Raw genomic sequence first — 55980 nt, 5'->3', positions numbered from 1 at the left:
AGCAAACGCTATATTAAATTCCTGTCATGCATGAGCCTGGCGCAAGGATCGAAAGAACCTTGTCGGATTTCTCATGTGCCATTGCTGATCGATGCCGGCATCTTGCTGATTTGCATCGTTTTTGCAGTGTGTGGCACGTAAAAGTGAACAGGAAGCAGAGACATGCGTGCCACGATCAAGGTGAAGCTGATCACGACATTCGCCATCGTCCTCGCGATGCTGGCGATCATCGTGGGGTTCAGCGTCAATCGCTTGTCGACCCTGAACACCGCCCAGAGCGACATGGTGGACGACCCGGCCGCATCGCTGGACCGAATCCAGCAATTCAAGGATGCCATCACGTCGTCGATCGTGGCCCAGAAGAATCTGACCATGAGCGACGATCCCGACTTCATGGCCGGACAGCATGCGGAACTGCGCAAGCAGCGCGCCCGTGCGGACCGGCTGATCGCTGAGGCGTTACGCACGGGGGACGATGTCGATCGCGAGATGTACACGGACGCGCAGCGCGGCTGGGCCGAATACAAGTCCATCGCCGACCAGGCGGTCGAACTGGCGCTGGCCAATCGCAACGCGGAAGCCTCGGTCATTTCGCTGGGCGGCGCCAACAAGGCGGCGGTGCGGATCGGCGATACGGTGAACAAGATCGTGCAGCGCCAGCGACTGGAATTGAAGGCCGCCGATGAGGCGGGGAATGTCCTTTATGCGGAGTCGCGTACGACCCTGCTGATGGTGGCGGCTGCAGCCTTCCTCACCGCCGTGGCAGGAGCCCTGTGGATCAGCCGTATCGTGTCGCGCGGCCTGAACCGCATTGCCGTCGCCCTGGGCGCGGTGGCCACGGGCGATCTGGATCAGAAGGTCGAGGTGTCGAGCAACGATGAAATTCGCGATCTGGTCGATGTCGTCAACCGGATGACCGAAAACCTGCGGACCTCGGCCACGCTGGCGGACCATATCGCGCGAGGCGACCTGACGGTCGAGCATCAGCCGCTGTCCGACAAGGACAAGCTGGGCCATGCGCTGGTCGCGATGGTCGAGCGCCTGCGCGTGGTGGTCGGCGAGGCGACCGAGGCGGCTTCCAGCGTGGCCGCAGGCAGCCAGCAGCTATCGTCTTCGTCGGAACAGGTGAGCCAGGGCGCAACCGAACAGGCGGCCGCCGCCGAAGAGGCTTCGTCGTCGATGGAGCAGATTGCCGTTGCCCGCATCCGGCCCGACGAACAGCGGCAGCGGCGCGGCCTGATTGTCCGAAGTGCGGCGATTGTAGATCAGCCGGGTGCTGAGCCGGACATTGTCCGCCAGCTGGCCGGTGAAGTTGACGAAGGCGCCGAAGCGCTCCTGCGGGGTCAGCAGATAGTTGAACGGGCGGAAGTTGAACCGGTCGGCGACGGTGAAGGCCTTGAAGTCGCTGTCCGCGCCGGTCGGGTTCAGCGGATCGAAGCGAGGCTGGATCAGCGGATTGCTCTTCAGTGTCAGGTTCATCGACTCGCCCGTGACGGGGTTGTTGATGATGAATCGGCCATTGGGCGTGCCCGAGCTGCACGTCGTGGTGCATGTGGTCGCGCCGGGATCGGGGAAGGCGTAATAGGGCCGGTCGCCCGCGAAGACCGATCCCTGGTTGATATAGTTCGCGCCGACCACGACCGAGACACGGTCGTCCGCCGTCCGGTGGCCCCAGCTGAGCTGGTAATTCTGGGTAACGCCGTCGCCCTTGTCGTAACCGCCGAGCTGCGCGGTGGCGAGGAAGCCGTTCTGGCGCTTCTTGGTGATGATGTTGACCACGCCGGCTATCGCGTCCGAGCCGTAGATGGTCGAGGCCCCGTCGCGCAGCACGTCGACACGCTCGATCATGCTGTCGGGAATGGCGTTCAGGTCGACCGCGCCGGGAATGCCGCTCGCCGCGCTGCCGTTGATGAAGCGCAGGCCGTCGACCAGCACCAGGGTGCGGCGGCTGCCCAGATAGCGCAGGTCGATTTCCGCCGACCCGGCCCCGACGCCGCCGCCATCGGGCGGGTTGCCGTTATTGCCGGAGCGGTTGAAGCGGGAATTGAGGCCGCCCGCCGCGCCCGGCAGGCGTTGCAGCACGTCGCCGATCGAGGACAGGCCGGTGCGCGCGATATCCGCGCTGTCGATCGCGGTGAGGGGGGCGCTCTGGTCCAGCGGGTTGCGGCGGATACGCGAACCGGTGACGACGATCGTATTATCGCCCGCCGTCGCATCGTCGCCGGCGGCATTTTCCGCCACGCCCGTGCCGCCGCCCGTCACCTGGGTCTGCGCCTGGGCGTCGACCGCCAGGATCAGGGCACCGACAGCCGCACTTGCCAGCGCCCATTTGCGCAACCGGCTTGCTCCATGAACCATGATCTTTTCCCTCTTTTGGTTTTGCTGACTCCCGTTCCTGCTGCGGATGTGCGGCGCCTCTTTTCGGGCTGCCTTCGATATTCGGTACGTACGGCCCGGTGATCCGGGATCGATGAGGTGCTTCCTGGTGAATCGGTGACCGATCTTGTGCCGAAGGAGTTTGCCGATCCTGCCGTTCGCCTTACCCAGTCGAAAGTCGTATACAGAATATGATCCCGGCGTCGTGTCAAGCGTTGGTCATGGAGAGAGGGGCGGACGTATCGGCTCTTGCCTCGGTACGCCCAAGCCGGGCCGCCCGGCGTTGGCCGGTTAACGTATGTTGGCGGACAATCTCAAATTCAGGACGTGCGCGACGTTTTGCCTGTCGATCGGTTCAGCTTGGCGTAGGATAGCGTGATGTAAAGCGCCGCTCCCACGACGACATGCCGACGAACAGGGGCTATCATATCCGCATGACCAAAATGCCTTTCTCCGTTTCCCGCCCGTCCGTTGCCCGGCTGCTCGGTACGTTGGCGGCCGGGTCCATGATCGCGACGCCGCTGCTGGCGCAGGTCGCGCCGCCGCCGGTGATGGTCCCCACGACGCCGCCGCAGGTTCAGCCCCCCGCTGCGCAGACCCAGATGGCGCCGCCCGCCACCGTGCAGCCGCTACCGCAAGCCGCCCCTGCCGTGGCGATCCCCGCATTGTCGGAGGCGCAGGCCCGGCAGCTCGCAACGCTGATCGCCGGGGGAGAGGTGGCGCAGGGGCTGCGTCAGGGGCCGCCGCGCGACCTGACCACCCTGTCGCCCGCCGCGCTGACCCGCGTCGCGCTGGATTATGCCCATGCGGTGCATGTCGGGCGGCTGGATGCGGCCGACTTCACCAAGGACTGGGGTATCCGTCCGCAGCCCTACGACCCCGCGCCCGGCTTTGCGGAGGCGGTGCGGCGCGACCGGCTGTCGGCCTGGATCGCCTCGCTGCCGCCGCCCTATGCGGGCTATGACGCGCTGGTGAAGGGGCTGGCCCGCTATCGCGCCATGGCGGCGGCGGGGGGTTGGTCGTCGCTCCCGGCGGCCACCATCAACTTCGGCGCAAGCGGACCGCAGGTGCTGGCGCTTCGCAAGCGGCTGGCGATGGAAGACCCGGCGGTCAGCGCCACGGGCGACAGGTTCGACGAGGATCTGCTGGCGGCGGTACGGCGGGCGCAGCGCCGTTACGGCCTGAACCCGGTCGGCACCGTCGGCACCCAGACCATCGCCGTGCTGAACGTGCCGGTGGCGCAGCGCATCCGCCAGATCATGGCGAATATGGAACGCTGGCGCTGGTTGCCGCAGCAGTTGGAGGCCAAGCGCGTCCAGGTGAACATCGCCGCCGCCGTGCTGACCGTGTTCGATGGCGACAATCCGGTCATGTCGATGAAGGCGGTGACGGGCCGTCCGGGCAACGAGACGCCGATGCTGGTGTCGACGATCCGCAGCATCGTGCTGAACCCGCCCTGGAACGTGCCCAGCTCGATCGCCAACAAGGAGCTGTGGCCCAAGGAAAAGGCCAATCCCGGCTATCTGAAGCGTGCCGGTTTCCGCGTGATCGACAATGGCGACGGCAGCAAGCGGTTGCAGCAATCGTCGGAAAAGAGCGCGCTGGGTCGGTTCAAGTTCGACTTCCCCAACGATTTCGCGGTCTATCTGCACGACACGCCCGCCCAGTCGGGCTTTTCCAAGTTCGACCGGCTGGCGAGCCATGGCTGCGTCCGGCTGGAAAAGCCCGCCGACCTCGCCGCGCTGATGCTGAAGACCACGCCCGAATGGCAACCCGAGCAGGTCGATGCCGTCCTCGCCTCGGGCAAGACGGTGCGCGCCAGCATGGCCGAGCCGGTGGCGGTCTATCTGCTCTACTGGACCGCTTTCGCGAATGCCGACGGACAGGTGGGTTTCCGCGAAGATCCCTATAGCTGGGACGCGCAGCTCGCGACCAAGATCGAGGCCCGCTCGGCCGAGCGCGCCCAGGCGACCAAGGACTAAAGGGGACAGATGATGAAGATTGCCACCAAAGGCGCCATGGCGCTGTTCGCCGCCGGGCTGTTGCTGGCGGGCTGCTCGCGCTCGTCGGAGGACCCGCCCGTGCCGGTCGAGAACGACACGGCCGTGGTCGAGGAGAATATGAGCGTGCCTGAGGAGACGCCGGTCATGACCAATGACGCGGACGCCGTCGCCCCGGTCAACATGGCCGCCGACACCGTGCCGCCGCCACCCCCTGAGCGGACGGTCGACCAGCAGATGCTGGACGATGCCTCGGCCACCGGCATGACCTCGCGCGTGCAGCGCACGCCGAGCAACGATGCGCCCCCGGCGGAGGGTATCGAGCCGAAGGACGGGCAGTAAACGAAAGATCCTCCCCGGCACGGGGAGGGGGACCGCCGCGAAGCGGTGGTGGAGGGGGCTCTCCACTGAGTATGTCCTGTGAGGAAGCCCCCCTCTGTCAGTCCTTCGGACTGCCACCTCCCCTTCCAGGGGAGGAATTTACTGCTCGATCTCTCGGACCAGCACCTGCCGCTGTGCCTCGGTCGGCCGCCATTGGCCCGCCATCGAACCACCGTGCCCGAACAGCGCGTCGACCACCTGCGCCGCGTCGCCTTGCGCCCATAGCGCGGCCAATTCCGCCCGGCGCGGATCGGGCGAGGCGTCACTCCCTGTCCGGATGAAGCGCAGCCACGCCGCCAGTGCCGTCACCGTCGCTGGTGCTTCCCCGCCATGCGCCGCCAGAGAGGACAGCCAGCGCGGGCCGACCTTTTGCGATCCGTCGCTGGCGATCTGCGAGAGGCGATGTTCCAGCGTCCGGTTGGCAAAGCGGGCGAGCAGCGCATCGGCATAAGGCCCCAGCGCCTGCCCCTCGGCGGCGGTGAAGCTGGTCGCCGCCTCGTCCCGCATCAGCCGCTCGACCACGGGGCGGATGGCGGGATCGGCGACCGCCTGGTGGACGAATTCATGCCCGTGCTCCAGCCCCAGATAGGCGAGGGCCGAATGCGCGCCGTTGAGCATGCGCAGCTTGGCGGTTTCGTAGGGCGCGACATCGGCGACGAATTGCGCACCGCCGACTTCCCAACGCGGGCGGTCGCCCGCGAAATCATCCTCGATCACCCATTGGCGATAGGGCTCGGTAATGACGGCGGCTTCGTCACGCATCCCCAGCACCGCCTCGACCGCCGCGCGATCGGCTTCGGTAACGGCGGGGACGATCCGGTCGACCATGGTGTTGGGGCAGCGCCAGTCGCGCTCGAACCATTGCCGCGCCGCCGTCTCGCCCTGATGGTCCAGAAACGCCGCCACCCCGGCGCGCAGGACCCGGCCATTGTCGGGAAGGTTGTCGCAGCTGACCAGCGTGAGGGGGCCGTGCCCCGCCGCCTGCCGTGCGACCACTGCCTGTGCCAGATAATGATAGATGCTGTTCCCGTCCGCAACGATGCCCGCCAGGTCGGTCGCACCATCGGGCCGCCGCCAATAGCCCTTTTCGGTGACGGTCAGCGTCACGACCCGCGTGTCGGGCGCGGCGAGGCGTTCGGCCAGCCGCTCGGGCGTCTTGGCCGCGACGATCACGTCACGGATCGCGCCGATCAGGCGGACGGCTTCGCCCTCGCTCGACCGTTCGGTGACGGTATAGAGGCCGTCCTGCGGCGCCATCTGGTCATGCACGCCGCCCGATCGCAGCGAGGCGGCCGCAATGGCCCAGTCGCGGTCGCCCGCCGCGATCGCGTCGTCGGTATAGACCGCCTGATGCGCGCGGTGGAACGCGCCGAGCCCGATATGGACGATGCCGATCCGCTGGCCTGCCCGGTCATAGCCGGCGCGCGCCACGGCGTCGGGCAGCGCCGCAGCGGTCGCTTCGCTCAGCCGGGTCACAGCCGGTACGCCGTGCGGACCAGACCGTTGGTCAGCGCATGGGCCAACTCGACCGCCTCATCCTCCTCCAGCCGGTGCTCGGCGACGAGGCGCGCCAGGAAGCCGCAGTCGATCCGCCGCGCGACATCATGTCGCGCCGGGATCGACAGGAAGGCGCGGGTGTCGTCGTTGAACCCGACCGTGTTGTAGAAGCCCGCCGTCTCGGTGGTCATCTCGCGGAAGCGTCGCATCCCCTCCGGGCTGTCATGGAACCACCAGGCGGGGCCCAGCTTCAGGCAGGGATAATGCCCGGCCAGCGGCGCCAGTTCGCGCGCATAGACGCTTTCGTCCAGCGTGAAGAGGATGATGGTCAGGTCGCGCTCATTGCCGACCACGTCGAGCATGGGTTTCAGCGCATGGACGTAATCGGTGCGCATCGGCATGTCCGCGCCCTTGTCGCGCCCATGGCTGGCGAACAGGCCCGCATTGTGGTTGCGGAACGATCCGGGATGGATCTGCATCGTCATGCCGTCCGCGACGCTCATCTTCGCCATCTCGGTCAGCATCTGTGCGCGGAAGAGTTCGGCATCGGCGGGCGTCCAGTGGCCGCCGACGATCTTGGCGAACAGCGCTTCGCATTCGGCCGTGGACAGGTTGGCGGTCGCCGCGGTCGGATGGCCGTGATCGGTCGCGGTCGCGCCCAGCGCGCGGAAGGCGGCGCGGCGCTTGGCATGGGCGCCGAGATAGCCGGACCAGCTATAGACATCCTCGCCGGTCAGCTCGGCGAAGCGCTGCATCGCGCCTGTGAACTGCTCATGCTCGACATCGATCACGCTGTCGGGGCGATAGGTGGTGATGACGCGGCCCTGCCAGCCCGAGGTCTGGATCGCCTGGTGATGGACCAGCGGATCGTCGGCGCCCTCGGTCGTCGCCAGGCATTCGATGCGGAACCGCTCGAACAGCGCGCGGGGGCGGAAGGCGGGGGTGGCGAGCGCCTCGCCGATCGCGTCGAAATAACGGTCGGCGGTTGCCGCCTCCAGCGCCTCGTCAAAGCCGAACACCTCGGCAAAGACATGGTCGAGCCACATGCGCGACGGCGTGCCGCGGAACAGGTGATAGTTGGACGCGAACAGCTTCCACGCCGCGCGTGGATCGGTCGCGGGGCGGCCACCACGATGCGGGATGCCCAGATCGTTTAGCGCGATGCCCTGGCTGTAGAGCATGCGGAAGACATAATGATCGGGCGCGAGCAGCAGGTCGCTGGCATCGGCCCAGGGTTCGTCGGTGGCGAACCAGCGCGGATCGGTATGGCCGTGCGGGCTGATGATCGGCAGGTCCGCGACTTCGGCATAAAGAGTCCGCGCGATGCCCCGCGTCGTCGGGTCGGCGGGCAGCAGCCGGTCGGGGTGAAGCTCCAGCTTGCGGGTCATGCGGTCAGCTCCAATTCGGCCGGAGCGGCGTTTGCGTTCAAGCCCAGCATATGCACGATTCCCTGCTCCAGCCCGCGAAGCTCCGCCAGTCCGCGCATCCGGCCGAGCAGCGAATAGCCGGGATTGGAGCTGCGATGAAGGTCGTCCATCATCCGGTGGCCATGGTCGGGGCGCATCACGATCGCACGGTTTTGCGCATACGAAATCTCGACCACCGCCTGCATCACCTGCGTCATGCGGGCATGGCCGCCCAGATGCTCGGCCTCATGGAAATTGCGCTCGCCCGCTTCCCAGCCGACCGAGCGGAGATGGAGGAAGTCGATCCGGTCGGCAAAGCGGCGGACCATGGCGGGCAGGTCGTTGTCCGGCCGCGCGCCGAACGATCCGGTGCAGAAGCACAGGCCGTTCGCCAGCGAGGGCACGGCGGCGTAGAGATGGTCGAGGTCTTCGGCGGTGCTGACGACGCGCGGCAGGCCGAAAATGGGGAAGGGCGGGTCGTCGGGATGGACGACCAGTTTGATGCCGACCTCCTCGGCAATCGGGCAGACCGCGCGCAGGAAGGCGATATGGTTCGCCCGCAGCGCCTCGGCGTCGATCCCCGCATAGGTGTCGATCGCACGCTGGAAGGCGGGCGAGTCGAAGCTCTCCTCGCTGCCCGGAAGCCCGGCGATGATCGTGCGTTCTAGCTTGTGGCGTTCCTCAGGCGTCATCGCGGCGAAGCGCTCGGCGGCGGCGGCGCGAACGGCTTCCGAATAATCCGCCTCGGCGCCGGGGCGGCGCAGGATATGGATGTCATAGGCCGCCACCGCCGCCCATTCGAAGCGCAGCGCGGTCGCACCGTCGGGCAACTGCCAGTCCAGATCGGTCCGGGTCCAGTCGAGCAGCGGCATGAAATTATAGGTGACGGTCCGCACGCCCTCGGCCGCCAGGTTACGCAGGCTGTCGCCATAGGCCTGGACGAGTTCGTCGGTCAGTTCGCCGCGCTTGATCGCGTCATGCACCGGCAGGCTCTCGACCGTCGACCATCCCAGCCCGGCCGCCTCGATCATCGCCCGCCGCTCGGCAATCGCCTCGCGCGGCCATACCACGCCGTTGGGGATTTCATGCAGTGCGGTGACGACCTCTGTGGCGCCCGCCTGGCGGATATGGGACAAGGCGATGGGGTCGGCGGGTCCGAACCACCGCATGGACTGGATCATCAACACGGCCGCTATTCCCTCGTCCCAAATCGCATTTTCTCTGCAGTTAGCGGTAGCATTCGGCATTCGGATTGACCAGTTACAAATTTTGGCCTTGCCACTATGGTGGTGAAGCCGGAGAGCGATAGGAGAGAAGTGGATGCGGATCGTCGTCGTCGGAGAAGGGATGATCGAATTGTCGCGCGCAGACGGCGGGCTGTGGTGGCTGGGTCATGGCGGCGACACGCTGAACACCGCGATCCATCTGGCGCGGAAGGGTCGTGACGTCCGCTACGTGACCGCCTTGGGTGAGGATCCGTTCAGCGCGACGCTCCTTCAGGACTGGACGGCCGAGGGCATCGACACCAGCCTGACCCTGCGCGATCCGACCCGCATGCCCGGCCTGTATGCGATCACCACCGACGAGGCGGGCGAGCGCAGCTTTTCCTATTGGCGGGGACAGAGCGCCGCGCGGCGCACCCTGTCCCTGCCGGGCAGCGAGGCGGTGATAGCGGAGGCGGAACAGGCCGATCTGCTGCTATACTCGCTCATCACCCTGGCGATCCTCGACGAGCCGAGTCGCGAGCATCTGTTCGATCTCGCGCAACGGGTCCGCGCGCGGGGCGGCCGGGTCGCGTTCGACGGCAATTACCGTCCCCGCCTGTTCGCCAGCCAGGGCGAAGCACGCGAGCTGTGTCGCCGGGCGATCGGCGGCTGCGATATCGGCCTGCCGACGCTGGAGGATGAGGCGATGCTGGTCGACGCCACGTCCGCCGAAGAGGTGCGCGACCGCTGGCAGGGCCTGGGTGCGGGCGAGGTCGTGGTGAAGCTGGGGGCCGATGGGTGCCTGGTCACCGGTGTCGGTATCGTCCCACCGCCCGAGCGCCTGTCGCCGCGTGACACCAGCGGGGCAGGGGATGCATTCAACGCGGGCTATCTGGCGGCGCGGCTGGACGGCTTGGATCCGGCCGAGGCGGCGGTGCGGGGGCATAGGCTGGCCGGGTGGACGGTCATGCGCTCGGGTGCAATTCCGGCGCGGGATGACGACTTGCCGCATTAAGGCGTTTTGGACTTACCAAAATTGGTCGGTCGGTCATGGGGTAAGCCCCTTTAGCCCCTCCCCTTTAGGAGCATCAGGTAAACCGCGCCCAGCGCGGTTTGGATCAGGCTGGGAGCCTGACCGACCTGTCACTCCTGAAGGGGAGGGAGGTAATTTGCGCATAGTCCACCCCCAAACCCACCCTCCGTTCGCACTGAGCGAAGTCGAAGTGCAGGGGATTCGCTTGCGGCGAGGCCGGGGCGTGGCCTTCGACTTCGCTCAGGCTGAACGGAGTAAGTGCGCCGCCCGCCACCCCGCCACGAAAAAGGGGGCCGGAACCTCAGTTCCGACCCCCTGATCCTGTCAGCATGCGCTGGCGGCTTGGCTTACGCGCCCGGGATTTCCGAGACGTTCACCTTGATGCCGCGGCCCATCGTCGACGAGACGGCGACCTTGCGGACATACTTGCCCTTGGCGCCCGACGGCTTGGCCTTGATCAGCGCATCGACCAGCGCGTCGAAGTTGGCGCGCAGGTCTTCCGCCGGGAACGACGCCTTGCCGATGCCCGAATGGATGATGCCGGCCTTTTCGACGCGGTACTCGACCTGACCGCCCTTGGCCGCCTTGACGGCTTCGGCGACGTTCATGGTCACGGTGCCCAGCTTCGGGTTCGGCATCAGGCCCTTGGGGCCCAGCACCTTACCGAGGCGACCGACGACGCCCATCATGTCCGGGGTCGCGATGCAGCGATCGAAGTCGATGGTGCCGCCCTGGATGGTTTCCATCAGGTCCTCGGCACCCACGACGTCCGCACCGGCGGCGCGTGCTTCGTCGGCCTTCGCGCCCTTGGCGAACACGCCGACGCGAACGGTCTTGCCGGTGCCCTTGGGCAGGGTGACGACGCCACGGACCATCTGGTCGGCGTGACGCGGGTCAACGCCCAGGTTGACGGCGACTTCGATCGTCTCGTCGAACTTCGAGGTCGCGTTGGTACGAGCCAGCGTGATCGCTTCGTCGATGCCGTGCAGCTTCTCGGCGTCGATCTGGACGGCCTTCTGCTTCTTGGTCAGCTTCGCCATGATCTTAGCCCTCCACCACTTCGAGGCCCATCGCGCGGGCGGAGCCTTCGATGATCTTGGTCGCAGCCTCGATATCGTTGGCGTTCAGGTCCTTCATCTTGACCTGGGCGATTTCCGCGAGCTTCGAGCGCGCGATCTTGCCCGCCGACACCTTGCCCGGCTCCTTCGAGCCCGACTTCAGGTTGGCCGCCTTCTTGATGAGGTAGGTCGCAGGCGCGGTCTTCGTCTCGAACGAGAACGAACGGTCGGCATAGACGGTGATGACGGTCGGCAGGGGCGTGCCCTTCTCGACTTCACCGGTCTGCGCGTTGAACGCCTTGCAGAATTCCATGATGTTCACGCCGCGCTGACCCAGCGCCGGGCCGATCGGCGGCGAGGGGTTGGCGGCGCCTGCAGGGACCTGCAGCTTGATATAGCCGGTAATCTTCTTTGCCATGTCACTCTCTTCTCGAGTCTAGCGGTCGTGACGGGCACGCGAGGCATGAGCCAGCGCACCCTCCCGCAAGGGTTCCGTCGCAAGATGCTAGGGAAGCGCGGGCCGATAGCCGAAAAGGGGAGAAATGGCAAGGCCAGCATTGCGCTTGTCACGGCCGATCCGGCCATGTCACTCTGGGTTCATGATGGACGACTCGGTCGAGGGAGCGACCGGTTCCGCCATCGCTCGAACGGGGGTTCGACACATGCGACGGGGATGGGGTGCGCTGGCCTGTGCGGCGGCGCTGACGTTGGTGGCCGCACCGCTGGCGGCGCAGGAAAAGACCGGCAACAAGCCCGGTTTCACGCTGGCCCCGGGCACTGCGACCATCGTCCTGATGCGGCCCGAAATCGCGGTCGGCGCGCAGTCGACCGGCGGGTCGTACGAACCCAATGCCGACTGGACCGATCAGGCGCGCGAGAATCTGGGCAGGGCGCTGGCCGAGGCGCAGGGCAAGCTGGGCAACCGGGTCGTCACTCATGTCGAGCCGGTCGGGCAGGGCGCGGCCACGGCGCATGAATATCGCGCGCTGTTCACCGCGCTGGCCGATTCGGTCATCACCTATCAGTTCTTTCCCGGCAATCGCCTGCCGACCAAGAAGCGCGGCGACAGCTTCCTGTGGTCGATCGGGTCCGAGGTCGCCAAGCTGCCGGGCGTGCAGGGGGCGGACTATGCGCTCTTTGTGACGACCGAGGATCATTACGGCTCGACCGGGCGCAAGCTGTTGCAGGTCTTCGCCGCCGGGGTGGCCGGGATCGGGGTCAGCGCGGGCGTGCACAAGGGCTATGCCGGGCTGATCGACCTGAAGACCGGCGATCTGGTCTGGCTCAACGCCGATCTGGCGATGGGCGGCGATGTCCGCACGCCTGAGGGCGCGGCCAAGCGCGTGTCGCAACTGCTGGAGGGTTTTCCGGGCAAGCCGGTCGAGGCGCCGGTCGCTCCGGCGGCCCCGACCAAGACCGCCGCACGCTGACGGGAGGCGATCATGGCCGGATGGATCATCGCCGCTGCGCTCGCAGGGGCGGCTCTGGGCGCAGGCGCGTCCGACAGGCTCGCCCCGCTGCCGCCTTACGGCACGGCCTATACGCCGACGACCGTCGACGAGCGCGGGCTGTGGCAACAGGCGGATGAGGCCGAGCGCGATCTGCGCGACTCGCCCGCCGTGGTACGCGATCCGGCGCTGAACGCTTATCTGACCAAGGTTCTCTGCCGTTCGGTGGGCGAGGATCGCTGTCGCGGCGTGCGAATCTATGTGGTGCGCGCGCCGGTCTTCAATGCCTCCATGACGCCGAACGGTATGATGGTCGTCTATACCGGTGCGCTGCTCCGGTTGCGTGACGAGGCGGAACTGGCGGCGCTGCTCGGCCATGAGTTCGGGCATTTCGAGATGCGCCATACCCTGGCCAGTTTTCGCCGAGGGCGGACGATCGGGGACATCATTGCCTGGACCAGTGTGCTCTCGCCATACAGCACCTTGCCCGCCAGCCTGATCCAACTCCATTTCTCCTACAACCGTGCGCAGGAAGCCGAGGCCGACTTGATGGGCCTGCGCTATCTGGCGGCGGCGGGCTATCGGCCGCTTGCCGCATCGCGCATTTGGGAGCGGCTGATGGCCGAACAGGATGCAACTGCCTTGGGACGCAAGCGGCATGTCACGCATCGCTATTCGGCGGGCTTCTTCGCCGATCACCCGACCGAACTCGCCCGCGCGACCTATCTGCGCGAAGCGGCAGGGGCGGATGGCGAGCGCGGCGACGACTCGCGCGACGCGTTTCTGACGGCGATGCGGCCATGGCGGGCGAGCTTCCTGGCCGATCAGATCAAGCTCAACGATTTCGGCGGCTCGGAGTATCTGCTGGGCGAACTGGCGGGCGGGCAATGGACGCCCGACCTGCTGCTGACGCGCGGCGAACTCTATCGCGAGCGCGGTAACCCCCGCGATCTGGTGAGCGCGGCGCAATTCTATCAACAGGCGATCGACGCGGGCTGCACCGACCCGATCGCCTGGCGCGGGCTGGGCCTGTCGCTGCTGCGTGGGCAGCAGGAGGCGGCGGGGCGGGCCGCACTGAAAACCTATCTGGAGCGCGCACCGCAGGCGAGCGACCGCGCGGCCATGGCGATGTTGATCGGGGAAGGGGGCGTGCAATGAAGGGTTTGAGGATCGCGGCGATCGGGCTGGCGCTGGTTGCGGCCCCGGTGCTGGCGGGCAACAAGCTGATCCCGGCGGGGCAGCCCGTGGCGGTCGCCAAATCGGTGCTGACGGTCACGCCCTCGGTCGAATGGAACAAGCTGGGCGCGCGACCGGGGCGCAATTCGGAGACGTGGACCTTCGATGGCGATGCGCTGAACGACCTGACCTTCTATGGCGGGATCGAACCCGAACAGACGCTGTTCCGCGAGGTCAGCAAGCGCACCAAGCCGCTGCCGCGCGTCAAGGCGACGATGCTGGTGACCGACATACCGACGCTGGTCGAGAACAGCTATCGCATCGCGCTCGACACGCCGTTGTTCACGGTCGAGGGGATGGAGCCGATGGCCTTTGCGGGCAAGCCGGGCATCCGCTTCACCTATAGCTTTACCCGGCCGAACGAAGACCTGCCGCGCAAGGGCGAGGGGCGCGGCGCGATCACCGGCGGCAAGCTGTACCTGATCACCTTCGAGGCGCCCCGGCTGCATTATTTCGACGCCGGGGTCGCGGCGTTCCGGCAGGTGGCGAACAGCGCGAAATTGTAGGGGGGTGTTTCTTCCAGCCCTCCGTTCGCACTGAGCAAAGTCGAAGTGCACGAGACTCGCTGGGCGGCGAGGGGCGGGCGTGGGCTTCGACTTCAGCGCAAAGCGCCGAAGTTTATCCTGAGCGGCTGGCTTGCCAGCCAGCCGAAGGGCTCAGCCTGAACGGAGGTAGGGGAGCAGGCGGGAGTTGAAGATAAGGCCCAAATACGAAAAGGGCCGGTGGCGTCGCCGCCCCGGCCCCGTTTTCGTCGGATGGTCCGAACTTACTTCGAGCGTTCGACCTGCTCGAAGTCCAGTTCCACCGGGGTGGCGCGACCGAAGATCGACACCGACACCTTGACCTTGGACTTGTCGAAATCCAGTTCCTCGACCACGCCGTTGAAGCTGGCGAAGGGGCCTTCCAGCACCTTGACCGCGTCGCCGATCTCGTAGTCGACCTTGACCTTGTGCTTCGGGGCGGCGGCGGCTTCTTCCTTGGAATTCAGCATCCGCGTGGCTTCCGCCTCGCTGATCGCCTGCGGCTTGCCCATCGCGCCCAGAAAGCCGGTCACCTTCGGCGTGTTCTTGACGAGGTGATAGACCTGGTCGGTCATGTCGAGCTTGGCCAGCACATAGCCGGGCATGAACTTGCGCTCGACCGCGATCTTCTTGCCGCGGCGGGCCTCGGTCACGGTCTCGGTCGGCACCTCGATCTGGTCGACCAGATGGTCGAGGCCCAGACGGGTCGCCTCGGCCATAATCGAGTCGCGGACCTTGCCCTCGAAACCGGAATAAGCGTGGATGATGTACCAGCGCGCCATGAGAACCCTTTACTTCGCGAACGACAGCAGGGTGCGGACCAGCGTCTCGAAGAACGAGTCGACCGCCAGGAAGAAGATGGCCAGGATCGTGGTCATCACGACCACCATCACACCGGTCATCACCGTTTCGCGCCGTGTCGGCCAGACGACCTTCTTGGTCTCGGTCTTGACCTGGTTGAGGAATTCGATGGGGGTCGTCTTCGCCACTCGTGCCGTTCCCGCACCTGCGTTGAAATTACTGTCAGCGGGGCATGGGTCCGCCGTCGCCTGCCCCAGGGGGCCTGCGACGAAAGGTCCGTCCGCGCTGTTCGGATGGGAACGCGATGTAGCTGTGGCTCGGGTAAAAGGCAAGGGCGGGGGCGGGGCGGGGGTTTTCGGCTCACGCGAAGACGCGATGGCGCGAAGATTTTTTGTTCGCGCAGAGGCGCGGAGGACGCAGAGGGGCTTTGGCTGCGCTCAGAAGCGGCAGACTATGAGTCGGGCGTTGGGATGGTCTGGCCTGTCGGCCGGGCCTAACACCTCCGCGCCTCCGCGAGAACCAACCTTCTTTCTTCTTCCCGTCCTCGCGGCTTCGCAGGAACGATCAACAGCAGCGCCCGCCATTCTTCCCGCCGTATCGCGCCTGTTGCCGCTCGCGGAAGAAGGTCACCTCGTCCATCGGCTCCCGGTCGGGATGTTTCACCGCCATATGCGCCACATAGGCCTCATAGCTGGGCATCCCGACCATCGCATTGCCGATCTGGCGCAGGCGGGCGAGCCAGCTCATTCGGCGGCCACCGGTTCGGGCGGGACCTCGGTCACGCTCGGCCGGTCGATACGGCGCGCGATCAGGCAGGTCCGCACCACATAGACCAGGATCGCCAGCACCACGCCCAGGAAGATCGCGCACAGCCCGGCGTCGATCCGGTCGTTGAAGATGATCCGCCCCATCTCCGCCATGGTCTTGGCGGGCGGCAGCACCTTGCCCGACGCGGCGGCGCTGGCGAACTTGTCGGCATGGGCCAGGAAGCCGACGCGCGGGTCGGCCGAGAAGAGCTTCAGCCACCCGGCGGTCAGCGTGCAGGCGAGCAGCCAGACGGTCGGCACCACCGTGATCCAGGCATAGCGGTCCTTCTTCATGCGGAACAGGACGACCGTCGCCAGCATCAGCGCCACGGCGGCCAGCATCTGGTTGGAGATGCCGAACAGTGGCCATAGCGTGTTCACTCCGCCCAGCGGATCGGTGACGCCCTGATAGAGGAAGAAGCCCCAGGCCGCGACGCAAAGGCCGGTCGCGATCAGGCCCGGCGCGACCTTGCTCGATCCCCGGAAGCTGGGGACGACCAGCCCGATCAGGTCCTGCAGCATGAAGCGCCCGGCACGGGTCCCCGCATCGACGGCGGTCAGGATGAACAGCGCCTCGAACAGGATGGCGAAGTGATACCAGAAGGCCTTCATGGCCTGTCCGCCGAACAGGTGGCTGAAGATTTCCGCCATCGCCACCGCCAGGGTCGGCGCGCCGCCCGCACGGCTGATGATCGTATGCTCGCCCACGTCACGCGCGACCTGGGTCAGCGTGTCGGCGGAGATGGGGAAGCCCATCGCGGTGACGGCGGCGGCGGCGCTGGCCGGATCGGTGCCCAGCACGGCGGCGGGCGCGTTCATCGCAAAATAGACGCCCGGATCGAGGATCGAGGCGGCGACCAGCGCCATGATCGCGACCGCGCTTTCCATCAGCATCGCGCCGTAACCGATGAAGGGTGCGTCCTTCTCGCTGGCGATCAGCTTCGGCGTGGTGCCGCTGGCGATGAGCGCGTGGAAGCCCGACACCGCGCCGCAGGCGATGGTGATGAACAGGAAGGGGAAGAGCGGCCCGGCCCAGACCGGCCCGCTGCCGTCGATGAACTTGGTCAGCGCGGGCATCTTCAGCGGCGGCGCCATTACGACGATGCCGATGGCCAGCGCCACGATCGCGCCGATCTTGAGGAAGGTCGACAGATAGTCGCGCGGCGCGAGCAGCAACCACACCGGCAGCACCGAAGCAACCGCGCCATAGCCGATCAGCAGGAAGCAGAGCTGCACCGGCGTGAAGGTGAACAGCGGCGCCAGTGTCGCCGATTCAGCGATCGACTGGCCATAGACGATGGCGAGGATCAGGCCGATAAAGCCGATGATCGACACCTCGCCGATCTTCCCTGGCCGTACCCAGCGGGTATAACCGCCCATCAGCATCGCCAGCGGCACGGTGGCCGCCACGGTGAACAGGCCCCAGGGGCTTTCCGCCAGTGCCCGCACGACGATCAGCGCCAGCACCGCTAGGATGATGACCATGATCATGAAGGCACCGAACAGCGCGATGGTGCCCGCGACCGGGCCCATCTCCATGCGGATCAGCTCGCCCAGCGAGCGCCCGTCCCGCCGCATCGACAGGAACAGCACCAGGAAATCCTGCACCGCACCCGCCAGCACGACACCCGCAAGAATCCAAAGCGTGCCGGGCAGATAGCCCATCTGCGCCGCCAGCACCGGACCGACCAAAGGCCCGGCACCCGCGATGGCGGCGAAGTGATGGCCGAACAGCACCGTCCGGTCGGTCGCCACATAGTCGAGGCCGTCGGCCCGGCGGATGGCCGGGGTGGGGCGGCTGGGGTCGATGCCGATCACCCGCGCGATGAACAGCGCATAGTAACGATAGGCGATCAGATAGACCGAGACGGCGGCGGCCACGATCCACAGCGCGTTGATCGGTTCGCCGCGTACCGTGGCGACCACGCCCAGCGCGCCCGCTCCGACGATCGCCAGTGCGATCCAGGGAAGGTGTTTCGTCATGCCCCGCTCGGTCCTCCCGTTCTGCTTTGCCCTTCTTCTAACCCGCCCGACCGGCGACGCCAGTCCCGAAAGCCGGTCGGGGTGAAGTTCGGGCGTTCATGGGGGTGCTCGCAAGGCCATGTTGTCGGTCGATCGGGGTGAGCGGAAACAGTATTTTCGCACCGGCCCTTACATTTGCGCGCGGGGACCCGATATTGATCCGTGCTAAAGTCGCAAATCGACGGTTCTCTGCTTTGCGGCTCGTTCCTTCTTTCCCTGCACCGCGGCCCCGAACCCGGCCCAGCCTGGTTCATCATGATGAAGGAACGAATATGAGCATCACCGGAACCGTCAAATTCTTCAACGCCGACAAGGGTTATGGCTTCATCGCCCCCGAGAGCGGCGGCGCGGACGCCTTTGTCCATATCAGCGCGGTCGAGCGCGCCGGGATGATCACGCTGAACCAAAACCAGCGGGTCACCTATGAACTGGAAGAGGATCGTCGCGGAAAGATGGCGGCGGTCAACCTTCAGCCCGCCTGAATGTCGAAGCGGTAGCCGGTCCGGCTACCGCTTTTTTTGTGGCCCGAAAGGATAATCCATGTCTCGCGATGCCATCTTCTTCCGCAATCAGGCCGAGATCGAGCGCAACAACGCCGCCGATGCGACATTGCAGAATGTCCGCGACCGCTGCGAGCGTGCCGCCGCGTCCTGGGACGCGATGGCCGTCCGGGCCGAGCGGGCGGAACTGGGACGCGCGGCGGCGGCGGCACGAGCGGCGCTATAGGCCGAAGCGGAATCCGTAACCCAGGCCCAGCGTTGCCTGCAGCCGCGGTCCCGCTCGCGGATCAACGGTGAATCGGCGACCGGGCCGCCCAGGCCGTAGGACAGCACGCCCCCGTCCGCGCGATAGGGTGTCAGGTCGCCGACAAGTCCGCGACCATGCCGTCATGCCGTCATGCCGTGTGAATCCCCGCCGTACCTCCTGCGCCTCCGCCGGACAGGCTAGCGGCACAACAATTCCCAAAGCCCGGACAAATCCGGCGGGCCCCTGAGCAAACTTAGCGCTTGCCCCGCCGCGCGGTCCGGGGTGAAAGGCTCGGCATGGCCAGCGCATCCTCTTCCCCGCTCGTCGTCGGCATCGGCGGCACGATCGGCAGCGTCTCCTCGACCGAGCGCGCGCTGCGCACCGCGATGACGGCGGCGGCGGACGAAGGGTTCCGCACCCATGTCTTCGGCGGCGAGGATTTGGCGCGCCTGCCGCTCTACAACCCGCGCGCGGGCGAGCGGACCGAGGCGGAGCGCGTGTTCGTCGACACCGTGCGACAGGCGTCGGCGATCATCATCGCCAGCCCCGGCTATCATGGCAGTATCTCGGGGCTGGTGAAGAACGCGCTCGACCTGCTGGAGGAAACGGCAAAGGACGACCGGCCCTATTTCGCCGACCTGCCCGTGGGGCTGATCGCCACCGCCTATGGCTGGCAGGCGACGGGTTCGACCATCGCGGCGCTGCGCTCGATCGTCCACGCCCTGCGGGGCTGGCCGACGCCCTTCGCGGCGGCAGTGAACACGCAGCAGACCCATTTCGACGCGGAAGGGCGGCTCAGCGATCCGGCGGTCGAGGGGCAGTTGCGCCTCGTCGGCCAACAGGTCGCCCGCTTCGCACCGCTGGCCGGGACGATCCGCGCCTCGAACTGAGGGGCGTTTTCTGCGTCAATCTTGTTCACGCCAAGCCGTAAAGAGTTTGATTTCGCGCGGAGGCACGGAGGACGCAGAGAAGTATCGCGCGCGGCGGCGCGCAATTCTCTTTCTTCGATTGCTTGAGGGGGACGGGCTGCAAGAGCCGCGAGCACGACACCTCCGCGTCCTCCGCGCCTCTGCGCGAACCAAATCTTCTCTCTTCGCGGCATCGCGGCTTCGCGTGAGATCAATGATTTCATCAAGGGGAGAAGTTCGCGAATTAAGTCAATCCGTTCCCCGGCGAAGGCCGGGGCCCAGTTCCTCCCAAGCCGGTGGCGCGTCAAAACGTTGCGTGGGAGGCAAATGCTTTGCGCACATCGATAGCGCCTAGAAACTGGACCCCGGCCTTCGCCGGGGAACAATCGATGGGCTAGCGCAGGCGCTCCGTCGCCAGCGCCGTGATCTCGTCCGCAATCGCCGCCGGATCGCGCAAGGCACCGCCCGCCACGGTCGACACCGTCACCCATTCGCCCAGCATCGCCCCGTCCGCCATCGCGGCGTAATTGGCGCGCACCCGCGCCTGAAGCCCCAGATCGGCCTCATAAGCGTCATAGGTGTCGTCGGTATAACTCCGCTTGCGCTTGCGGGCGATCAGGTCGCGCGCGACGTCGAGCGGTGTGTCGAGATAGACGGACAGATGCGGGGCGGGCAGGCGGAACTGCACCGTCTCCAGCTGCTCGATCCATTGCAGCAGCGCGGACGCCTGGTCGGGCGCCACCTGCGCCGCCTGATAGGCCATGTTCGACGCGATATAGCGGTCGAACACGATCACGTCGTGTGCTTCGGCCAGTTCGATCAGGTGCGGGCGCGATTCGAATCGGTCGAGCGCATAGAGCGTCGCCGCCGTCTCGGGCGCGGCGGCATGGGGCAGGCGGCCCGCCAGATACTCGCCCAGCGCCCAGCCGCCGACCGTCTCGGCATAGCGCGGGAAGGACAAGGCCGCCGCCGACAGCCCGGCGGCGTTCAGCCGCTCGGTAACGGCCGCCGTCGCGGTTGCCTTGCCTGCGCCGTCCGCGCCTTCGATCGCCAGCAGGAATGCCATCAGCCGCGCAGTCGCTCATGGTGGCGGATCACTTCGTCGATGATGAAGCGCAGGAATTTCTCGGAAAATTCGGGGTCCAGCTGCGCATCGCTCGCCAGCTGGCGCAACCGGGCGATCTGCGACTCCTCGCGGCCGGGATCGGCCGGGGGCAGTTCGTTTTCCGCCTTGTAGCGTCCGACCGCCTGGGTGATCTTGAATCGCTCGGCCAGCATGAAGACCAGCGCGGCGTCGATATTGTCGATCGACTGGCGATAGCCGGTCAGCACGGTGTCGGACATGATCGGTCTGTCTCCCTCTGGCGGCCCGCGCCGCACATGAATTCGCGCGGGCCCTTTCGCGCTTAGGCTTGCGTTCGGCAAGCGTTGTCGCCAGAGGCTCTTACCTGCCCATGACCGTAACCGCCACCCGCCTCGCCAAGCCCGCGCCCTCGCTGGACCCGATGATCCGGCTGGTGGCCGACGACATGAACGCCGTGAACCAGGTCATCATCGACCGCATGGCGTCGGAAATCCCGCTGATCCCGCAACTGGCGGGCCACCTGATCGCGGGCGGCGGCAAGCGGATGCGCCCGATGCTGACGCTCGCGAGCGCACAGCTGCTGGGCTATCAGGGCACCAGCCATCACGTCCTGGCCGCGGCGGTCGAGTTCATCCACACCGCCACGCTGCTGCACGACGATGTCGTCGACGGCTCCGATCTGCGGCGCGGGCGGCGGACCGCCAATATCATCTGGGGCAATCCGGCCAGCGTGCTGGTCGGCGACTTCCTGTTCAGCCGGTCCTTCCAGCTAATGGTCGATGCGGGCAGCCTGAAGGTGCTGAACATCCTGTCGGGTGCCTCGGCGGTGATCGCCGAGGGCGAGGTGAACCAGCTGACCGCCGTGCGGCAGGTGGGGTTGGCCGAGGAACGCTATCTGTCGATCATCGACGCCAAGACCGCCGCGCTGTTCGCCGCTGCCTGTCGCATCGCGGCGGTCGTCGCCGAGCGGCCCGAGGCGGACGAACTGGCGCTGGAGGCCTATGGCCGGAACCTGGGCATCGCGTTCCAGCTGATCGACGATGCGATCGATTATGTGTCGGACGCAGGGACCATGGGCAAGGACGCGGGCGACGATTTCCGCGAGGGCAAGATGACCCTGCCGGTGATCCTGGCCTATGCGCGGGCGAACGACGAAGAGCGCGCATTCTGGAAGGATGCGGTCGAAGGGCGGCGGACGTCGGACGAGGATTTCGCCCACGCCATCGCGCTGGTCCGCAAGAGCCGGGCGGTCGACGACACGATGGCCCGCGCGCGCCATTATGGCGGGCTGGCGATCGAGGCGCTGCGTGGCTTTGCCGATGGCCCGGCGAAGAGCGCGATGATCGAAGCGGTCGAGTTCGCGGTCGCGCGGGCGTATTGAAACCAAACAACCGTTCCCCGGCGAAGGCCGGGGCTCAGTTGCCGTGCAGTGTCGAAGGCGCGAGGTGCTTTGCCTCCCCCGCGTCGTGTGGCTCGCCACGAATTTCGTGGAGCCTGGGCCCCGGCCTCTGCCGGGGAACGGCTTGACTGAGACTGCATCCCATCCTCCGTTCAGGCTGAGCGAAGTCGAAGCCCACGCCTCGACATTCGCCACACGGACGGGGCTTCCCTTGGCCTTCGACTTCGCTCAGGCTGAACGTAGGTTGGGGATGGACGGTGAGGCGGCGGCGGGAATGGCGCAGGTCCTTCACCCCGCTCCCCAAACCCCCTATCGCACCCGCATGACCCTGCCCGTCACCGCCGTCCTGCCCGACCTGCTGACCGCGCTTGCCGACGCCCCCAACGCCGTCCTCGTCGCGCCCCCCGGCGCGGGCAAGACCACGGCCGTCGCGCCCGCCCTTCTCGACCAGCCCTGGTGCACCGGCGAAATCCTGCTCCTGTCCCCCCGCCGCCTCGCCGCCCGCGCCGCCGCCGAGCGCATGGCCGCACTTGCCGAGGAGCCGGTCGGCCGCACCTTCGGCTATGCGACGCGCATGGACACCAAGGTCAGCGCCGCGACCCGCGTGACCGTCGTCACCGAAGGCATCTTCGTCGCGCGCATACAGGCCGATCCCGAACTGGCGGGCGTCTCGGCGGTGCTGTTCGACGAAGTCCATGAACGCAGCCTCGACGGCGATTTCGGGCTGGCGCTGGCGCTCGACGCGCAAGCAGGATTGCGACCCGACCTGCGACTGGTCGCGATGTCCGCGACGCTCGATGGCCGCCGTTTCTCCAGCCTGATGGGCGATGCCCCGGTCATCGAGAGCGAGGGGCGCAGCCATCCGCTGACCCTACGCCATCTCGGCCGCGCCACCGAAGCGCGGATCGAGGACTCGGTCGCCGCCGCCATCCGCCGCGCGCTGACCGAGGAGGCGGAGGGCGACATCCTCGCCTTCCTGCCCGGCACCGCCGAGATCGCGCGCACCGCCGAGCGGCTGGCGAACCTGCCCTCCGCCATCGCGATCCACGAACTCCATGGTTCGCTCGACCCGGCGGCGCAGCGTGCGGCGATCCGGCGTGATCCGGAGGGACGGCGGCGGATCGTGCTGGCCACCTCCATCGCGGAGACCAGCCTGACGCTGGATGGCGTGCGGATCGTCGTCGATTCCGGGTTGGCCCGCCGCCCGCGCTACGACCGCGCGGCGGGCATGACCCGGCTTGTCACCGAGCGCGCCAGCCAAGCCGCCGTCATCCAGCGCGCGGGCCGCGCCGCGCGTCAGTCGCCCGGCGTCGCCTATCGCCTGTGGGAAGAGGCCGCGACGGCGGGCCTGCCACGTTTCGACCCGCCCGAGATCCTGGAGGCGGACCTGTCGGCGCTGCTGCTCGGCACCGCGCTCTGGGGGGTGAGCGATCCGCGCGCGCTCCCATGGCTCGACCCGCCGCCCGAGGCGGCCGTTGCGGAAGCCCGCGCGCGCCTCACCGTGCTGGAGGCGCTGGACGAAACCGGCCGCCCGACCGCGCATGGCAAGGCAATCGCCAAACTGCCGATGCCGCCGCGCCTGGCGCATATGCTGATCCGCAGCGGCGAGCGCGGGCTGGCGTCGACCGCCGCCGAGGTCGCGGTGCTGCTCGGCGAGCGTGGCATCGGCGGGCAGGATGTCGATGTCGAGCAACGCCTGCGCCGCTGGCGGAGCGAGCGTGGCCCCAAGGCGGAAGCGGCGCGGGCGATGGCGAAACGCTGGACCGGCCTCGCCCCCAAGCCGGTCGAGCAGGAGATTTGGGATCATGCGGCGGGCGTCTGCCTCGCGCTCGCCTATCCCGACCGGGTGGCGCGGCGGCGTGACGGGACGGGCGAGAATTGGGCGAGTGTGGGGGGCAGGGGCTTCCGGCTCGATGCCGCCTCTGGGCTGGCGAGTTCGGAATGGCTGGCGGTGGGCGAGACGCAAGGCGCGGCCTCGGGCGCGCGCATCCTGTCGGCCGCGCCGCTCGACCTCGCCACCGTCGAGGCGCTGTTCGCGGACCGGATCGAGACGCGGCGGACCGTCACCTTCAACCCGGCAACGGGCGGCGTCGAGGCGTTGCGCGAACGGCGGCTGGGCGGGCTTCGCCTGTCGAGCGGCCCCGATTCGGGCGCGTCACCCGACGCCATCGCCGAGGCGCTGGTCGAGGGGGTGCGGACGCATGGGCTGTCGCTGCTGCCCTGGAGCGACGGGGCGGGGGCTTACCGGGCGCGGGCGGCCTATGCCGGGGTGGCGCTGGACGACGAGACGCTGCTCGAACGGCTGGACGACTGGCTGCCCGCTTTGGTCGCGGGCAAGCGGCGGCTGGATGCGCTGGCACCGGGCGCGCTGACCGAGGCGATCCGCAATCTGGTCGACTGGAACGACCAGCGGCGGATCGATTCGATGGCGCCGTCGCACTTCACCAGCCCGGCGGGTAGTAGCCATGCGATTGATTATGCAGCCGAAGGTGGTCCGCGCGTCGAGCTGCGCGTGCAGGCGCTGTTCGGCCTTGCCGAGCATCCGGTGATCGGGACCGAGCGCGTGCCGCTGGTCCTCAGCCTCACCTCACCCGCCGGGCGGCCGATCCAGACGACGCGCGACCTGCCCGGTTTCTGGGCGGGCAGCTGGAGCGCGGTGGCCAAAGAAATGCGCGGCCGCTACCCCCGCCATCCCTGGCCCGACGACCCCGCAGCGGCGTCCGCGACACTGCGTACGAAAAAGGCGGATGCAAGAGCCGCCGGTTCGCGATAAGGGACAAGAATTATGGCCACTGCTCGCATCTTCCAGCGCCCCAAGAACGCGATGCAATCCGGCAAGTACCGGACCGATCGCTGGCAACTCGAATTCGAACCGACCGAGGCGAAAAAGCCCGATCCCCTGACCGGCTGGGCCGGCAGCGGCGACACGCAGGAACAGGTCCGCCTGACCTTCGCGACGCTGGAAGAGGCGATCGCCTATTGCCAGCGCGAAGGGCTCGACCACCATGTCGTGCCGACGCCGCAAAAGACGTTGAAGCTGCAAAGCTACGCCGACAATTTCCGCTGACGTTCAAGCGCTCCGGTCGAGGCCGGGGCGCTTTTTCTTTCGCGCGTGGCGCTTGAGAGGGTTGGTTCGCGCGGAGACGCGGAGACGCGGAGGTGTCTCGCCCTCCGACATCAGGATCGCTTCAAAACCGGCTGATTAGAGCGGTATGTTGCTCCCGCGCCATGCTCTCTGCGTCCTCTGCGCGAACAAAGTTTCTTGGCACCTGCCCGTCGGTTCCGGCGTGTCACCATGTGTTCGCGCGAAGCCGCGATGACGCGAAGAATTTGTGAATTGGTTCGCGCAGAGGCGCAGAGAGCGCAGAGGTGGCGTGTCTGGTGGCATCGGGCGCGCATGACAAACGGCCGGTTGAAGAGATATTTCGCTGCCGCGAGCAAGACCTCTCCGCGCCTCCGCGTCTCCGCGCGATAAATCGTCTTCGCGGCTTCGCGTGAATTCAGAGGATGCCGCCACCCAAAAGCAAGAGAAGCTTGGCATCGACCGCCACGCCCGCCACGCGGCGTTCGGCGATGAAGGCGGAAACCTCGGACAGCCTCACCCGGTGAACGACGATCTGTTCGTCCGAATCGCCACCGCCTTCGCCGACCTTCACCAGCCCGGTGGCCCGAACCAGGGTGAAACGCTCCGACGTCATGCCCGGCGAGGAACAGAATTCCCCCAACGCCTCGATCCGGGCGGGGCGATAGCCGGTTTCCTCTTCCAGCTCGCGTGCGGCGCCGTCGAGCACCGCTTCGCCCTCGGTCTCGTCACCGATCAATCCGGCGGGCATTTCCAGACAGGTCAGGCCCAGCGGAATGCGGAATTGCTCGACCAGCAGGATATGGCCGTCCTCGATCGCGAGGATGACGGCGGCGCGGATGTCGCGCGGTCGGTCGGCATATTCCCAGGTGCCGCGCTTGCGCAGCGCCAGGAAACGCCCCTCGGCCAGGGTTTCGAGGGGGGCGTCCATACGGGGATCGGTCATAGCGAGATCGGTCTGTCCGGCAGTTCGTTGGTGTCGGCCGCCGTCTTGGGGAAATGTGTCGCCAGCACAAGCCCGATGCGCTCGACCGCCGCGGCCAGCCCTTCGCCGACATGGCCCTTGGCGACATGGGGCAGCATCACCGCCATGGCGCGGCCCCAGGTTTCCGGCCCGACCTTGCCGGTCAGGCCGGAGTCGGCGACGATCTCGGCCATATGCTCGTCCTCCGAGAGGTAGAGCAGAACGCCGTAGCGACTGTCGGTCCGTCGCTCGGCCGAGACGCGGAACAGCAGGACGGCACGCGCCCGGACGCGGGCATGGCGGATGCTCTTGGGCACCAGCGCGATGCGGCGCGCGACGGGGCCGAGCAACGCGAAGACCAGACCGAAGACCAGAATCTGCGCGAGCATCAGCACGCCCAGGATCAGGTCCTCACCCGGCGCGCTCCAGGCGTCATGGATCAGTGCGAGCAGCTTCAACCCCAGATCGGGGAAAAGCGCGGCGAACAGCGGCACCAGCAGCATGGTGGCGGTCGCATACCACAAGGCGATATCACGATACTCGTCCGACCGGGGCGCGACGATGGTGACGATCTCCGCGTCCGTCGTCGCCTCCGCGCGCGCGACGGCGGCGGTGACCAGATCGCTATCGGCTTCGCTCAACATCTTACCAATCCCCCGATGCGCCGCCGCCGCCGAAATCGCCCCCGCCGCCGCCGGTAAAGCCGCCGCCGAACCACGAACCGTCGCTGCCGCCGCCGGACGAGCCGCCGCCCGAACTCCAGCCGCCGCCCGATCCGCCGCCGCTGCCCCAGCCGGGACCCCAGAGGATGATCGGCCAGCCCCCGCCGCCGCGACGCCCGCCGCCGCCCCCACGATCGTCGTCGTCATCGTCGTGGAAACGCTGGCCCTGTCTGCGGCGCAGGATCGACAGCAGGACGAAGCCGCCGATGAAGATCACCAATATGATGACGATCGGAAAGCCGTTGGAATCGCTGCCGCCGCGGCGATGCTCGCGGTCGAACTGCTTGGCGGCCTCGGCCACCTTGGCCTGGGCTTCCTCGGGCGAGGCGCGAAGCTGGGCGATGACCGCGTCTGCGCCCGCGTTCAGGGCACCCGATATGTCGCTCGATTCCCGAAGGCGCGGGATCATCAGCGTACGGATCATCTGCGACGACCAGGCGTCGGTCAGGATCGGCTCCAACCCACGCCCGACCTCCAGCCGGGGGCCGCGCTGGCCCTTGCCCTCATTGGGCGCGACGAACAGGATCGCGCCGTTGTTCGCGTCCTTCAGGCCGACGCCCCAGGCCCGGCCCAGCCGATAGCCATAATCCTCGATCGGATAGCCCTGCAGGTCGGGGATCGTCGCGACCACCAGCTGGCGGCCGGTATCCTTTTGCAGAGACTTCAGCTTCGCCTCTAACTGCGCCTTGGTCGCGGGATCGATCTTGTTCGCCGCGTCGACGACCAGCCCGTCGAGCTTGGGAAAGGTCTGCGCCATCACGGGGACGGCGCAGAGGATCAGCCAGAGCCCGAGGACCGGGCGAAGCAACCGGGTGAACCGGGGCATGAGAATACGATCAGGCGCCGAAATTCACCTTGGGCGCATTCTCGGCGCCCGGCGTGGTCGCCTGATAGGGGGTCTTGGGCTTGGCGCCGTAGAACACCTTGGCACCGATCGCGTCGGGGAAGGTACGGATGCGGGTGTTATAGGCCTGCACCGCCTTGTTGTAATCGCCGATCGCGATGTTGATGCGGTTCTCGGTGCCTTCGAGCTGGCTCATGAAGGTCTGGAAATTGTCCTGGCTCTTCAGGTTCGGATAGGCCTCGACATTGGCCAGCAGGCGGCCGAGCGAGCCGCTGAGCTGGCCCTGCGCTGCCGCGAACTGCTGCATCTTGGCGGGGTCGGACAGGTCGTCACCCGACACCTGGACCGAGGTCGCCTTGGCGCGCGCGTTGACCACCTCGGTCAGGATCGACTTTTCCGAGGCGGCGGCACCCTTCACGGTGGCTTCCAGATTGGGAATCAGGTTCGCGCGGCGCTGATAGGCGGCCTGAACGTCGGCCCATTTCGCGTTCACATTTTCCTCGGCCGTGGGCACGCTGTTCATGCCGCAGCCGGACAAAGCGACGGCCATCACGACCGGGGTCAGGGCAAGAACGGGACGACGCATTCGAATATTCCTCCGTCAACTGTATCGGCTATATAAGACGCGTGAGGCGCTTGGCGAAGGGCAAAAGCGACGATAGCCTGAAAGTTCATCGAATAGAGGGAGTTGGCGATGCTCAAGGAATTTCGCGCCTTCATCGCGCGGGGCAATGTGCTCGATCTGGCGGTGGCGGTCATCATCGGGGCGGCGTTCAGCAAGATCGTGACATCGCTGACCGACGATGTGCTGATGCCGGTGATCGGCAAGATTTTCGGCGGGCTGGATTTCTCTAGCTATTTCCTGCGCATGGGGCCGATACCCGCCAATTATACGGGTTCGCTGACCGATTATGCCGCGCTGAGAAAGCGGGCGTGCCGCTGCTCGGCTATGGCGCGTTCGTGACGCAGGCGGTCAATTTTGTGATCGTCGCCTTCATCATCTTCCTGCTGATCCGCACCGTGAATCGTGCGACCGCGATCTTCGAGAAGGACAAAACCGTCGCCGCCGCCGAGCCCAAGGCAGAACCCGCCGATGTCGCGCTGCTCCGCGAAATCCGCGACGAACTGCGCGCGCGGCGCCCCTGAGCGTTTAAATCAGAAGGCTGGTGTTCCCCGGCGGAGGCCGGGGCCCAGTTGCCATCAAGCCCGTGACGCGCAGCAACGTCGCTTGGGAGGCGGCGTCGCCCCGCCTCCGTTGCTTCACCGCAACTGGACCCCGGCCTTCGCCGGGGTGGCGCGATGTTGGGTAAAGGGCTTAAGCCGCCGCCAGCTTCTTGGCCGTCGCATCCGCCAGGCTGGTACCGTCGAGAATCCGCGCCGTCTCGTCGCGCACGCGCATCATCGCATGGCGGATGGCGCAGTCGGCCTCGCTCTTGCAGTCGTTGCACGGGCGATAGGCGGTCCGGCTGACGCACGGCACCAGCGCCAGCGGCCCTTCGATCGTGCGGATGATGTCACCCAGCGAGATCAGATGCGCAGGCCGTGCCAGCCGGTAACCCCCCATCTTGCCGCGCTGGCTGTCGAGCAGTTGCGCGCCCTTCAGGTCGGCGAGGATCAGCTCCAGGAACTTGCGCGGCACATTGGCCTCGGCCGCGATGCGGGTCATCGAGGTCGGCGGCCCGTCCACCGGCATTTCCGCCAGGAACAGCATCGCGCGCAGCGCATAACGGGACCGCTGGGTCAACATGGCCGCCTCCATGGACCCAAAATGGGGCGAGCGAAAGGCATTTGCGTAATGCCGCCGGGCTTCCTATATCCCCTTTTGCCGGGTTTCACCCGGCTATGACGATAAACTGCGGCGAGTAATAGACGCAGCGGACCCGGGGGCAGTACCCGGCGGCTCCACCATAAAAGGTGGTGTACTTGGACACCGTTTCTGACGGGGCCGAACCAGGATCGACGTGTGTTGAAAAGCGCTGTTTTCGTTCGGAATGGGACCACCGCAACGGCCCATATACACAAGTGCCAACGATAACGAAGCACTCGCGATTGCGGCGTAATTGAGGGCCTCACGGCCTGACATTACACCAAAATAGCGCGGTCGGACCCCACCGGGCAACAGAAGGGGAATCCAGCGGTACGGGGAGCACCGGGCAACAGAAGCTCCCCACTTTCCTGTTCTTGATGTGAGCGCAGGCCGATCGCCGGTCTTCGGCAGCCGTTCAGCCTGAGCGAAGTCAACGTGTCTGGGCTGCGCGTGCCGCCGGGCGTTGTCGCGTGGCCTTCGACTTCGCTCAGGCTGAACGGAGGTGGGAAGATTTGTCTTCTCTACTCTTCGACCCCGGCGAAGGCCGGGGCCCAGTTGCGGTGAGTCATCGAAGGCGGGATACCGATTGCCTCCCTCTCACGATCATAGCGCGCTTTAGGCTGCGTGGAGCCTGGGCCCCGGCCTGCGCCGGGGTCGAAGAAGCGAGTAAGCGGGAAGGGGCTCGTTCACCCCTCCCGCGCCAACGCCTTCAGCTTGTACAGCGCATCCAGCGCCTCGCGCGGCGACAGGGCGTCGACGTCGAGCTTCTCCACCTCCGCCCGGATCGCATCGCACTGTTCTTCCTCGATCTGCGCCGCGGCGGCGAACAGCGGGAGGTCGTCCAGCCCCGCCGCCAGCCCGCCGGTCTTGGCGCGGCCCGCCTCCAGCTTGGCCAGCACCGCCTTGGCCCGCGCCACCGTCGTCGGCGGCATCCCCGCCAGTCGTGCGACCGCCAGACCGTAGGAGCGATCGGCCGGCCCTTCCGAAACCTCGTGCAGCAGGACCAGTTCGCCCTTCCACTCGCGCGCGCGGACATGGTGGAGCGACAGCGCCTCGCACCGCTCGGCCAGCCGGGTCAGTTCGTGATAATGAGTCGCGAACAGGCAGCGGCAGCGATTATCCTCATGGATCGCCTCCACCACCGCCCAGGCGATCGCCAGGCCGTCATAGGTGGAGGTGCCGCGTCCTACTTCGTCGAGGATGACGAAGCTGCGCGGGGTCGCCTGCGCCAGGATCGCGGCCGTCTCGACCATTTCGACCATGAAGGTCGAGCGCCCACGCGCAAGATTGTCCGACGCACCGACCCGGCTGAACAGCCGGTCGACCAGTCCGATCTTGGCGTGCGTGGCGGGCACATAGGACCCGGCTTGCGCCAGCACCGCGATCACCGCGTTCTGACGCAGGAAGGTCGACTTACCGCCCATATTCGGGCCGGTAACCAGCCAAAGCCGCGAGGATTCCGACAGCGAACAGTCATTGGCGACGAACCGCTCGCCGGAACGCGCCACTGCCGCCTCGACCACCGGATGCCGCCCGCCCGTCACGTCGAAACAGGCATGGTCGACCAGTTCGGGCCGGACCCAGCCGCCCTCCACCGCACGTTCCGCAAGGCCGCTTGCGACGTCCAGCCGGGCGAGCGCATCCGCCGTCGCGGCGATCCCTTCGCGCGAGGCGAGCGCGGCGGCGGTCAGCTCCTCCAGATGTGCGGCCTCGGCGGCCAGCGCATGGGCGCCCGCCTGCGCGACCTTGCTGGCGACGTCGTGCAACTCGGGCGTGTTGAAGCGGACCACGCCCGCCAGCGTCTGGCGATGGGTAAAGCCCGACTCCGGCTTCATCAGCGCATCGGCCGAACGCGCAGGGACTTCGACATGATAGCCGAGCACGCCGTTGTGACGGATCTTCAGCGCGGCGATGCCAGTCTTCTGGCGGAATTCCGCCTCCAGCGCGGCGATGGCGCGGCGTCCGCCCGCACCCGCATCGCGCAGATCGTCGAGCGCCACGTCATAGCCCGCCGCGATATAGCCGCCCTCGCTCGCCTCGATCGGCGGCGAGGGGACGAGCGCGCGGCGGAGCAGGTCGATCAGGGCGCCATGGCCACGCAAACGGGGCGTCGTCTCGCGGAGCAGGGGAGGGCCGTCGGTCAGTTGCTCGGACAACGCCCAGGCCCCGTCCAGTCCATCCCGCAGTTGCCCCAGATCGCGCGGGGAACCACGCCCCGCCGCGATCCGGCCGATGGCACGGCCAATATCGGGCAGCGCCCGCAAGGCCGCGCGCAAACGCTCGCGAAGCGCGGCATCGTCATGGAAATGCTGCACCAGATCGAGCCGCGCCTCGATCGCATCCCGGTCCATCAGCGGCGCGCCGATATCCCCGGCCAGCGCCCGCGCACCCGCGCCCGTCACCGTCCGGTCGACCGCATCGAGCAGCGAGCCCTTGCGTTGCCCGTTCGCGGTCTGGGTCAGCTCCAGGCTCTCGCGCGTCGCCGCGTCGATCGCCATCGCGCCCGCCGCCTGCGACAGCACGGGTGGGCGCAGAAAGGGCAGGGCCCCCTTGGCGGTGTGGTCGAGATAGGCGACCAGTCCGCCTGCCGCCGACAGCCCGGCACGGCTGAACTGGCCGAACCCGTCCAGCGTGGCGACGCCGTACAGCCGCTTCAGCCGGTCCTCGCCGCTCCCGCTGTCGAAGGTCGAAGAGGGGCGCAACGTCGTCGCGGCATCGGCATGGACCGCATTCTCGGCGGCGACCACTTCGGCGGCGGCCAGGCGGGCCAGCTCTGCCCCCAGTGCGTCGGCCTTCACATCGATCACCACGAACCGCCCGGTCGAGATGTCGGCGGCAGCCAGCGCCACCGCACCGCCCGCTTCACCGATCGCGACGCACCAATTGTCGCACTTGGCGTCGAGCAGCGCCTCTTCGGTCAGCGTGCCTGCGGTGACAACCCGCACGATTCCGCGCGCGACCAGCGCCTTGGACCCGCCGCGTGCCTTGGCCTCGGCGGGCGTCTCGGTCTGTTCGGCGATGGCGACGCGGTGCCCGGCCTTGATCAGGCGCTGCAGATAAGCGGTCGCGGCATGGACCGGCACCCCGCACATCGGAATCTTCTCGCCTTCATGCTCCCCGCGCGATGTCAGCGCGATGTCGAGCACGCCCGAGGCGATGCGCGCATCGTCGAAGAACAGTTCGAAGAAATCGCCCATCCGGTAGAAGAGCAGGCAATCCTCGGCCTCGGCCTTCAGCGCCAGATATTGCGCCATCATCGGGGTGGGGGTGGTCATCGGCACTTCTTCAATCTTCGGAGAGTTGGGCGGCATGGCGGATACCGAGGATCACCACCGTATCGCCCTCATGGACATAACGCAGAATATAGGGGCGAACCGTCACCATCTCGCGACGACCCTGCGGAATCGGTCGGCCGCGATTGAGAAATTCCCGGAGGGAATCAGCGAGTTCTAGCAATCGCGCACCCAATCGCCGGGCTGCAGAAGGATCGAATTCTTCCAGATAATCGACGATCGCGGCAAGTTGCGGCGAGGCCTGGATCGACCAGCTTATTCGAGCCATTCGCGGGGCAGGGGCTTGCGATCGGGCGTACCCCAGGTCTTCAGCCATTCGGCCATCTTCTCATGCGGCACGAAACGGCCGGCCCGAAAATCCACAAGCGCGCGTTCGTCGGCGGCCAGTTCCGCCGCCTCGTCGCGCTGCTCGAAAATGCCGGGCTCATGCTCCATAGATGAACTTATAAGGCTGATGGCTGGCCTTGCCTAGGGCGGCAAAAGGGCTGCGTGACAGGGTTGTCAGCCACGCCCGAAAGCTTCAAGAGCCGTAGCGTCCTTGTATCCACAGCATCGAAGGCCGCGCGCATGTCCGACGAACCCACCGACCAGTTCTCCGAGCGCGAGGCCCTGCTGTTCCATTCCGAGGGACGCCCCGGCAAGATCGAGATCATCGCGTCCAAGCCGATGGCGACGCAGCGCGATCTGGCGCTGGCCTATTCGCCCGGCGTCGCGGTGCCGGTGCTGGCCATCGCCGAAGACCCCGCCACGGCTTACGACTATACGGCCAAGGGCAATCTGGTCGCGGTCATCTCCAACGGCACCGCCATCCTGGGCCTCGGCAATCTGGGCGCGCTGGCGTCCAAGCCGGTGATGGAGGGCAAGGCCGTCCTCTTCAAGCGCTTCGCCGATGTCGACTCGATCGATATCGAACTGAAGACCGAGGATGTCGACCGGATCATCGACGCGATCGAGCTGATGGAGCCGAGCTTCGGCGGCATCAACCTGGAAGACATCAAGGCGCCGGAATGCTTCATCATCGAGCAGACCCTGCGCGAGCGGATGAACATCCCGGTCTTTCATGACGACCAGCACGGCACCGCGATCATCTGCGCAGCGGGTCTCATCAACGCCTGCCTGCTGACCAAGCGGCGGCTGGACGAGATCAAGGTCGTCGTCAACGGCGCGGGCGCGGCGGCAATCGCCTGTACCGAGCTGATGAAGGCGATGGGCGTGCGCCACGACAATGTCATCATGTGCGACCGCACCGGCGTGATCTATCAGGGCCGCGACGACGTCAATCAATGGCAGTCGGCGCATGCCGCCGCCACCGATCGCCGCACCCTGACCGAGGCGCTGCACGGCGCGGACGTGTTCCTGGGCCTGTCGGCGGCGGGTGCGTTGAAGCCCGAGATGGTCAAGGACATGGCGCCGTCGCCGATCATCTTCGCGATGGCCAATCCCGAGCCGGAAATCCGCCCCGAGCTGGCAAAGGCCGCGCGCCCCGACGCGATCGTCGCGACCGGCCGTTCGGACTATCCGAACCAGGTCAACAACGTCATCGGCTTCCCCTTCATCTTCCGCGGCGCGCTCGACGTGCGCGCGACCGGCATCAATGACGAGATGAAGATCGCCGCCGCCAACGCGATCGCCGAACTGGCGCGCCAGCGCGTGCCGGAGGAAGTGGCGCTGGCCTATGGCACGCAGCACAGCTTCGGCCCGGAATATATCATCCCGGCGCCGTTCGACCCTCGCCTGATGGAGCTGGTCCCCTCGGCGGTGGCCAAGGCGGCGATGGATTCGGGCGTGGCGACGCGGCCGATCCTCGACATGGACGCCTATCGCCAGAAGCTGCGGGCGCGCCTCAACCCGACCACCTCGGTCCTGACCCTCGCCTATGAGGGTGCCAAGGCGCATCCGAAGCGCGTGCTGTTCGCCGAGGGCGAAGAGGAAGTGGTGCTGCGCGCCGCCATCGCCTTCAAGGAGGGCGGCTACGGTACCCCCGTGCTGGTCGGTCGCGACGATGTGTATGACCGTCTGGCGGCACTGGGCGTCACCAACCCGCAGGAATATGAAGTCCATAACAGCCGCACCTCGGAGATGGTGCCGCAGATGGTCGACTTCCTGTACCAGCGGCTCCAGCGTCGCGGCTATCTGCGCCGCGATGCCGAGCGGATGATCAACCAGGACCGCAACATCTTTGGCTCGGTCATGCTCCAGCTGGGCCAGGCCGAGGCGATGATCACCGGCATCACCCGCACCTATGCGCAGAGCTTCCGCGAGATCCGCCGGGTGATCGATCCGGTTGACGGCAAGGTGCCGTTCGGCATCCACCTGCTCGTCGGGCAGAGCCACACCGTCTTCATCGCCGACACCACGGTCAACGAGCGTCCCTCGGGCGAGGAACTGGCCGACATCGCCGAGCGCACCGCCGCGGTCGCCCGTCGCATGGGGCATGAGCCGCGCGTGGCGTTCCTGTCCTATTCGACCTTCGGCAATCCCGAAGGCCAGTGGATCGACAATGTCCGCGACGGCGTGCTCGCGCTCGACAAGCGGCAGGTCGGGTTCGAATATGAAGGCGACATGTCGCCCGACGTCGCGCTGAACCCCAAGCAGATGGCGAACTTCCCCTTCTCGCGCCTGTCGGGTCCGGCGAACGTTCTCATCATGCCGGGGCTCCAGTCCGCCAATATCTCGGCCAAGCTGCTCCGCGAACTGGGCGGCGACAGCATGATCGGCCCGATGCTGATCGGTATGGAAAAGCCGGTGCAGATCGCGCCGATGACCTCGACCGCCGGGGACTTGGTGACGCTGGCGGTGCTGGCGGCGGGCGGCATCGCGCGCTGATCTTCGTCGGACGGTAAGAAAGGGGGGGCTGGGCAGCAGAAGTTGCCCGGCCCCTTTTTTGCCTCCCCTGCAAGGGGAGGTGGCAGGGCGAAGCCCTGACGGAGGGGGGCGCTGTGCGAGGTTCCGCCATCCTCGCAAGTGGTAACACCCCTCCACCAGCTTCGCTGGTCCCCCTCCCCTTGCAGGGGAGGAAAAGTACGTGACCGCGAAGCCACAACTCCACCCCGTCACATTCCGGTCATTACGCTGTCGCCACGGTGTCACGCACCGGCCCCATGCGCCCGCTCCATTGGGTTAACGAGCCATTTGGGGGCCAGATTACATGGTAAAGTTTCTGATCGGTGTCGCGCCGCTGGCGCTGATCGCATCGGGTGCGTCGGCGCAGACCCTGCCCGTACAGGCCGCCGTCACCGGCACGACCACCGATCCGGTCGCGGCCGATCCCGCGCCCGAGGGCGAGCAGGCCAATGTCCCGGCCGATGTCGTCGTGCTTGGTTTCGGCCAGAGCCGCCAGGTGCAGACGATCACCGCCGCCGATCTCGGCCGGCTGACCCCGGGCACGTCGCCGCTCAAGGCGATCTCGAAGCTGCCGGGCGTCAATTTCCAGGCGGCCGATCCGTTCGGGGCCTATGAATGGTCGACCCGCATCTCGCTTCGCGGGTTCAACCAGAACCAGCTGGGCTTCACGCTCGACGGCGTGCCGCTGGGCGACATGAGCTATGGTCCGACCAACGGCCTGCATATCAGCCGCGCGATCATTTCCGAGAATATCGGCTCGACCAGCGTGGCGCAGGGTGCGGGTGCGCTCGGCACCGCCTCGACCAGCAATCTGGGCGGCACCATCCAGTTCACCAGCCGCGCGCCGTCCGACACCGCCGCGCTCGCCGCCTCGGGCACCTATGGCAGCAACGACACGATCCGCGCCTTCGTCCGCGCCGACAGCGGCGACCTGGGCGGCGGCCTGAAGGGCTATCTGAGCTATTCCTATCTGACCACCGACAAGTGGAAGGGTTTCGGCAGCCAGCGCCAGCATCAGGCCAATGCCAAGATCGTGAAGGACTTCGGCGACCGGGGATCGATCACCGGCTTCTTCAACTTCTCGGATCGTCGCGAGAACGACTATCAGGACCTGAGCCTCGATATCATCAAGCGTCGCGGCTATTATAACGACAACATCACCAACGATTATCCGCTCGCGATCCTCTATGCCAAGCAGGCGACCAACGGCGCGGCGGCCGCGGCCTATGCGCGCGCCAATAACGGGTCGCTGACCGGCTTTTCCGCGCCCTATGCCGGGATCGGCATCGGCCTGCCGACCGGCATCACGCTGGACGACGGCTATTATGACGCGGCGGGGTTGCGCCGCGACTATCTGGGCGGCGTGACCTTCGCGGCCAAGCTGACCGAGGCGCTGTCGCTGACCTCGACCAGCTATTACCACCATAACAAGGGCCAGGGTTCGTGGATCACGCCCTATAGCCCGACGGTAGCGGGCGCGCCCAATGCCGACGGCACGCCGATCACCAACCCCGCGCCGCTGTCGTTCCGCACGACCGAGTATAGCCTCGACCGCGCGGGCACGATCGCCAAGCTGGCGCTGACCACCGGTGCCAACAAGCTGGAACTGACCGGCTGGTATGAGAGCAACACGCTGCACCAGGCGCGTCGTCTCTATGGCATGACCGACACCGCGACGCCGAACCGCAGCGCGCTGGATTTCCAGCGCAATCCGATGGCGACCGTCTGGAACGGCAAGTACGACACCGAGACGCTGCAATATTCGGTCGGCGATACGCTCGACATCGGCCAGCTGACCCTCAACGGCGGCTGGAAGGGGATGCGAGTTCGTAACCAGGCGAACACGCTGGCGGGCACGCTGGCACGCGGGCGGATCAAGAGCGAGGACTGGTTCCTGCCGCAGGTCGGTGCGGTGCTGCACCTGGGCAACCAGGCGGAAGTCTTCGCCAGCTATACCGAAAATATGCGCGCCTTCATCGCGGCGGCGACGGCTGCGCCCTTCTCGATCAGCCAGGCGGCGTTCAACTCGGTCACGGGCACCGTGCGACCCGAAAAGTCGAAGACGGCCGAGGGCGGCCTGCGTTATCGCACCGGAGGGCTGCAGCTGTCGGCGGTCGGTTATTATATCGACTTTTCCGACCGCCTGCTGACCTATTCGGTCGGCACCGCGATCCAGGGTATTCCGCCGACGCTGAACAATGTCGGCGGCGTGGAAAGCTATGGCGCGGAGGTTTCGGCCTTTTACCGCCTGACCTCGGCCTTCTCGGCGCTGGCCAGCTATTCCTACAACCATGCCACCTATCAACAGACGGTGCGTGACGGCTCGGGCAACCTGCTCGCCGAAAAGGGGCGTTACGTCGTCGACACGCCGCAGAACATGGTCAAGGGCGAGCTGGTCTATGATGACAGCCGGTTCTTCGGCCGCGTCGGCGCGGACTATATGTCGAAGCGCTACTTCACCTATCTGAACGACCAGTCGGTGGCGGGCCGGGTGCTGGTCGACGCCAGCATCGGTTATCGGTTCCCGAAGGAATGGGGCGGTTTCGCGATCGAGGGCAGCGTGACCAACCTGACCGACAAACGCTACATCGCGACCATCGGTACCAACGGCTTCACGGCCAGCGGCGACAACCAGACGCTGCTCGCAGGCGCGCCGCGCCAGTGGTTCGTGACGCTGAAGAAGGGGTTCTGAGCTAAGCCGTAATGCACGCCCCTCCCGTAAACGGGAGGGGATGGGGGAGGGCAAGGAGTCTCACCGAGACCATCGCTTGGGGCCTTGCCCCCACCCCAAACCCCCCCCCTGCCGGGAGGAGGGGCTTTCAGACAGCCCAGGCCCCAATATCCGCCTGCTCCCCGATCAACGCCAGGCCATGCGCGATCGAGGTGAGTTCACCCCCGGTCGCGATCCTCTCGCCGCCGAAGCGCAGCTCGAACATTTGCCGGATCGCGGGCATCAGCGAGGTGCCGCCGGTCAGGAACACCCGGTCGATCGCGCCCGCCTCGGTCCCTGCCGCCGTCAGCGCCCGGTCGACCGCCTGCTCGATCCGCGCGAGGTCGGGCGCGATCCAGCTTTCGAAATCCTTGCGGGCCACATCCGCCTCGATCGACAGCCCGCCGCCCTCGAAACGGAACCGCGCGTTCTCCGCCGCCGACAGGTCGCGCTTCACCCGCCCGACCGCATCGTAGAGTCGATATCCCTGTTCCTCCTCGATGATCGCGATCATCCGCCCGATGGCCTCGGGGTCGAGCGCGGCGCGGCGCAGCTTTTCCAGTTCCGCCAGCGTCTTGCGATTGCGCATCAGCGCCAGCCGCGACCAGTCGCCGAAATCGGCGAAATAGCCGCGCGGGATTTCCAGGACCTTGTCGAATGAGCGATATTTTCCGCCCGCGCCCAGCAGCGGCAGGACGAGATGATCGATCAGCCTTTGGTCGAACCGATCCCCCGCGATACCGACACCAGCATGGCCCAGCGGCTCGCAACGCCGATCCGCGCCGGGGGCGGCGATGCGCACGACCGAAAAGTCGCTGGTGCCGCCGCCGAAATCGGCGACCAGCACGGTGGCAGGCTCGGTGATCCGCGAGGCATAGCTGAACGCCGCACCCAGCGGTTCATAGACATAATGGATTTCGGCCCCGAGCCGCGCGAACATCGCGTCGTAACGCTGGCGAGCCAAAGCCTCGTCCGGTCGGTGCCCGGCATATTCGACCGGCCGCCCGACGACGATCCGCGCCGCCTTGCCGTCGAGGGTGCCGCCGCTGCGCGCCGCCATCCGGTCCAGAAAGGCGCGGCCCAGTTCCTCGAAGCGATAGCGTTTGTCGAACACGGTGGCGTGCTCGAAGACGGGCGAGGCGGCGACCGACTTGAACGACTGGATGAACCGGCTGCCGCCCGGAAAGTCGAGATATTCGGCGATGGCCCATGGCCCCGCCTCCACCTCGATGCCGTCATCCTCCCAGAAACACAGCGCCGAGCGGAAGACGGGGTCTTCGCCCTTCGGCGCTTTGAGCGGGACGAGATGCGAGTCGCCGCCCTCGGCGCGGGCGATCACCGAGTTTGTGGTGCCGAAGTCGATACCGAGGATGGCGTGCGGGGTGTCGGTCATGCGGCGTCCGCTACACGATGCGAGTGCTGAGGGCAGGGGGTTTCTTGCCTTCTTGCTCCCCTCCCGCAAGCGGGAGGGGCTGGGGGAGGGCAAAGCCACAGGCTACGGTCTCTGCGAGGTTCCCGGCCCTCCCCCCGACCCAGTTTCAGGTAAACGATGCCCCGCATCGTTTAGGTCATGCCGGGGAGCATGACCGACCTGAAACTCGCCTGCGGGAGGGGGAGCAGAAGGTCATCGGCTATTGGAGCCCAAATCCGGCCACCGCTCCAGCATCGCCGCCGTCACGCCGTTGGTCCAGCCAAAGCCGTCCTGCGTCGGATATTCTCCGCCGCCGCCGGGCTTGCGTTCCTCGACGTCGTATTTCTCCAGCAGCTTGCCCGTCTCGGCATAGGTACGCGCGACGGTGGCGACCCAGCGGCGGGCGATGTCCTTGGCCAGCGCCTGTTCGCCGTACCGCTCCAGCCCCTCGACCGCGATCCATTGCAGCGGCGCCCAGCCATTGGGCGCATCCCATTGCTGGCCGGTGCGCAGGCCCGTGGTGCGCAGGCCGCCTTCGCCGATCAGCGTGGCGCGGGTGGTGGCGGCGACCGCACGCGCCTGGTCCGCGCTGGCCAGTCCGGCGAATAGCGGGAAGAGCGATGCGGCGGTCTTCGCAGGCGTGGGCCGCTTGGCCACCCGGTCCCAGTCGGCATAGCGTCTTTCGGCCGCCACCCAGAGATAGCGGTCGATCGCCGCCTTGCGCCGCGCCGCCATCTCGGTGAAGCGCCGCGCCGTCGCCGCATCCCCCGCCGCCGTCGCGCGGGCGGCGATGCGGGTTTCGGCCATCCACAACAGACTGTTGAGATCGACCGGCACGATATCGGTGGTGTGGATCGTCTCCAGTCGCATCGGATCGGCCAGCCAGCGCGAGCTGAAGTCCCAGCCCGATTCTGCCGCCGCCCGCAGATCGCGCTGGACGACGCCAGCGGCACGCGGCGCGGCCTTGGCGGCGGTCTCGCGGTCCTCGCGCCAGCTTTCGTCGCGAGGGCTTTCGCGCGCATCCCAATAGCGGTTGAGCAGGCTGCCATCGGGCATCCGCACGACATGGGCGCAGGCCCCCGAGGCATCGAGGCAGTTCGCCCCCGCCATCCAATAATCATGCTCGCGCACCAGCGCCGCCAGCCGCCGCTTCGCCAGTACGGGATCGCGATTGTCCGACAGGTCCATCATCAGCGGGAGGAAAGGCGGCTGAGACCGGCTGAGATAATAGGTCCGCGTGCCGTTGGGGACATGACCGTAACGCTCGACCAGATCGACGAAATCGGCCAGCATCGCCTCGATCAGCGGGGCCTGGCCGTCCGCCTTCAGGCCCAGCATCGTGAAATAGCTGTCCCAGTAATAAATCTCCTGGAACCGGTCGCCCGGCACGACATAGCCATGGTCGAGGCCCAGCGCCGACGATCCCGCCACCGGCGTAAAAGGCGCGCGGCCCAGGATCGGCCAGAGCTGGCGGATGCGCTCGCGCAAGGGGGGCTTGGTCTGGGTATCGCCGCGTACCGAGAAATAGCGACGGACGAACGCGGCCAGCGCCTCCTTGCCGATCGGCTTTTCGCGCGCATAGGCGGCCATGATCGCCTGCGGGTCCTCGCGCGGCACCGCGTCGGCAAAGGTCTTGCCGTCGGAAAACACCTGCGCCTCCTGCACTGCGCCGAAAAGCGGGCCATAGATATCGGCGGGGGAGGGCGGCGCGTTCTGCGCCTGGAGCAGCAGAGCCAGCGCGGGCAGCAGGACCAGCGGGCGCAAGCGGTTGGCGATCATCATCCTCTCCTGTCTATTCGGTTCGCGCGGCGCGGGGCAGCAGGACGGTGGCCGACAGGCCGCCGCCCGGTGCTTCGTCCAGGACTAGCCGACCGCCATGCAGTTCGGCCAGTTCGCGCGCGATCGCCAAGCCGAAGCCATGCCCGTCGCCGCGCTCGTCGAGCCGCGCGCCCGCCTGCGTCGCGCGGAGCCGGTCGGCCTCCGGGATGCCGGGGCCGTCATCGATGACGCTCAGCCGGATCTGCCGCCCTTCCGCGACCGCCGTGATGGTCACCCGGCTGCGGGCATGGCGGGCGGCATTGTCGACCAGATTGCCCGCCACCTCGTCCAGATCCTGCGCGTCCATCGTGACCGACAGATCGTCGGCGATGTCGGTGGTGATGCGCACGCCCCGTTCGGCATGGATGCGCGCAATGGCATCGGCAAGGTCGTCCATCGCCGGGCGCAGTGCGGTCGCGGCGCGACTGGTGCCCAGCTGCACCCGCGCGCGCGCGAGGTGGTGGCGGATGGTGTCATCGATCCGCGCGACCTGCGCGGCGCGGAGCGGATCGTCCGCCAGATCGAGCGCCAGAGTCGCCACCGGCGTCTTGAGCGCATGCGCCAGATTGGCCGCCGAGGCCCGGGCGGCCGCCAGCGCGCGTTCGCTGTCGGCGGTCAGCGCATTCAGCTCGGCGGCGAGCGGCTGGAGCTCGGCGGGTTGATCCTCATCGACGCGGGTGCGCTCGCCCGTCCGGATGGCGGCTACCTCTTCGCGCAGCCGCCGCAGCGGGCGCAGGCCGAGCCGCAACTGGATCAGGCTGGCGGCGGCGAGCAGCACGCCCAGCCCCGCCAGCATCGCGAGCAGCGGCACCAGCGCGGCACGGATGGGCCGCGCCACGACCGCGCGCGGGGCGGCGGCGGTGATCGTCACGACCCCGCGTGTCGAGGGGATGGTGACCTGCCGGGCATGGACGCGAACGCCCTGTTCGGTGCGACCCTCGGCCGGGCGGGGCGGCTCGACGGGCGCGGGCCCGCCGGGCGGAGGGGCAGGGGGCGGGCCGCCCTCGACAGGCCCCGGCGGATGCGGCGCAGCGAGCGGCGGAAAGTCGCCCGACCCGATCACCCCGTCCGGTCCCGCGATCCGCCAGCGCCAGCCGGGTTCGGGCTCCAGCAAACCGCGCCGCTGGTCGACGCGGGCCCGGTCCACCTTACCCTGTCTGTCGATGGCGGAAGCGAGGACGGCGATCTCGGAATCGAGCCGCTGGTCGAGCCCGCGCGTGACGATCCCCTCCAGCGCGCTCGCCAGACCCCAGCCCGCGAGCAGCAACGCCGCCAGGATCGCCGCCCCCGAGATCAGGATCATCCGGCCGTGAATCGACCGGGGCAGTCTCACGCGGCCTCTCCGGCGGTCAGGCGATAGCCCATGCCCCGCACGGTCTCGATCAGATCGGCGCCGATCTTCTTGCGCAGGCGGCCGACGATCACCTCCAGGCTGTTGGAATCGACATCGGCGTCGCCTTCATAGACGCGCTCGAGCAGTTCCAGCCGGGGGATGACCGCCTCCTTGCGGAGCATCAGCGCAGACAGGACGCGCCATTCGAACGCGGTGAGCTTCAGCGGCAGGCCGTCCAGCTCGAACTGTCCGGTCTGGCTGTCGAAGGAGAGGGGCCCACAAGTCAGGCGCGGCTGGGCATGGCCCGCCGCACGGCGGACCAGCGCGCGCAGGCGCATGACCAGTTCCTCGACGCGGAAAGGCTTGGTCAGATAATCGTCCGCGCCCGCCTTGAACCCGGCCACCTTGTCCGACCAGCCATCGCGTGCGGTCAGGATCAGCACGGGCAGGGCGCGACCCGCCTCGCGCCATTGACGCAACAAGGTCATGCCGTCGCCATCGGGCAGGCCCAGGTCGAGCACGGCGGCGTCATAGATTTCGGTATCGCCCGCATGGCCCGCATCGACGCCGCTGTCGAACAGGTCGACCGCGCATTGCTCGGCACGCAAGGCCCGCGCGATGGCGGGGCCCAGTGCGGGATCATCCTCGACCAGCAAAATCCGCATGACCTGTCCGTTATCCCCTTATCGCCCCGCTATCGTCGCATAGCCTAAACCCAATCTGAACCGCGCGGTTCAGCGGGCATCGGGGCGAATCACCTAAAAGCATCTCCATCAACCAAGGAGATCGACAATGTCTCGTTTCCATATTCCGACCCCCCGTCTGCAGGGCAAGGCACCGCTGGCCGCCGCCGCTGCGGTCCTGATCGCACTGGGTGCGGGCGGTGGCGCCGCCGCCGTCTCGATGACCCGGCCGAACGTCACCATGGCACCGACCGTCCAGACGCCCATCGCCAAGCTGGCCTCGACCAGCGGCGTCGTCACCGCCAAGGGGCGGGTGGCCGAAGTCTTCGGCGACCGTTTCGTGGTGCAGGACGGCACCGGCCGGGCGATGGTCGCCAGCAACCGCGACGCGATGCCCGCGGTCGGCAGCAATGTGATGGTGCAGGGCCGCTATGACGACGGCATCATGCACGCCCAGTATCTGGTGGGCCCCCAGGGGACGGTCACCCCGGTCGGCCCGCCTCCGCCCCCGCCGGGCGGTCCGCGTGGCCCCGATGGCGGCCCCGGTGGCCCGCGTGGTGACGGCCCGCCGCCGCCTCCGCCGCCCCCCGGCGGTCCGGGCGGACCCGGTGCTCCGGGTGGTCCGGGCGCCTCGCCGCCGCCCCCGCCGGGTGGCTGCGCACCGGGTGCGGTGCCCCCGCCGCCCCCGCCTGCGCCGGTAAACGGTGCGGCACCGCAGGGTGCGCCGGTTCCGCCGCCCCCGCCGCCTGCCGGGGCTCCGGCACCCACCGGTGCGGTTCGCCCGGCGCGGTGATCCGGACATGACGAAGACGCCCTCCGGCTTTGGTCGGGGGGCGTTTTTGTTTGGGGGCAAGGTAGTGGCGTGGCCTTCGACTTCGCTCAGGCTGAACGGAGGTTGGGAACAGGGCTTGCCCCAAACGCCGTTCGGCCTGAGCGAAATCGAAGGCCAAGGGAATCCCGCCCCCACAAGGAACCTTCGCCCCTCCCACCGTTTAGCCCCCCATGCGCTGGCTTCGATCGCTCGACATACCGGCCGAATGGCTGTGGCTTCAAAACCTGACGATCATTGCGGTCGCGATCCTCGTCGCCGTGCTGGTACACAGCGTCGCGATGCGGATCGCCGGGCATGCCGCGCGGCGGACGGCCAGCCAGAGCGACGATCTGGTCCTCGCGCATATCCGCCAGCCCCTGCGCTGGGTCGCGATCGCCATCGCGGTCAGCTTCGCGATGCGCCTCGTTCCGATGTCGAGCGATGGGCGCGAAATCTGGCGGCAGGCCTTGGGTTTCGGTGTGCCCGCCCTGCTCGGCTGGCTGGCGGTATCCGCGCTGCGCGCACTTCAGGGCGTCGTCTATCTGCGCGCCGATATCAGCGTCGAGGACAATCTCCGCGCCCGGCGAAAGCGGACACGGGCGCAGATATTGGGGCGGATCGGCATCTTCCTGATCGTGTTCCTGACCGTCTGCCTGATGCTGCTCAGCGTGCCCGGCATCCGCACCATCGGCGTCACGCTGATGGCGTCGGCGGGTATCGCAGGGTTGGTCGTCGGTGCCGCCGCGCAGCCCGCGCTCAAGAACCTGATCGCGGGCGTGCAGATGGCCTTTACCGAGCCGATCCGCCTCGACGACGTGGTCATCATCGACAATGAATGGGGGCGGATCGAGCAGATTCACCTGACTTTCGTGGTCGTACGCATCTGGGACGAGCGGCGGCTGGTCGTGCCGGTCGCCAAGTTCCTGGAGAACAGCTTTCAGAACTGGACGCGCGAGACCAGCCAGTTGCTGGGTTCGGTCTTCTGGTATCTCGATCCGGCGGCGGACATTCCACGCCTGCGCGAGAAGATGGGCGAACTGGTCGAGGCGAGCACGCGCTGGGACCGGCGGTTCTTCAACATGCAGGTGACGGACGTGAAGCCGGACTCGATCGAGGTACGCGGGCTGATGACGGCGCGCGATGCTTCGACCGCGTTCGACCTGCGCTGTGAAATCCGGGAGGGGTTGCTGGACTATATCCGGCGCGACATGCCCGAGGCCTTGCCCCGGCGGCGGTTGGAACATTCTACCCCCGTTCCTCCCCTGTAAAGGGGAGGGGGACCATGTGCAGCATGGTGGAGGGGGCGTGCCGCTGGGCTAGTCCCATGTGGCAAGCCCCCTCCGTCAGGGCTGACGCCCTGCCACCTCCCCGTGCCGGGGAGGATCAGTGGGTCGCTTCTTCGATCGCCTTGGCCTCTGCCTTCGCCCCGTCCCCGCGCAGCGCGGCCAGGAACAGCTCGCACCACCAGAACACATCCTCGCGCCGGACATTTTCGATCAGGCTTTCCCAACGCCGGATACGCTCGGCACGCGGCATGGCCAGCGCCTGGACGATCGCGTCGGACATTTCCTCGGCGCTGTACGGGTTGATCAGGACCGCGTCCTTCAATTGTTCGGCGGCACCGGCGAAGCGGGACAGGATCAGCACGCCGGGGTCTTCCGGGTCCTGTGCGGCGACATATTCCTTGGCGACCAGGTTCATCCCGTCGCGCAAAGGCGTGACCAGCCCGATCCGCGCCGCGCGATAGATGCCCGCCAGCACCGGCCGAGGAAAGCCCTTGTTGACGTAGCGGATCGGCACCCAGTCGATATCGGCATATTCGCCGTTGATCCGCCCCGACAGCGCATCGAGATTGGCGCGAATTTCCTGATAGGTGTTCACCTTCTCGCGGCTGGGCGGCGCGATCTGGAGCATATAGACCAGTGCGCGTCGCTCGGGATTCTGCGCCAGAAAGCGTTCGTAACCCAGGAACCGCTCAGCCAGCCCCTTGGAATAGTCGAGCCGGTCGACGCCGACGATCAGGCTGCGCCCCGTGGCCGACATATACATGCGCTCGCGCGCGAAACGGGCATCATGGCCGTTCGCGGCTTCCTCGAACTCCCGGGTCTCGATGCCGATCGGCGCGCGAATCGCCTGGATGGTGCGGCCGTTCCACGTCACTTCGCCATTCTCGCCGAGCGTCCCGCCCAGCTCCTTGGTCACATAGTCGCGGAAGCTGTCCAGCCAGTCCTCGGTATGGAAGCCGACCACGTCATAGGCGAACAGCGACTCGACCAGCTTGCGATGGCTGGGCAGCGACATCAGCAGCCGCACCGGCGGCCACGGGATGTGGAGGAAAAAGCCCATCCGGTTCTTGAACCCCCGCTTGCGCAGGTCGCGGCCCAGCGGGATCAGGTGATAGTCATGCACCCAGACCAGATCGTCGGGCTCGATCAGCGGCTGCACCGTTTCGGCGAAGCGATCATTGACGCGCGCATAGCCGGAATCGAAGTCGCGCTCGAACTCGGTCAGGTCGATCCGATAGTGGAAGAGCGGCCACAGCGTCCGGTTGGCATAGCCGTTATAATATTCGTCGATATCCTGTTCTTCCAGGTCGATCGTGGCGGTCGTCACGCCGCCGCCCTGCTGGAAGTTGATATGGCCGCTGAACTGGTCGGTGGTCTCCCCCGACCAGCCGAACCAGATGCCGCCCTGTTCGCGCAGGGCGGCGAGGAGTGCGACCGCCAGCCCGCCCTGATTTCCGCCCGGCCCGGTGGTGGGCGGCTGGACCCGGTTCGAGATGACGATCAGGCGACTCATCGCACGGCACTCCATGGTTTACTCAGCAGGACGGCGCAGTTGATCAGGCCGACCAGCGAATAGGTTTGCGGATAATTCCCCCACAGCTCGCCCGTATTCGGGTCGATATCCTCGGACAGAAGCCCGGCGGGGGTACAGCGCGCCACCATCTCCTCGAACAGCGCGCGGGCGTCCTCGTGACGCCCGGTGACATACAACGCTTCGATCAGCCAAAAAGTGCAGACATTAAAGGCGGTATGCGGCAGGCCGAAGTCATCCTCGGTCGCATAGCGCAGCATGTGGCTGCCCCGGCGCAGCCCCTTTTCGACCGCATCCAGCGTCGAGCGGAAGCGGGGATCGTCGGGCGACAGGAAGCGCAGGTCGAGCAGCTGGATGATGCTGGCGTCCAGATCGTCGCCGCCGAACGTTGCCGACATACGCTGCGTTTCCTCGCGCCACGCCGATTGCTCGATCGTCTCGCGCATCAGGTCGGCGCGCTCCTGCCAGAAGGCGCGGCGTTCCTCCAGGCCCAGCGCCTGCGCGGCATTGGCGAGGCGGTCGCACGCCGCCCAGCACATGGCGGCGGAATAGGTATGGACATGGCTCTTGGTGCGAAGTTCCCACAGCCCTGCGTCCGGCTGGTCGTATTTGGCCCAGGCCCGTTCGCCGACGCGCTCCAGCGAGTGGAAATCCTCGACGCCCGACATGCGGAACAGGCGGGTGTCGAAGAACGCCTGCACGTCGGACAGCACGATCTGGCCGTACGCATCGTGCTGAATCTGCTCATAGGCCTGGTTGCCGACGCGCACCGGACCCATGGCGCGATAGCCGGGTAGCTTGGTCTCGATCCGCTCGACCAGGGTCGCCTCGCCACCGACGCCGTAGAGCGGCTGGATATGCCCGCCCCGCGCGGCATCGACGATGTTGCGGAGATATTCGAGATAGCCCTCCAGCACGTCGAGCGCGCCCAGCCGGTTGAGCGCCTGCACCGTGTAATAGGCGTCGCGAATCCAGCAGTAGCGATAGTCCCAGTTGCGCCCCGAATCGGCATGTTCGGGCAGCGAGGTGGTCAGCGCGGCGACGATCGCGCCGGTTTCCTCATGCTGGCACAGCTTCAGCGTGATCGCGGCGCGGATGACGACCGCCTGCCACTCGACCGGGGTGGCGAGGCCGCGCACCCAGTGATGCCATTCATGCGTGGTGCGCTCCAGCATGGCGCGGCTCGCCTCGCTGAGCACGCCCGCGAAACTCTCGTCCGGGCCGAGGAACATGTGGATCGGGCGCTCGAGGCGGAACCATTGTTCGGCGGCGATATGGCCGACCGGCGCGTCGGTGGTCAGGCGCAGCGTCTGCTGCGTCATCAGATAGCGGATATGGTTGGACCCCTGGGTCCGTTCGGTGGGCGTACCCCAGTCGGTCGCGACGCGCAGCGCGATGCGGATGCGGGGGCTGCCGATAGGCCGGACGATCCGCACATAGCTGGTCGGGCGGTAGACGCGGCCCTCGCGCGAGAAACGCGGGCAGAAATCGGTGATCTCGATGCCGTTGCCCCGGTCGTCCATATGGGTGGTGACCAGGATCGGCGTATTGCGGAGATAGCCTTGCGTGGTCGAGACCCGGTCCTCCAGGTCGATCGACCAATAGCCCGTCTCAGGTTCGCCATCGCCAAGCAGGGCGCAAAAGGCGGGGTCGCCATCGACGCGCGGCACACAGCCCCAGACGAAGCGGCCTGCCGAATCGACCAGCGCGGAAACCTGGCAATTGCCGATCGGCCAGAGGTTCATGTCCTGTTGCATTACTTGGCATTCTCCAGCGCTTGGGCGAGCCATATATGGACGGCGGCGACATCGGGCAGGCGGTAACGGGCGGCGGTCTCGCGCATCGGCCCGACCAGCACGCCCGCGCCGCCTAGCGCGGCGGCGGCGACGAAGCCGTCCTCGTCGGTCACATCGTCCCCGAAGAAGATCGGGACCGTGCCCTGCATCGCGGGGGCCTGCATCAGCGTCTCGATCGCCCGGCCCTTGTCGCCGGGCAGGCGGATCTCGACCATCATCTTTCCGGGTTGCAGGGTCAGGCCGTGACGCTCGGCGATGGCGGTGGCTTCGCGGATCGCGAGCGATTCGGCTTGCGGATGGCGGCGATAATGGAGGCCTGCGCCGAAGCTCTTGGTTTCGAAATACAGGTCGTTGGCCTCGGCCACGGCGCGCATTTCGTCGGTCGCGGTGGCGAGATGGTCGGGCTTGTCGGGCTGGACATGGCCGTCCTCCGGCGAGCGGCGTTCGGCGCCGTGACTCCCTGCGAGGGTGAAATGCTCGGCTTGGGGGCCGAACAGCGCATCCAACTGCGCGATCGAACGGCCGCTGACAATGGCGAGACGGCCGGGCATGTGTGCGGCCAGCGCGTCCAGCCGGTCGGCGAGTTGGGTGCTGACATGCACCCCTTCCGGGTTGTCGGCGAGGTCGACCAGCGTGCCGTCGAAATCGAGGAACAGACTGTCCGTCGCGGACAGGCGGGGCGGGGGCGGGGCAAGGTCGGCCAGCATGGGCGAAAGCATAGCGGATGCGGACATGCCGAGTGAACCCATCCCCGCCGCTCGCGTTCCGCTGCGCTGCCGAAATGATTACGGAAGGGGGGCGTGGGGAACTTCCGTCGCGTGCCGCCGGGTGCTCCCCCTCCCGCAAGCGGGAGGGGGATGGGGGGAGGGCCCTCTCCACGCGTGGCGTCGCCTGTGGCTTTCCCTCTCCAACCCCTCCCGTCTACGGGAGGGGAGAAGAAGTGGATGAGGCCATCCGCACACAACAAAAAGGGCCGGCGATCGCTCGCCAGCCCCTCTTTTCCGAACCGTAAACCGGGCCTTAGTACACCCGCTTCTTCGGCTTGATATACTCGATATCGTCGGTCAGCGTGTAATCATGCACCGGGCGATAGTCGATCTCGACCCCGCCGCCCTGGCCGCCCCAGCCGTCGAAGGTCGCGACGGTGTGCTTCATCCAGTTGGCGTCGTCGCGATCGGGGAAGTCCTCGTTCACATGCGCGCCGCGGCTTTCCTTGCGGTTCAACGCCGATTCCATCGTCACGACCGCCTGGCTGATGAGGTTGTCCAGCTCCAGCGTCTCGACCAGATCGGTGTTCCAGATCAGCGAGCGATCCTTGATGCCGATGTCCTTCATCCGGTCATAGGTGGCGCGGATCATCTGGCGGCCTTCGGTCAGCAACTCGTCGGTGCGGAACACGGCGCAGTGGCGCTGCATCGTCTTCTGCATCTCGCTGCGCACCGAGGCGGTGGTCGAGCTGCCAGCGGCGTTGCGGAAGTGATCCAGGCGACCCAGCGCCAGCTCTTCCGAACCGGCGGGCAGCGGCGCGTGCGGCGTGCCGGGCTTCAGCGTGTCCTTGATGCGCAGGCCGGTCGCGCGGCCGAACACCACGAGGTCGATCAGCGAGTTTGAGCCCAGGCGGTTCGCGCCGTGCACCGACACGCAGGCCGCTTCGCCGACCGCGAACAGGCCGGGGACGACCGAGTCCGGGTTGCCGTCCTTCAGCCGGACGACCTCACCGTGATAGTTGGTCGGAATACCGCCCATATTATAATGGACGGTCGGCGTGACGGGCAGCGGCTGGCGGGTCAGATCGACACCGGCGAAGATCTTGCCGGTCTCGGTGATGCCGGGCAGGCGCTCGGCCAGGACCTTGGGGTCGATATGGTCGAGATGGAGGTAGATATGATCCCCCTCCTTGCCGACGCCGCGCCCTTCGCGGATTTCCATCGCCATCGAACGCGACACGACGTCGCGGCTGGCGAGATCCTTGGCCGACGGCGCGTAACGCTCCATGAAGCGCTCGCCCTCGGAGTTGGTCAGGTAGCCGCCTTCGCCGCGCGCGCCCTCGGTGATGAGGACGCCGGCACCATAGATGCCGGTCGGGTGGAACTGCACGAACTCCATGTCCTGGAGCGGCAGGCCCGCACGCAGCACCATGCCGCCGCCGTCACCCGTGCAGGTGTGCGCCGAGGTGGCCGAGAAATAGCAGCGGCCATAGCCGCCGGTCGCCAGCACGACGTTATGCGCGCGGAACCGGTGGATCGAGCCGTCTTCCATGCACAGCGCGATCACGCCGCGGCAATTGCCCTGATCGTCCATGATCAGGTCGAGCGCGAAATACTCGATGAAGAAGTCCGCGTCATATTTCAGCGACTGCTGATACAGCGCGTGCAGCATGGCGTGGCCGGTACGGTCGGCGGCGGCGCAAGTGCGCTGCGCAGGCGGGCCTTCGCCCATATTCTGCATCATGCCGCCGAAGGGGCGCTGATAGATCTTGCCCTCTTCGGTACGGCTGAACGGCACGCCCGCATGCTCCAGCTCATACACGGCGGCGGGCGCCTCGCGGCACAGATATTCGATCGCGTCCTGGTCGCCCAGCCAGTCCGACCCCTTGACGGTGTCGTACATGTGCCAGGTCCAGTGGTCCGGGCCCATATTGCCGAGCGACGCGGCGATGCCACCCTGCGCAGCGACGGTGTGGCTGCGCGTCGGGAACACCTTGGTGATGCAGGCGGTCTTCAGACCCGCTTCGGCGATACCCATGGTCGCGCGCAGGCCCGAGCCGCCCGCACCCACGACGACGGCGTCATAGGTATGGTCGATGATCTTGTAGGCGGCAGCAGACATTATGCAGCGGCTCCAAAGGCGATCTTGAGGATCGAGAAGATGGCGATGGCGGCGATCGTGAAGACGAACAGGTTCATGACGACGAGCAGCGCGACCCGGTTCTGGTCCTGCTCATAATCCTCGATCACGACCTGAAGGCCCAGGCGCATGTGATAGAAGATCGACGCGACCAGCATCGCCATCGGAATGGCCGCCCAGGGATTGGACAGCCACAGATGCATCGCGGCGTAATCGAACGAGGGCTGGCGCAGGATCGAGATCAGCAGCCACACGACTAGCAGGAAGTTCGACCCCGCCGTCAGGCGCTGGTTGAGCCAATGATGGGTGCCCGACTTGGCCGAGCCCAGGCCGCGCACGCGGCCGATTGCGGTTCCCGAACGCATCACTTGATCCCCAGATAGAGCCAGAAGGCCACCGTCATCACAACCGCGAAGATCATGGTGGCCTGCGCCTGCAGCTTGTTCGACTTCAACTCGAAGCCCGCGCCCACGTCCATGAACAGGTGGCGGATGCCGTTGGCCATGTGCTGGAACAGGCAGGCGGTCAGGCCGATGCCGACCACATAGCCGATGATGTTCAGCCCGCCCGACTGGACGGTGAAGACGTCGCGGAACGTCGCATAGCTTTCGGGACCCGCGGCGACCGCCGCCAGGAACCAGACGAGAAGCGCCGCGCCCACGGTCGCCATGCCCGTGCCGGTGGCACGATGCAGGATGGAGACCAGCATGTTGGGACCCCATTTCCAGATCTGGAGGTGCGGGGAGAGCGGGCGTGCGGTGTTGCGGGCGGCCAAGGGCAGATCCTCGAACAGTCTAAAGTCGGGCTGGTTTGCGGATACGCCTATGGTGAAGACGCCGACAGGATGCAAGTCGCGAGGCGAGATTCGCGGTCTCGGCTGGCCATGGCGGCATGGCCCGTCCGGCGGCTAACCCGCCTTTAACGCTTTTTGCGCCAGAATCAGCGGCATCACGTTCCGATTGCCTGAACGCGGGAGCCGCTATGCCCGAACGGGAAAATATTGTTGCCGAGACCGATCTTCCTCCGCCGACGGAGATTACGGCAGGGATCGATCTTGACGCGCGGGTTCGCGCTTTCGACGGGGGCGACGGCGCGCTGACCCGCCTGGCCGCCGATCTCTGGCCCGCCATCGAGTCGCGCGCCGATGAGGTGATCGAGGCCTATTGGAATCACTGGCGCCGCGCCAATCCCGGTGCGCCCGACTGGACCAAGATGGACCGCGAGCGGCAGCTGACGGCCGGGCGCGCCTATCTGCGCAACCGCTTCTGCCATTTGTCGGGGCGCGACTGGGTCGAGTCGCTGGGGCGTTCGATCGCGTCCGCCTATGCCGCCGGGGTGCCGCCGATGGATGTGCTGGCCATGTCCTGCGCCAGCGACCGTGCGGCGCTGAAGGTGTTGCAGGAATCGGTGCCGCCCGACGATCCCCGTCGCGAGGTGATGATCGACACGCTGCTGCGCCTGTTCGGGATGGAGACCGAGCTGACCGTCGAGCTGTTCGCGGGCTTTCGCGAATGGAGTGCCGAGCGCGAGCGCGAACGGCTGGCGGGCGACTTTCGCAACGGCATCTCGTCGGTGGTCGAGAATGCCAGCGTCGAGGGCCGCGATCTGCGGCGTCAGGCGCAGGAAGCCTCGCTGTCGACGCGCGGGATGCTGGGCAAGTCGAGCGAAGTCGCCGCCGCCGCCGAACAGTCGGCCGTCGCGATGCGCGAGGCGGCACAGACCGCCGCGGGGCTGATCCGCGCGATCGAGGATGCCCGCACCGAGGTCGATCAGGCCGCCGATGTCGCCAACCGCGCCGCCGATCAGGCAGGGCAGGCGGTCGGCATGTCGGAGATGCTGTCGGACCATGCCAAGTCGATCGAATCGATCCTGGGCCTGATCCGCGACATCGCCGGGCAGACGAACCTGCTGGCGCTCAACGCCACCATCGAGGCGGCGCGCGCGGGCGATGCGGGCCGGGGCTTTGCGGTCGTCGCGCAGGAGGTGAAGAGCCTCGCCAGCCAGACCGCGCGCGCCACTGACGACATCGCGACCAAGATCGCCGCCATCCAGGCCGCGACCCGCTCGACGGTCGAGACCAATGCCTCGATCAAGGCGACGGTCCATGAGGTTCAGGTGTCGGCCGAGCGGATCCGCCATGCGATGGAGGCGCAGGCCCAGACCGTCACCGCGATCACCGCCGCGGTCGACGAAACTGCGCTGGCCGCCGACTCCATGTCGCACACCATCGCCGCGATTCGCCAGGATACCGAGCATGTCGCGCAGGAGATCGACCGGGTCGGGCGCGGCTTCGACCATCTCGATACGCAGCTGGGCGACCTGAAGACCAGCGCCAGCCAGTTCGTCGCGCGAGTCGCGGCCTGACACCAGATCCTCCCCGTGTCGGGGAGGATCGATCCCGCCGGTTGACGCATCGGCCCCCGCCCGGCACGGCGGGGGCATGACGACGATATTGGTAACGGGCAGCAGCCGAGGCATCGGCGCGGCCATCGCATCGAGCCTGGGCGACCTGCCGGAGACGCGGGTCCTGGGCCATGCCACGCGCAGCAGCCCCGGCGCGAATCTGGCCGCCGACCTTTCCGATCCCGATGCGCCCGCCCGGCTCTGGGCGGAGGCGCTGGCGCAGGCGGGCGGCGCGATCGACGTCCTCGTCAACAATGCCGGTATCTTCGAGGCGAGTCCGCTGGACGCCGACGACTGGTCGAACAGCTGGGCGCGGACCATGCAGATCAACCTGACCGCGTCGGCCGAACTCTGCCGTCTCGCCGTGCTGCACTGGCAGGAGCGGGGCGTCGGCGGCCGGATCGTCAACATCGCCAGCCGCGCCGCCTATCGCGGCGACTCGCCCGCGCACTGGCATTATGCCGCATCCAAGGGCGGCATGGTCGCGATGACCAAGACCATCGCGCGCGGCTATGCGGCGCAGGGTATTCTCGCCTTCGCCGTCTGCCCCGGCTTCACCATGACCGGCATGGCTGAGGATTATCTGGCCAGCCGGGGCGGGGACAAGCTGCTCGCCGACATCCCGCTCGGTCGCGTCGCCTCACCCGAGGAGGTCGCGGCGACCGTCCGTTTCCTGTGCACCGACGCGCCGCCCTCGATGACCGGTGCGGTCCTCGACGTGAATGGAGCAAGCTATGTCCGCTGACAGCTGGAAGCTGACCCTGCCTTGTACCCGCGACGAGGCGGAGGCGATCGACGCCGCCGACGATCTCGCGATCGAGGCGGTCATCATGACCACCGAGGAGGTGGAGGACGACCGCGAGCATTGGCGGCTCGACGCCTATTTCGAGGCCGAGCCCGATGCCGCCACCATCGAAGCGATCCGCGCGCTGGTGCCGAGCGCGGGCGACCACCCCGCCACGGTCGAGCATGTGCCCGCGCAGGACTGGGTGACGATGAGCCAGGCCGGACTTGAGCCGCTCTCGGTCGGGCGCTTCTTCGTCCATACCGGCGACGAGGTGGTGCCGGAGGGCTTGCGCGGCTTCCACATCCCGGCGGGGCGCGCCTTCGGCACCGGGCATCATGAGACGACCAGCGGCTGCCTCGCCATGCTCGATGCGATGGCTTCGGGCATGGTGACGAACGCCATCGATGTCGGCACCGGCACCGGCCTGCTGGCCTTTGCCGCGCGGCATCTCTGGCCCGAGGCGAAGGTCGTCGCGACCGATATCGATCCGATCGCGATCGATGTCACCGCCGAGAATGCGGCCATCAACGGGGTGGACGGCGTCGAACTGATCGTCGCCGATGGCGCGCTCGCCGATCCGATCATGGCGGCGGCGCCCTATGATCTGGTCATCGCCAATATCCTGGCGGGGCCGCTGATCTCGATGGCGCCGGAACTGGCCGCAATTGCGGGGCCGGAAGCGACTTTGGTGCTGGCAGGCCTGCTGGAGACGCAGCGCGCCGATGTGGTCGCGGCCTATGAAGCCTGCGGCTGCACGCTGGAGACGGTCGACCGGCGCGGCGACTGGAGCGTGTTGCGGCTGCGGGCGGGGCGCGAGCGGTTCGTGCCGAACGCGCCGTTCGATCCTAAAGGGCGCGACGGCTGGGCACTGGATATATAGCCTTATCTACTCCCCTCCCGCAGGCGGGAGGGGCTGGGGGAGGGCAGGGCCACCAGCGATGGTCTCGGTGAGACTCCCGGCCCGCCCCCCCCCCCCCCCCCCCCGGGGGGGGGGGGGGGGGGGTGGGGGGGGGGGGGGGGGCCGTACAAGACACCCCCGTCGCGTGCCCCCCACGCCCCCCAACCCGAGAAGCGGGGCGC

The 55980-nt window shown here is 67.2% G+C and carries 49 protein-coding genes, 1 other RNA gene and 2 pseudogenes; 22 read left to right on the top strand and 30 right to left on the bottom strand.

The window, feature by feature from the left end; translation table 11 throughout:
• Positions 1 to 162: 162 nt before the first annotated feature.
• Positions 163 to 873, top strand: a pseudogene (locus GGQ89_RS20095) (MCP four helix bundle domain-containing protein); the annotation flags it as partial.
• Positions 874 to 1104: 231 nt separating this feature from the next.
• Here GGQ89_RS20095 and GGQ89_RS16800 read toward each other — a convergent pair.
• Positions 1105 to 2358: a TonB-dependent receptor plug domain-containing protein gene (locus GGQ89_RS16800; RefSeq protein WP_184106520.1), complete on the bottom strand. Its 1254-nt coding sequence runs from the start codon at positions 2356 to 2358 to the stop codon at positions 1105 to 1107.
• A 452-nt stretch (positions 2359 to 2810) separates the two neighbouring features.
• On the opposite strand from GGQ89_RS16800, the gene GGQ89_RS16795 reads away from it, so the two are divergent.
• Positions 2811 to 4358 carry a L,D-transpeptidase family protein gene (locus tag GGQ89_RS16795; protein WP_184106529.1) on the top strand — a complete coding sequence of 516 codons (1548 nt, stop codon included), beginning with the start codon at positions 2811 to 2813 and terminating at the stop codon, positions 4356 to 4358.
• A gap of 12 nt (positions 4359 to 4370) precedes the next feature.
• The gene (locus GGQ89_RS16790; RefSeq protein WP_240456522.1) at positions 4371 to 4718 is read left to right on the top strand and encodes a hypothetical protein; all 348 of its coding nucleotides are present in this window, start codon (positions 4371 to 4373) and stop codon (positions 4716 to 4718) included.
• Positions 4719 to 4856: 138 nt separating this feature from the next.
• Here the strand turns inward: GGQ89_RS16790 and GGQ89_RS16785 are convergent, their stop codons facing one another.
• From GGQ89_RS16785 to uxuA, 3 genes are read right to left on the bottom strand one after another with little or no spacing between them, the layout of a single operon-like run.
• Positions 4857 to 6233, bottom strand: a complete 1377-nt coding sequence (locus GGQ89_RS16785) for a mannitol dehydrogenase family protein (RefSeq protein WP_338112341.1) — start codon at positions 6231 to 6233, stop codon at positions 4857 to 4859.
• A complete protein-coding gene (gene uxaC, locus GGQ89_RS16780) occupies positions 6230 to 7642 on the bottom strand; it encodes a glucuronate isomerase (protein ID WP_184106519.1) in 1413 nt (470 codons plus the stop codon). Before uxaC ends, GGQ89_RS16785 begins: the two co-directional genes overlap by 4 nt.
• A complete protein-coding gene (uxuA, locus tag GGQ89_RS16775; RefSeq protein ID WP_244955807.1) occupies positions 7639 to 8841 on the bottom strand; it encodes a mannonate dehydratase in 1203 nt (400 codons plus the stop codon). Before uxuA ends, uxaC begins: the two co-directional genes overlap by 4 nt.
• Positions 8842 to 8980: 139 nt before the next feature.
• Between uxuA and GGQ89_RS16770 the strand changes: the two genes are divergently transcribed.
• Complete coding sequence (locus tag GGQ89_RS16770) at positions 8981 to 9880, top strand: sugar kinase (RefSeq protein WP_184106518.1); 900 nt, start codon at positions 8981 to 8983, stop codon at positions 9878 to 9880.
• Between the two features lie 365 nt (positions 9881 to 10245).
• Here GGQ89_RS16770 and rplA read toward each other — a convergent pair whose 3' ends face one another.
• On the bottom strand, positions 10246 to 10938 hold the full coding sequence (rplA, locus tag GGQ89_RS16765; protein ID WP_056433483.1) for a 50S ribosomal protein L1: 693 nt from the start codon (positions 10936 to 10938) through the stop codon (positions 10246 to 10248).
• Between the two features lie 4 nt (positions 10939 to 10942).
• Positions 10943 to 11374 carry a 50S ribosomal protein L11 gene (gene rplK / locus GGQ89_RS16760; protein ID WP_007407063.1) on the bottom strand — a complete coding sequence of 144 codons (432 nt, stop codon included), beginning with the start codon at positions 11372 to 11374 and terminating at the stop codon, positions 10943 to 10945.
• A 244-nt stretch (positions 11375 to 11618) separates the two neighbouring features.
• On the opposite strand from rplK, the gene GGQ89_RS16755 reads away from it, so the two are divergent.
• From GGQ89_RS16755 to GGQ89_RS16745, 3 genes are read left to right on the top strand one after another with little or no spacing between them, the layout of a single operon-like run.
• Positions 11619 to 12386 carry a hypothetical protein gene (locus tag GGQ89_RS16755; RefSeq protein WP_221238998.1) on the top strand — a complete coding sequence of 256 codons (768 nt, stop codon included), beginning with the start codon at positions 11619 to 11621 and terminating at the stop codon, positions 12384 to 12386.
• Positions 12387 to 12398: 12 nt separating this feature from the next.
• The gene (locus GGQ89_RS16750) at positions 12399 to 13562 is read left to right on the top strand and encodes a M48 family metallopeptidase (protein ID WP_184106517.1); all 1164 of its coding nucleotides are present in this window, start codon (positions 12399 to 12401) and stop codon (positions 13560 to 13562) included.
• The gene (locus GGQ89_RS16745; protein WP_184106516.1) at positions 13559 to 14146 is read left to right on the top strand and encodes a hypothetical protein; all 588 of its coding nucleotides are present in this window, start codon (positions 13559 to 13561) and stop codon (positions 14144 to 14146) included. Before GGQ89_RS16750 ends, GGQ89_RS16745 begins: the two co-directional genes overlap by 4 nt.
• Before the next feature lie 260 nt (positions 14147 to 14406).
• Here the strand turns inward: GGQ89_RS16745 and nusG are convergent, their stop codons facing one another.
• The 4 genes from nusG to GGQ89_RS16725 form a co-directional block, all read right to left on the bottom strand.
• Positions 14407 to 14943: a transcription termination/antitermination protein NusG gene (gene nusG / locus GGQ89_RS16740; protein WP_042491307.1), complete on the bottom strand. Its 537-nt coding sequence runs from the start codon at positions 14941 to 14943 to the stop codon at positions 14407 to 14409.
• A gap of 9 nt (positions 14944 to 14952) precedes the next feature.
• Complete coding sequence (secE, locus tag GGQ89_RS16735) at positions 14953 to 15150, bottom strand: preprotein translocase subunit SecE (protein WP_056433493.1); 198 nt, start codon at positions 15148 to 15150, stop codon at positions 14953 to 14955.
• A 376-nt stretch (positions 15151 to 15526) separates the two neighbouring features.
• The gene (locus GGQ89_RS16730) at positions 15527 to 15709 is read right to left on the bottom strand and encodes a YbdD/YjiX family protein (protein ID WP_056433496.1); all 183 of its coding nucleotides are present in this window, start codon (positions 15707 to 15709) and stop codon (positions 15527 to 15529) included.
• Positions 15706 to 17751 carry a carbon starvation CstA family protein gene (locus GGQ89_RS16725; RefSeq protein ID WP_184106515.1) on the bottom strand — a complete coding sequence of 682 codons (2046 nt, stop codon included), beginning with the start codon at positions 17749 to 17751 and terminating at the stop codon, positions 15706 to 15708. Before GGQ89_RS16725 ends, GGQ89_RS16730 begins: the two co-directional genes overlap by 4 nt.
• A gap of 311 nt (positions 17752 to 18062) precedes the next feature.
• Here GGQ89_RS16725 and GGQ89_RS16720 point away from each other — a divergent pair, with 311 nt between their 5' ends.
• From GGQ89_RS16720 to GGQ89_RS16710, 3 genes are all read left to right on the top strand, one after another.
• A complete protein-coding gene (locus GGQ89_RS16720) occupies positions 18063 to 18272 on the top strand; it encodes a cold-shock protein (RefSeq protein WP_056433501.1) in 210 nt (69 codons plus the stop codon).
• 58 nt (positions 18273 to 18330) lie between these two features.
• The gene (locus GGQ89_RS16715; protein WP_056433505.1) at positions 18331 to 18516 is read left to right on the top strand and encodes a hypothetical protein; all 186 of its coding nucleotides are present in this window, start codon (positions 18331 to 18333) and stop codon (positions 18514 to 18516) included.
• Positions 18517 to 18833: 317 nt separating this feature from the next.
• On the top strand, positions 18834 to 19427 hold the full coding sequence (locus GGQ89_RS16710) for an NADPH-dependent FMN reductase (RefSeq protein WP_184106514.1): 594 nt from the start codon (positions 18834 to 18836) through the stop codon (positions 19425 to 19427).
• Between the two features lie 412 nt (positions 19428 to 19839).
• On the opposite strand, the gene GGQ89_RS16705 is transcribed toward GGQ89_RS16710, so the two are convergent.
• Both GGQ89_RS16705 and GGQ89_RS16700 read right to left on the bottom strand, forming a co-directional pair.
• Complete coding sequence (locus GGQ89_RS16705) at positions 19840 to 20511, bottom strand: nucleoside/nucleotide kinase family protein (RefSeq protein ID WP_184106513.1); 672 nt, start codon at positions 20509 to 20511, stop codon at positions 19840 to 19842.
• A complete protein-coding gene (locus tag GGQ89_RS16700) occupies positions 20511 to 20789 on the bottom strand; it encodes a chorismate mutase (protein WP_056433511.1) in 279 nt (92 codons plus the stop codon). Before GGQ89_RS16700 ends, GGQ89_RS16705 begins: the two co-directional genes overlap by 1 nt.
• Positions 20790 to 20899: 110 nt before the next feature.
• Between GGQ89_RS16700 and GGQ89_RS16695 the strand changes: the two genes are divergently transcribed.
• From GGQ89_RS16695 to GGQ89_RS16685, 3 genes are all read left to right on the top strand, one after another.
• On the top strand, positions 20900 to 21910 hold the full coding sequence (locus tag GGQ89_RS16695; RefSeq protein ID WP_184106512.1) for a polyprenyl synthetase family protein: 1011 nt from the start codon (positions 20900 to 20902) through the stop codon (positions 21908 to 21910).
• A gap of 340 nt (positions 21911 to 22250) precedes the next feature.
• A complete protein-coding gene (gene hrpB / locus GGQ89_RS16690; protein ID WP_184106524.1) occupies positions 22251 to 24701 on the top strand; it encodes an ATP-dependent helicase HrpB in 2451 nt (816 codons plus the stop codon).
• Positions 24702 to 24713: 12 nt separating this feature from the next.
• A complete protein-coding gene (locus tag GGQ89_RS16685; RefSeq protein ID WP_042491340.1) occupies positions 24714 to 24995 on the top strand; it encodes an ETC complex I subunit in 282 nt (93 codons plus the stop codon).
• A 433-nt stretch (positions 24996 to 25428) separates the two neighbouring features.
• Here GGQ89_RS16685 and GGQ89_RS16680 read toward each other — a convergent pair whose 3' ends face one another.
• From GGQ89_RS16680 to GGQ89_RS16665, 4 genes are read right to left on the bottom strand one after another with little or no spacing between them, the layout of a single operon-like run.
• Positions 25429 to 25956, bottom strand: a complete 528-nt coding sequence (locus GGQ89_RS16680) for an NUDIX hydrolase (RefSeq protein WP_184106511.1) — start codon at positions 25954 to 25956, stop codon at positions 25429 to 25431.
• Positions 25953 to 26618: a TPM domain-containing protein gene (locus tag GGQ89_RS16675; protein WP_184106510.1), complete on the bottom strand. Its 666-nt coding sequence runs from the start codon at positions 26616 to 26618 to the stop codon at positions 25953 to 25955. Before GGQ89_RS16675 ends, GGQ89_RS16680 begins: the two co-directional genes overlap by 4 nt.
• A 1-nt stretch (position 26619) precedes the next feature.
• Positions 26620 to 27522 carry a TPM domain-containing protein gene (locus GGQ89_RS16670; RefSeq protein WP_184106509.1) on the bottom strand — a complete coding sequence of 301 codons (903 nt, stop codon included), beginning with the start codon at positions 27520 to 27522 and terminating at the stop codon, positions 26620 to 26622.
• A 10-nt stretch (positions 27523 to 27532) separates the two neighbouring features.
• Entirely contained in the window at positions 27533 to 28126 is a 594-nt protein-coding gene (locus GGQ89_RS16665) for a LemA family protein (RefSeq protein WP_056433527.1), read from the bottom strand.
• A 108-nt stretch (positions 28127 to 28234) separates the two neighbouring features.
• On the opposite strand from GGQ89_RS16665, the pseudogene mscL reads away from it, so the two are divergent.
• Positions 28235 to 28686: pseudogene (gene mscL / locus GGQ89_RS16660) on the top strand (large conductance mechanosensitive channel protein MscL).
• 169 nt (positions 28687 to 28855) lie between these two features.
• On the opposite strand, the gene GGQ89_RS16655 reads toward mscL, so the two are convergent.
• Positions 28856 to 29287 carry an RrF2 family transcriptional regulator gene (locus GGQ89_RS16655; RefSeq protein ID WP_056433595.1) on the bottom strand — a complete coding sequence of 144 codons (432 nt, stop codon included), beginning with the start codon at positions 29285 to 29287 and terminating at the stop codon, positions 28856 to 28858.
• A gap of 37 nt (positions 29288 to 29324) precedes the next feature.
• Between GGQ89_RS16655 and ssrA the strand changes: the two genes are divergently transcribed.
• Positions 29325 to 29674, top strand: a transfer-messenger RNA (tmRNA) gene (gene ssrA / locus GGQ89_RS16650).
• A 359-nt stretch (positions 29675 to 30033) separates the two neighbouring features.
• Here ssrA and mutS read toward each other — a convergent pair.
• The 3 genes from mutS to GGQ89_RS16635 are packed head-to-tail and all read right to left on the bottom strand — an operon-like array spanning position 30034 to position 33075.
• The gene (mutS, locus tag GGQ89_RS16645) at positions 30034 to 32604 is read right to left on the bottom strand and encodes a DNA mismatch repair protein MutS (RefSeq protein ID WP_184106523.1); all 2571 of its coding nucleotides are present in this window, start codon (positions 32602 to 32604) and stop codon (positions 30034 to 30036) included.
• A gap of 28 nt (positions 32605 to 32632) precedes the next feature.
• Entirely contained in the window at positions 32633 to 32908 is a 276-nt protein-coding gene (locus GGQ89_RS16640) for a type II toxin-antitoxin system RelE/ParE family toxin (RefSeq protein WP_184106508.1), read from the bottom strand.
• Positions 32896 to 33075 (bottom strand): hypothetical protein, encoded by a 180-nt coding sequence (locus GGQ89_RS16635; protein WP_056433535.1) that lies wholly within the window; start codon positions 33073 to 33075, stop codon positions 32896 to 32898. Before GGQ89_RS16635 ends, GGQ89_RS16640 begins: the two co-directional genes overlap by 13 nt.
• A 132-nt stretch (positions 33076 to 33207) precedes the next feature.
• Between GGQ89_RS16635 and GGQ89_RS16630 the strand changes: the two genes are divergently transcribed.
• A complete protein-coding gene (locus GGQ89_RS16630) occupies positions 33208 to 35466 on the top strand; it encodes an NADP-dependent malic enzyme (RefSeq protein ID WP_184106507.1) in 2259 nt (752 codons plus the stop codon).
• A 322-nt stretch (positions 35467 to 35788) separates the two neighbouring features.
• Positions 35789 to 38176 (top strand): TonB-dependent receptor, encoded by a 2388-nt coding sequence (locus tag GGQ89_RS16625; protein WP_184106506.1) that lies wholly within the window; start codon positions 35789 to 35791, stop codon positions 38174 to 38176.
• Positions 38177 to 38303: 127 nt separating this feature from the next.
• Here GGQ89_RS16625 and GGQ89_RS16620 read toward each other — a convergent pair whose 3' ends face one another.
• From GGQ89_RS16620 to GGQ89_RS16605, 4 genes are all read right to left on the bottom strand, one after another.
• A complete protein-coding gene (locus GGQ89_RS16620) occupies positions 38304 to 39587 on the bottom strand; it encodes an Hsp70 family protein (protein ID WP_184106505.1) in 1284 nt (427 codons plus the stop codon).
• 231 nt (positions 39588 to 39818) lie between these two features.
• Positions 39819 to 41384 carry an alpha,alpha-trehalase TreF gene (treF, locus tag GGQ89_RS16615; protein ID WP_380772848.1) on the bottom strand — a complete coding sequence of 522 codons (1566 nt, stop codon included), beginning with the start codon at positions 41382 to 41384 and terminating at the stop codon, positions 39819 to 39821.
• A 13-nt stretch (positions 41385 to 41397) separates the two neighbouring features.
• Positions 41398 to 42756, bottom strand: a complete 1359-nt coding sequence (locus tag GGQ89_RS16610) for an ATP-binding protein (RefSeq protein WP_338112343.1) — start codon at positions 42754 to 42756, stop codon at positions 41398 to 41400.
• Entirely contained in the window at positions 42753 to 43421 is a 669-nt protein-coding gene (locus GGQ89_RS16605; RefSeq protein ID WP_184106503.1) for a response regulator, read from the bottom strand. Before GGQ89_RS16605 ends, GGQ89_RS16610 begins: the two co-directional genes overlap by 4 nt.
• Before the next feature lie 127 nt (positions 43422 to 43548).
• On the opposite strand from GGQ89_RS16605, the gene GGQ89_RS16600 reads away from it, so the two are divergent.
• Together GGQ89_RS16600 and GGQ89_RS16595 are read left to right on the top strand one after the other, a co-directional pair.
• On the top strand, positions 43549 to 44232 hold the full coding sequence (locus tag GGQ89_RS16600; protein ID WP_184106502.1) for a hypothetical protein: 684 nt from the start codon (positions 43549 to 43551) through the stop codon (positions 44230 to 44232).
• A 209-nt stretch (positions 44233 to 44441) separates the two neighbouring features.
• Positions 44442 to 45518 (top strand): mechanosensitive ion channel family protein, encoded by a 1077-nt coding sequence (locus GGQ89_RS16595; protein ID WP_184106501.1) that lies wholly within the window; start codon positions 44442 to 44444, stop codon positions 45516 to 45518.
• A gap of 115 nt (positions 45519 to 45633) precedes the next feature.
• Here GGQ89_RS16595 and GGQ89_RS16590 read toward each other — a convergent pair whose 3' ends face one another.
• The 6 genes from GGQ89_RS16590 to sdhC all read right to left on the bottom strand — a co-directional run bounded on the left by GGQ89_RS16590 (position 45634) and on the right by sdhC (position 52503).
• Positions 45634 to 47049: an alpha,alpha-trehalose-phosphate synthase (UDP-forming) gene (locus tag GGQ89_RS16590; protein WP_184106500.1), complete on the bottom strand. Its 1416-nt coding sequence runs from the start codon at positions 47047 to 47049 to the stop codon at positions 45634 to 45636.
• Positions 47046 to 48824 (bottom strand): glycoside hydrolase family 15 protein, encoded by a 1779-nt coding sequence (locus tag GGQ89_RS16585; RefSeq protein ID WP_184106499.1) that lies wholly within the window; start codon positions 48822 to 48824, stop codon positions 47046 to 47048. Before GGQ89_RS16585 ends, GGQ89_RS16590 begins: the two co-directional genes overlap by 4 nt.
• Positions 48824 to 49582 (bottom strand): trehalose-phosphatase, encoded by a 759-nt coding sequence (otsB, locus tag GGQ89_RS16580; protein ID WP_244955806.1) that lies wholly within the window; start codon positions 49580 to 49582, stop codon positions 48824 to 48826. Before otsB ends, GGQ89_RS16585 begins: the two co-directional genes overlap by 1 nt.
• Before the next feature lie 301 nt (positions 49583 to 49883).
• On the bottom strand, positions 49884 to 51692 hold the full coding sequence (gene sdhA / locus GGQ89_RS16575) for a succinate dehydrogenase flavoprotein subunit (RefSeq protein ID WP_056433568.1): 1809 nt from the start codon (positions 51690 to 51692) through the stop codon (positions 49884 to 49886).
• Positions 51692 to 52075, bottom strand: coding sequence for a succinate dehydrogenase, hydrophobic membrane anchor protein (sdhD, locus tag GGQ89_RS16570; RefSeq protein ID WP_184106497.1), 384 nt, complete (start codon positions 52073 to 52075; stop codon positions 51692 to 51694). The genes sdhA and sdhD overlap by 1 nt, the downstream gene beginning before the upstream one ends.
• On the bottom strand, positions 52075 to 52503 hold the full coding sequence (sdhC, locus tag GGQ89_RS16565; protein WP_184106521.1) for a succinate dehydrogenase, cytochrome b556 subunit: 429 nt from the start codon (positions 52501 to 52503) through the stop codon (positions 52075 to 52077). Before sdhC ends, sdhD begins: the two co-directional genes overlap by 1 nt.
• A gap of 188 nt (positions 52504 to 52691) precedes the next feature.
• Here sdhC and GGQ89_RS16560 point away from each other — a divergent pair, with 188 nt between their 5' ends.
• From GGQ89_RS16560 to GGQ89_RS16550, 3 genes are all read left to right on the top strand, one after another.
• Positions 52692 to 54074, top strand: coding sequence for a methyl-accepting chemotaxis protein (locus GGQ89_RS16560; protein WP_184106496.1), 1383 nt, complete (start codon positions 52692 to 52694; stop codon positions 54072 to 54074).
• A gap of 76 nt (positions 54075 to 54150) precedes the next feature.
• Positions 54151 to 54858 carry an SDR family NAD(P)-dependent oxidoreductase gene (locus tag GGQ89_RS16555; protein ID WP_184106495.1) on the top strand — a complete coding sequence of 236 codons (708 nt, stop codon included), beginning with the start codon at positions 54151 to 54153 and terminating at the stop codon, positions 54856 to 54858.
• Entirely contained in the window at positions 54848 to 55780 is a 933-nt protein-coding gene (locus GGQ89_RS16550) for a 50S ribosomal protein L11 methyltransferase (protein ID WP_184106494.1), read from the top strand. Before GGQ89_RS16555 ends, GGQ89_RS16550 begins: the two co-directional genes overlap by 11 nt.
• Positions 55781 to 55980 lie beyond the last annotated feature (200 nt).

It is taken from the genome of Sphingomonas yabuuchiae (assembly GCF_014199595.1).
GTDB lineage: Bacteria > Pseudomonadota > Alphaproteobacteria > Sphingomonadales > Sphingomonadaceae > Sphingomonas > Sphingomonas yabuuchiae.
Note: the sequence above shows the minus strand (reverse complement) of the source record. Positions and strands in the feature narration are given on the sequence as shown.

What these genes read in the sequence shown, in the direction of transcription:
- GGQ89_RS16800 (WP_184106520.1), bottom strand. Translation starts at nt 2,358, where the DNA reads ATGGTTCATGGAGCAAGCCGGTTGCGCAAATGGGCGCTGGCAAGTGCG.
- GGQ89_RS16795 (WP_184106529.1), top strand. Translation starts at nt 2,811, where the DNA reads ATGACCAAAATGCCTTTCTCCGTTTCCCGCCCGTCCGTTGCCCGGCTG.
- GGQ89_RS16790 (WP_240456522.1), top strand. Translation starts at nt 4,371, where the DNA reads ATGAAGATTGCCACCAAAGGCGCCATGGCGCTGTTCGCCGCCGGGCTG.
- uxaC (WP_184106519.1), bottom strand. Translation starts at nt 7,642, where the DNA reads ATGACCCGCAAGCTGGAGCTTCACCCCGACCGGCTGCTGCCCGCCGAC.
- uxuA (WP_244955807.1), bottom strand. Translation starts at nt 8,841, where the DNA reads ATGATCCAGTCCATGCGGTGGTTCGGACCCGCCGACCCCATCGCCTTG.
- GGQ89_RS16770 (WP_184106518.1), top strand. Translation starts at nt 8,981, where the DNA reads ATGCGGATCGTCGTCGTCGGAGAAGGGATGATCGAATTGTCGCGCGCA.
- rplA (WP_056433483.1), bottom strand. Translation starts at nt 10,938, where the DNA reads ATGGCGAAGCTGACCAAGAAGCAGAAGGCCGTCCAGATCGACGCCGAG.
- rplK (WP_007407063.1), bottom strand. Translation starts at nt 11,374, where the DNA reads ATGGCAAAGAAGATTACCGGCTATATCAAGCTGCAGGTCCCTGCAGGC.
- GGQ89_RS16755 (WP_221238998.1), top strand. Translation starts at nt 11,619, where the DNA reads ATGCGACGGGGATGGGGTGCGCTGGCCTGTGCGGCGGCGCTGACGTTG.
- GGQ89_RS16750 (WP_184106517.1), top strand. Translation starts at nt 12,399, where the DNA reads ATGGCCGGATGGATCATCGCCGCTGCGCTCGCAGGGGCGGCTCTGGGC.
- GGQ89_RS16745 (WP_184106516.1), top strand. Translation starts at nt 13,559, where the DNA reads ATGAAGGGTTTGAGGATCGCGGCGATCGGGCTGGCGCTGGTTGCGGCC.
- nusG (WP_042491307.1), bottom strand. Translation starts at nt 14,943, where the DNA reads ATGGCGCGCTGGTACATCATCCACGCTTATTCCGGTTTCGAGGGCAAG.
- GGQ89_RS16730 (WP_056433496.1), bottom strand. Translation starts at nt 15,709, where the DNA reads ATGAGCTGGCTCGCCCGCCTGCGCCAGATCGGCAATGCGATGGTCGGG.
- GGQ89_RS16725 (WP_184106515.1), bottom strand. Translation starts at nt 17,751, where the DNA reads ATGACGAAACACCTTCCCTGGATCGCACTGGCGATCGTCGGAGCGGGC.
- GGQ89_RS16720 (WP_056433501.1), top strand. Translation starts at nt 18,063, where the DNA reads ATGAGCATCACCGGAACCGTCAAATTCTTCAACGCCGACAAGGGTTAT.
- GGQ89_RS16715 (WP_056433505.1), top strand. Translation starts at nt 18,331, where the DNA reads ATGTCTCGCGATGCCATCTTCTTCCGCAATCAGGCCGAGATCGAGCGC.
- GGQ89_RS16710 (WP_184106514.1), top strand. Translation starts at nt 18,834, where the DNA reads ATGGCCAGCGCATCCTCTTCCCCGCTCGTCGTCGGCATCGGCGGCACG.
- GGQ89_RS16705 (WP_184106513.1), bottom strand. Translation starts at nt 20,511, where the DNA reads ATGGCATTCCTGCTGGCGATCGAAGGCGCGGACGGCGCAGGCAAGGCA.
- GGQ89_RS16700 (WP_056433511.1), bottom strand. Translation starts at nt 20,789, where the DNA reads ATGTCCGACACCGTGCTGACCGGCTATCGCCAGTCGATCGACAATATC.
- GGQ89_RS16695 (WP_184106512.1), top strand. Translation starts at nt 20,900, where the DNA reads ATGACCGTAACCGCCACCCGCCTCGCCAAGCCCGCGCCCTCGCTGGAC.
- hrpB (WP_184106524.1), top strand. Translation starts at nt 22,251, where the DNA reads ATGACCCTGCCCGTCACCGCCGTCCTGCCCGACCTGCTGACCGCGCTT.
- GGQ89_RS16685 (WP_042491340.1), top strand. Translation starts at nt 24,714, where the DNA reads ATGGCCACTGCTCGCATCTTCCAGCGCCCCAAGAACGCGATGCAATCC.
- GGQ89_RS16680 (WP_184106511.1), bottom strand. Translation starts at nt 25,956, where the DNA reads ATGACCGATCCCCGTATGGACGCCCCCCTCGAAACCCTGGCCGAGGGG.
- GGQ89_RS16675 (WP_184106510.1), bottom strand. Translation starts at nt 26,618, where the DNA reads ATGTTGAGCGAAGCCGATAGCGATCTGGTCACCGCCGCCGTCGCGCGC.
- GGQ89_RS16670 (WP_184106509.1), bottom strand. Translation starts at nt 27,522, where the DNA reads ATGCCCCGGTTCACCCGGTTGCTTCGCCCGGTCCTCGGGCTCTGGCTG.
- GGQ89_RS16665 (WP_056433527.1), bottom strand. Translation starts at nt 28,126, where the DNA reads ATGCGTCGTCCCGTTCTTGCCCTGACCCCGGTCGTGATGGCCGTCGCT.
- GGQ89_RS16655 (WP_056433595.1), bottom strand. Translation starts at nt 29,287, where the DNA reads ATGTTGACCCAGCGGTCCCGTTATGCGCTGCGCGCGATGCTGTTCCTG.
- mutS (WP_184106523.1), bottom strand. Translation starts at nt 32,604, where the DNA reads ATGATGGCGCAATATCTGGCGCTGAAGGCCGAGGCCGAGGATTGCCTG.
- GGQ89_RS16640 (WP_184106508.1), bottom strand. Translation starts at nt 32,908, where the DNA reads ATGGCTCGAATAAGCTGGTCGATCCAGGCCTCGCCGCAACTTGCCGCG.
- GGQ89_RS16635 (WP_056433535.1), bottom strand. Translation starts at nt 33,075, where the DNA reads ATGGAGCATGAGCCCGGCATTTTCGAGCAGCGCGACGAGGCGGCGGAA.
- GGQ89_RS16630 (WP_184106507.1), top strand. Translation starts at nt 33,208, where the DNA reads ATGTCCGACGAACCCACCGACCAGTTCTCCGAGCGCGAGGCCCTGCTG.
- GGQ89_RS16625 (WP_184106506.1), top strand. Translation starts at nt 35,789, where the DNA reads ATGGTAAAGTTTCTGATCGGTGTCGCGCCGCTGGCGCTGATCGCATCG.
- GGQ89_RS16620 (WP_184106505.1), bottom strand. Translation starts at nt 39,587, where the DNA reads ATGACCGACACCCCGCACGCCATCCTCGGTATCGACTTCGGCACCACA.
- treF (WP_380772848.1), bottom strand. Translation starts at nt 41,384, where the DNA reads ATGATCGCCAACCGCTTGCGCCCGCTGGTCCTGCTGCCCGCGCTGGCT.
- GGQ89_RS16605 (WP_184106503.1), bottom strand. Translation starts at nt 43,421, where the DNA reads ATGCGGATTTTGCTGGTCGAGGATGATCCCGCACTGGGCCCCGCCATC.
- GGQ89_RS16600 (WP_184106502.1), top strand. Translation starts at nt 43,549, where the DNA reads ATGTCTCGTTTCCATATTCCGACCCCCCGTCTGCAGGGCAAGGCACCG.
- GGQ89_RS16595 (WP_184106501.1), top strand. Translation starts at nt 44,442, where the DNA reads ATGCGCTGGCTTCGATCGCTCGACATACCGGCCGAATGGCTGTGGCTT.
- GGQ89_RS16590 (WP_184106500.1), bottom strand. Translation starts at nt 47,049, where the DNA reads ATGAGTCGCCTGATCGTCATCTCGAACCGGGTCCAGCCGCCCACCACC.
- GGQ89_RS16585 (WP_184106499.1), bottom strand. Translation starts at nt 48,824, where the DNA reads ATGCAACAGGACATGAACCTCTGGCCGATCGGCAATTGCCAGGTTTCC.
- otsB (WP_244955806.1), bottom strand. Translation starts at nt 49,582, where the DNA reads ATGCTTTCGCCCATGCTGGCCGACCTTGCCCCGCCCCCGCCCCGCCTG.
- sdhA (WP_056433568.1), bottom strand. Translation starts at nt 51,692, where the DNA reads ATGTCTGCTGCCGCCTACAAGATCATCGACCATACCTATGACGCCGTC.
- sdhD (WP_184106497.1), bottom strand. Translation starts at nt 52,075, where the DNA reads ATGCGTTCGGGAACCGCAATCGGCCGCGTGCGCGGCCTGGGCTCGGCC.
- GGQ89_RS16560 (WP_184106496.1), top strand. Translation starts at nt 52,692, where the DNA reads ATGCCCGAACGGGAAAATATTGTTGCCGAGACCGATCTTCCTCCGCCG.
- GGQ89_RS16555 (WP_184106495.1), top strand. Translation starts at nt 54,151, where the DNA reads ATGACGACGATATTGGTAACGGGCAGCAGCCGAGGCATCGGCGCGGCC.
- GGQ89_RS16550 (WP_184106494.1), top strand. Translation starts at nt 54,848, where the DNA reads ATGTCCGCTGACAGCTGGAAGCTGACCCTGCCTTGTACCCGCGACGAG.